Annotated in this window: 47 protein-coding genes and 1 pseudogene (2 of these 48 cut by a window edge); 33 read left to right on the plus strand and 15 right to left on the minus strand. The window is 46.1% G+C overall.

What is annotated here, in order from left to right:
• Positions 1–2,203: the 5' portion of a gliding motility-associated C-terminal domain-containing protein gene (locus DTQ70_RS00240; protein WP_122928941.1), read on the minus strand. Its footprint begins 659 nt before the window's first position; the window shows 2,203 of its 2,862 coding nt (coding positions 1–2,203); its start codon is at positions 2,201–2,203; its stop codon lies off the left edge, out of view.
• Positions 2,204–2,518: 315 nt separating this feature from the next.
• Between DTQ70_RS00240 and DTQ70_RS00245 the strand changes: the two genes are divergently transcribed.
• The 7 genes and pseudogenes from DTQ70_RS00245 to DTQ70_RS00275 all read left to right on the plus strand — a co-directional run bounded on the left by DTQ70_RS00245 (position 2,519) and on the right by DTQ70_RS00275 (position 10,147).
• A complete protein-coding gene (locus tag DTQ70_RS00245) occupies positions 2,519–3,304 on the plus strand; it encodes a succinate dehydrogenase cytochrome b subunit (RefSeq protein WP_122928942.1) in 786 nt (261 codons plus the stop codon).
• A 120-nt stretch (positions 3,305–3,424) separates the two neighbouring features.
• Positions 3,425–5,413 (plus strand): fumarate reductase/succinate dehydrogenase flavoprotein subunit, encoded by a 1,989-nt coding sequence (locus DTQ70_RS00250; RefSeq protein WP_122928943.1) that lies wholly within the window; start codon positions 3,425–3,427, stop codon positions 5,411–5,413.
• 159 nt (positions 5,414–5,572) lie between these two features.
• Positions 5,573–5,833: pseudogene (locus tag DTQ70_RS00255) on the plus strand (four helix bundle protein); the annotation flags it as partial.
• Positions 5,834–5,873: 40 nt separating this feature from the next.
• Entirely contained in the window at positions 5,874–6,626 is a 753-nt protein-coding gene (locus tag DTQ70_RS00260) for a succinate dehydrogenase/fumarate reductase iron-sulfur subunit (RefSeq protein ID WP_206019739.1), read from the plus strand.
• A gap of 38 nt (positions 6,627–6,664) precedes the next feature.
• The gene (locus tag DTQ70_RS00265) at positions 6,665–7,543 is read left to right on the plus strand and encodes a LytTR family DNA-binding domain-containing protein (protein WP_164489785.1); all 879 of its coding nucleotides are present in this window, start codon (positions 6,665–6,667) and stop codon (positions 7,541–7,543) included.
• Positions 7,544–7,683: 140 nt separating this feature from the next.
• Positions 7,684–9,018 carry a hypothetical protein gene (locus DTQ70_RS00270; protein WP_122928946.1) on the plus strand — a complete coding sequence of 445 codons (1,335 nt, stop codon included), beginning with the start codon at positions 7,684–7,686 and terminating at the stop codon, positions 9,016–9,018.
• A 112-nt stretch (positions 9,019–9,130) separates the two neighbouring features.
• On the plus strand, positions 9,131–10,147 hold the full coding sequence (locus DTQ70_RS00275; protein WP_122928947.1) for a zinc-binding alcohol dehydrogenase family protein: 1,017 nt from the start codon (positions 9,131–9,133) through the stop codon (positions 10,145–10,147).
• Here the strand turns inward: DTQ70_RS00275 and DTQ70_RS00280 are convergent.
• A complete protein-coding gene (locus DTQ70_RS00280) occupies positions 10,144–11,397 on the minus strand; it encodes a sodium:proton antiporter (RefSeq protein WP_122928948.1) in 1,254 nt (417 codons plus the stop codon). The genes DTQ70_RS00275 and DTQ70_RS00280 overlap by 4 nt on opposite strands.
• A gap of 713 nt (positions 11,398–12,110) precedes the next feature.
• Between DTQ70_RS00280 and DTQ70_RS00285 the strand changes: the two genes are divergently transcribed.
• Positions 12,111–12,617, plus strand: coding sequence for an SRPBCC domain-containing protein (locus DTQ70_RS00285; protein ID WP_122934214.1), 507 nt, complete (start codon positions 12,111–12,113; stop codon positions 12,615–12,617).
• Here the strand turns inward: DTQ70_RS00285 and DTQ70_RS00290 are convergent.
• The 3 genes from DTQ70_RS00290 to DTQ70_RS00300 form a co-directional block, all read right to left on the minus strand.
• Positions 12,553–13,368 carry a metallophosphatase domain-containing protein gene (locus DTQ70_RS00290; RefSeq protein WP_122928949.1) on the minus strand — a complete coding sequence of 272 codons (816 nt, stop codon included), beginning with the start codon at positions 13,366–13,368 and terminating at the stop codon, positions 12,553–12,555. The two genes, DTQ70_RS00285 and DTQ70_RS00290, sit on opposite strands and share 65 nt — an antisense overlap.
• A gap of 12 nt (positions 13,369–13,380) precedes the next feature.
• Positions 13,381–13,809 (minus strand): retropepsin-like aspartic protease, encoded by a 429-nt coding sequence (locus tag DTQ70_RS00295; RefSeq protein WP_122928950.1) that lies wholly within the window; start codon positions 13,807–13,809, stop codon positions 13,381–13,383.
• A gap of 78 nt (positions 13,810–13,887) precedes the next feature.
• Positions 13,888–14,568 (minus strand): DUF2461 domain-containing protein, encoded by a 681-nt coding sequence (locus DTQ70_RS00300; RefSeq protein ID WP_206019616.1) that lies wholly within the window; start codon positions 14,566–14,568, stop codon positions 13,888–13,890.
• A gap of 107 nt (positions 14,569–14,675) precedes the next feature.
• Between DTQ70_RS00300 and trpS the strand changes: the two genes are divergently transcribed.
• From trpS to DTQ70_RS00335, 7 genes are all read left to right on the plus strand, one after another.
• Positions 14,676–15,653, plus strand: coding sequence for a tryptophan--tRNA ligase (trpS, locus tag DTQ70_RS00305; RefSeq protein WP_122928951.1), 978 nt, complete (start codon positions 14,676–14,678; stop codon positions 15,651–15,653).
• Positions 15,654–16,010: 357 nt separating this feature from the next.
• A complete protein-coding gene (locus DTQ70_RS00310; protein WP_122928952.1) occupies positions 16,011–16,601 on the plus strand; it encodes a phosphatase PAP2 family protein in 591 nt (196 codons plus the stop codon).
• A 27-nt stretch (positions 16,602–16,628) separates the two neighbouring features.
• Positions 16,629–17,210 carry a Crp/Fnr family transcriptional regulator gene (locus tag DTQ70_RS00315; RefSeq protein WP_122928953.1) on the plus strand — a complete coding sequence of 194 codons (582 nt, stop codon included), beginning with the start codon at positions 16,629–16,631 and terminating at the stop codon, positions 17,208–17,210.
• A gap of 81 nt (positions 17,211–17,291) precedes the next feature.
• Positions 17,292–17,729: an SRPBCC domain-containing protein gene (locus tag DTQ70_RS00320; RefSeq protein WP_122928954.1), complete on the plus strand. Its 438-nt coding sequence runs from the start codon at positions 17,292–17,294 to the stop codon at positions 17,727–17,729.
• A 91-nt stretch (positions 17,730–17,820) separates the two neighbouring features.
• A complete protein-coding gene (locus tag DTQ70_RS00325; RefSeq protein ID WP_164489786.1) occupies positions 17,821–18,321 on the plus strand; it encodes a hypothetical protein in 501 nt (166 codons plus the stop codon).
• Between the two features lie 91 nt (positions 18,322–18,412).
• Entirely contained in the window at positions 18,413–19,357 is a 945-nt protein-coding gene (locus DTQ70_RS00330) for a ribose-phosphate pyrophosphokinase (RefSeq protein ID WP_122928956.1), read from the plus strand.
• A 90-nt stretch (positions 19,358–19,447) separates the two neighbouring features.
• A complete protein-coding gene (locus DTQ70_RS00335) occupies positions 19,448–20,011 on the plus strand; it encodes a 50S ribosomal protein L25/general stress protein Ctc (protein WP_122928957.1) in 564 nt (187 codons plus the stop codon).
• A 68-nt stretch (positions 20,012–20,079) separates the two neighbouring features.
• Here DTQ70_RS00335 and trxA read toward each other — a convergent pair whose 3' ends face one another.
• The 3 genes from trxA to DTQ70_RS00350 all read right to left on the minus strand — a co-directional run bounded on the left by trxA (position 20,080) and on the right by DTQ70_RS00350 (position 23,408).
• Positions 20,080–20,427, minus strand: a complete 348-nt coding sequence (gene trxA / locus DTQ70_RS00340; RefSeq protein WP_122928958.1) for a thioredoxin — start codon at positions 20,425–20,427, stop codon at positions 20,080–20,082.
• 289 nt (positions 20,428–20,716) lie between these two features.
• On the minus strand, positions 20,717–21,688 hold the full coding sequence (gene miaA / locus DTQ70_RS00345; protein WP_229600043.1) for a tRNA (adenosine(37)-N6)-dimethylallyltransferase MiaA: 972 nt from the start codon (positions 21,686–21,688) through the stop codon (positions 20,717–20,719).
• Between the two features lie 28 nt (positions 21,689–21,716).
• Positions 21,717–23,408: a CTP synthase gene (locus DTQ70_RS00350; protein WP_122928960.1), complete on the minus strand. Its 1,692-nt coding sequence runs from the start codon at positions 23,406–23,408 to the stop codon at positions 21,717–21,719.
• A 288-nt stretch (positions 23,409–23,696) separates the two neighbouring features.
• On the opposite strand from DTQ70_RS00350, the gene DTQ70_RS00355 reads away from it, so the two are divergent.
• The 6 genes from DTQ70_RS00355 (at position 23,697) to DTQ70_RS00380 (ending at position 31,957) form a co-directional block, all read left to right on the plus strand.
• The gene (locus tag DTQ70_RS00355; protein WP_122928961.1) at positions 23,697–24,317 is read left to right on the plus strand and encodes a DUF4230 domain-containing protein; all 621 of its coding nucleotides are present in this window, start codon (positions 23,697–23,699) and stop codon (positions 24,315–24,317) included.
• 33 nt (positions 24,318–24,350) lie between these two features.
• Complete coding sequence (locus tag DTQ70_RS00360) at positions 24,351–26,414, plus strand: glycoside hydrolase family 97 protein (RefSeq protein WP_164489787.1); 2,064 nt, start codon at positions 24,351–24,353, stop codon at positions 26,412–26,414.
• A 21-nt stretch (positions 26,415–26,435) separates the two neighbouring features.
• On the plus strand, positions 26,436–27,332 hold the full coding sequence (gene bla / locus DTQ70_RS00365) for a class A beta-lactamase, subclass A2 (protein ID WP_122928962.1): 897 nt from the start codon (positions 26,436–26,438) through the stop codon (positions 27,330–27,332).
• Between the two features lie 72 nt (positions 27,333–27,404).
• Positions 27,405–29,096, plus strand: coding sequence for a D-alanine--D-alanine ligase (locus DTQ70_RS00370; protein ID WP_122928963.1), 1,692 nt, complete (start codon positions 27,405–27,407; stop codon positions 29,094–29,096).
• Positions 29,097–29,286: 190 nt separating this feature from the next.
• A complete protein-coding gene (locus tag DTQ70_RS00375; protein WP_122928964.1) occupies positions 29,287–30,372 on the plus strand; it encodes a plastocyanin/azurin family copper-binding protein in 1,086 nt (361 codons plus the stop codon).
• 85 nt (positions 30,373–30,457) lie between these two features.
• The gene (locus DTQ70_RS00380) at positions 30,458–31,957 is read left to right on the plus strand and encodes a hypothetical protein (RefSeq protein WP_229600044.1); all 1,500 of its coding nucleotides are present in this window, start codon (positions 30,458–30,460) and stop codon (positions 31,955–31,957) included.
• Positions 31,958–32,152: 195 nt separating this feature from the next.
• On the opposite strand, the gene DTQ70_RS00385 is transcribed toward DTQ70_RS00380, so the two are convergent.
• Positions 32,153–32,728, minus strand: a complete 576-nt coding sequence (locus DTQ70_RS00385; RefSeq protein ID WP_122928965.1) for an RNA polymerase sigma factor — start codon at positions 32,726–32,728, stop codon at positions 32,153–32,155.
• 164 nt (positions 32,729–32,892) lie between these two features.
• Between DTQ70_RS00385 and DTQ70_RS00390 the strand changes: the two genes are divergently transcribed.
• The 4 genes from DTQ70_RS00390 (at position 32,893) to DTQ70_RS00405 (ending at position 41,833) form a co-directional block, all read left to right on the plus strand.
• Entirely contained in the window at positions 32,893–33,897 is a 1,005-nt protein-coding gene (locus tag DTQ70_RS00390) for a FecR family protein (RefSeq protein ID WP_122928966.1), read from the plus strand.
• Between the two features lie 36 nt (positions 33,898–33,933).
• Positions 33,934–37,602 (plus strand): SusC/RagA family TonB-linked outer membrane protein, encoded by a 3,669-nt coding sequence (locus DTQ70_RS00395; protein ID WP_122928967.1) that lies wholly within the window; start codon positions 33,934–33,936, stop codon positions 37,600–37,602.
• Positions 37,603–37,614: 12 nt separating this feature from the next.
• Positions 37,615–39,288 carry a SusD/RagB family nutrient-binding outer membrane lipoprotein gene (locus tag DTQ70_RS00400; protein WP_122928968.1) on the plus strand — a complete coding sequence of 558 codons (1,674 nt, stop codon included), beginning with the start codon at positions 37,615–37,617 and terminating at the stop codon, positions 39,286–39,288.
• Positions 39,289–39,415: 127 nt separating this feature from the next.
• A complete protein-coding gene (locus DTQ70_RS00405; protein ID WP_122928969.1) occupies positions 39,416–41,833 on the plus strand; it encodes a hypothetical protein in 2,418 nt (805 codons plus the stop codon).
• A 125-nt stretch (positions 41,834–41,958) separates the two neighbouring features.
• Here DTQ70_RS00405 and DTQ70_RS00410 read toward each other — a convergent pair whose 3' ends face one another.
• Both DTQ70_RS00410 and DTQ70_RS00415 read right to left on the minus strand, forming a co-directional pair.
• Complete coding sequence (locus DTQ70_RS00410; RefSeq protein WP_122928970.1) at positions 41,959–42,342, minus strand: nuclear transport factor 2 family protein; 384 nt, start codon at positions 42,340–42,342, stop codon at positions 41,959–41,961.
• Between the two features lie 8 nt (positions 42,343–42,350).
• A complete protein-coding gene (locus DTQ70_RS00415; protein WP_122928971.1) occupies positions 42,351–43,235 on the minus strand; it encodes a family 16 glycosylhydrolase in 885 nt (294 codons plus the stop codon).
• 93 nt (positions 43,236–43,328) lie between these two features.
• Between DTQ70_RS00415 and DTQ70_RS00420 the strand changes: the two genes are divergently transcribed.
• The 3 genes from DTQ70_RS00420 (at position 43,329) to DTQ70_RS00430 (ending at position 49,441) form a co-directional block, all read left to right on the plus strand.
• Positions 43,329–44,819, plus strand: a complete 1,491-nt coding sequence (locus tag DTQ70_RS00420) for a M48 family metalloprotease (RefSeq protein WP_122928972.1) — start codon at positions 43,329–43,331, stop codon at positions 44,817–44,819.
• A 131-nt stretch (positions 44,820–44,950) separates the two neighbouring features.
• Positions 44,951–47,980 (plus strand): amidohydrolase family protein, encoded by a 3,030-nt coding sequence (locus DTQ70_RS00425; RefSeq protein ID WP_122928973.1) that lies wholly within the window; start codon positions 44,951–44,953, stop codon positions 47,978–47,980.
• Positions 47,981–48,076: 96 nt separating this feature from the next.
• Positions 48,077–49,441, plus strand: a complete 1,365-nt coding sequence (locus DTQ70_RS00430) for an amidohydrolase family protein (RefSeq protein ID WP_122928974.1) — start codon at positions 48,077–48,079, stop codon at positions 49,439–49,441.
• A gap of 76 nt (positions 49,442–49,517) precedes the next feature.
• On the opposite strand, the gene DTQ70_RS00435 is transcribed toward DTQ70_RS00430, so the two are convergent.
• The gene (locus tag DTQ70_RS00435) at positions 49,518–50,948 is read right to left on the minus strand and encodes a circularly permuted type 2 ATP-grasp protein (protein ID WP_122928975.1); all 1,431 of its coding nucleotides are present in this window, start codon (positions 50,946–50,948) and stop codon (positions 49,518–49,520) included.
• A 240-nt stretch (positions 50,949–51,188) separates the two neighbouring features.
• Between DTQ70_RS00435 and DTQ70_RS00440 the strand changes: the two genes are divergently transcribed.
• Both DTQ70_RS00440 and DTQ70_RS00445 read left to right on the plus strand, forming a co-directional pair.
• Positions 51,189–52,730: a DUF5723 family protein gene (locus tag DTQ70_RS00440; protein ID WP_122928976.1), complete on the plus strand. Its 1,542-nt coding sequence runs from the start codon at positions 51,189–51,191 to the stop codon at positions 52,728–52,730.
• Positions 52,731–52,739: 9 nt separating this feature from the next.
• Positions 52,740–53,495, plus strand: a complete 756-nt coding sequence (locus tag DTQ70_RS00445; RefSeq protein WP_122928977.1) for an enoyl-CoA hydratase/isomerase family protein — start codon at positions 52,740–52,742, stop codon at positions 53,493–53,495.
• On the opposite strand, the gene DTQ70_RS00450 is transcribed toward DTQ70_RS00445, so the two are convergent.
• Entirely contained in the window at positions 53,492–54,754 is a 1,263-nt protein-coding gene (locus DTQ70_RS00450; RefSeq protein WP_122928978.1) for a replication-associated recombination protein A, read from the minus strand. The genes DTQ70_RS00445 and DTQ70_RS00450 overlap by 4 nt on opposite strands.
• A gap of 239 nt (positions 54,755–54,993) precedes the next feature.
• On the opposite strand from DTQ70_RS00450, the gene DTQ70_RS00455 reads away from it, so the two are divergent.
• From DTQ70_RS00455 to DTQ70_RS00465, 3 genes are all read left to right on the plus strand, one after another.
• Positions 54,994–55,272 (plus strand): type II toxin-antitoxin system RelE/ParE family toxin, encoded by a 279-nt coding sequence (locus tag DTQ70_RS00455; protein ID WP_122928979.1) that lies wholly within the window; start codon positions 54,994–54,996, stop codon positions 55,270–55,272.
• Positions 55,273–55,284: 12 nt separating this feature from the next.
• Complete coding sequence (locus DTQ70_RS00460; RefSeq protein WP_122928980.1) at positions 55,285–55,599, plus strand: HigA family addiction module antitoxin; 315 nt, start codon at positions 55,285–55,287, stop codon at positions 55,597–55,599.
• A 107-nt stretch (positions 55,600–55,706) separates the two neighbouring features.
• Entirely contained in the window at positions 55,707–56,225 is a 519-nt protein-coding gene (locus tag DTQ70_RS00465; RefSeq protein WP_122928981.1) for a GNAT family N-acetyltransferase, read from the plus strand.
• A gap of 68 nt (positions 56,226–56,293) precedes the next feature.
• On the opposite strand, the gene DTQ70_RS00470 is transcribed toward DTQ70_RS00465, so the two are convergent.
• Complete coding sequence (locus tag DTQ70_RS00470) at positions 56,294–56,875, minus strand: RNA polymerase sigma factor (RefSeq protein WP_028521893.1); 582 nt, start codon at positions 56,873–56,875, stop codon at positions 56,294–56,296.
• Between the two features lie 93 nt (positions 56,876–56,968).
• Positions 56,969–57,671: the 3' end of an adenine deaminase gene (gene ade, locus DTQ70_RS00475; protein ID WP_122928982.1), read on the minus strand. 944 nt of this gene lie beyond the right edge of the window; the window shows 703 of its 1,647 coding nt (coding positions 945–1,647); its start codon lies off the right edge, out of view — the gene reads right to left on this strand; its stop codon occupies positions 56,969–56,971.

The raw sequence follows: 57,671 nt of genomic DNA on the forward strand, positions 1-57,671 counted from the left end.
GGGAGAAATTATACAGCGGCCCTACTCTAATCCGAGGACTATCGTAAGTGCCTACCGTTTCGACGCGATAACAATAGGTAGAGTCGGTCGAGAGCTTGATGCTTTGGTCGCCATCGGCCAAGAAACGGTCGGTGCCATCGTCGGTGTAAGTGAAAGTGCTGGCACTTTGAACAGATACTTCCGCGATAAGATTGAACGTCCCTGGGCGATTTCTAACTTCTCGGTACACGCGGTGTCGTTGATTTTCGTTGCGCCAAGGCACGACTGCTTGCCAGTTGAGACTTAAGCCTTGGTTAGCAGGAGCAACGGATAAACGAACGCTGCTGGCGGCCTCCGTAACTCCGAGGCTCGTGAGCGTACCATTGAGGGTATGGAAAAACTCCAAACGGTAGCGATACCCGTTTTGAACTGTATTGAGATTACGATCTACGTAAATGGTATCAACTGTAGCGTCTAAGTTGGTATTGATGGTGGCAATAAGTGTGAAGTCGGTGCCATTCAAGCCTGTTGCTCTCGACAAGCGATATTGGTAAGGGCCAGGAACATCACTTGCTCTAAACGGCGGACGAGTCCATTTTACCGTAATAACACCTCGGTTTGTACTGGTAGTATCCACGGTTACATTGGTGAGTACAGGTGTTTGTGCAGGAAGGTCTAAGCAAGTTTCATCTGAAAGTGGGCTAAATCCGCCCTGTGGAAGGGCGTATGCTACACGAATACGGTAGCTGTACTGAACACCGCCTCTTCTCAAACCAAGACCGTTGTTGTCATCAGTAAAAGTAGTAGCATTGACAGGAACTCGGCCTACCTCGGTATAGCCCAAAGCAAGTGGGTCACCTGGGTTGGTACATCCACTGAACGTTCCACCCGAACATCCTTCTTTCCGATAAATGACCATTTGAGCTCCAGGAAGCTGGCAGCGATAGGAAGTCCAAGTAAGCGTAAAGCCTGCGGCTGTGCCCGTGGATGGGGTGGCTGTAAGGCCAGAAGGTTTGGGCGCAACAACCCGAATGGAAAACGATTCGAGCGAAGCCAATTGAATCTGATTACGTCCAGGTAAATCTTCGACCTTGATAACGACATCGTAAGGGGCCTCGCGAACGTGGTTGCAGTTGGTCAGCCAACGAAACGTTCCTACGGCAGGAGAGGCTTGCTGTTGGCTCACTGATGGGGTAAATGTGGCATAGTCGGTCGCAATTAGCGGAGGACTAATGGGCTTGCCTTCGGGATCTAAGTTAAAGACCCCTCCGTATGCCGAAAATATCAGGCGATTGTTGTCGGGGTCGGTAGCGCGGGCTGTTTGGGAGGCGATTTGCCCTGCCTCCACACACACATTCGCAATGGGGTCGAGCAGTGGCCGTCGGTTGGGTCCATCGGCTACTACAATTTGCATATCTCGGACTACCTCCCCAATCTTGACGCCGTCGCGCCATTCTTCAATAATAAAAGCAACGTTGTAAATACCTGTCCTAGCAGGCGCATCCCAGCACAAATCTCCCGTAATGGGGTCGATGGTGAACGTAGCAGGGGCATTTTGTAATTCGTTTTTTGCATCAGGATCTACGCCAAGAGCAGGATCACGATACCCATTTACGTTGCGGTTGATACAGGTTCCAGGCGTTCCTTGTTTTGGAATAGAAAGACGATAAGAAAGGCTATCGCCATCGGCATCAAAAGCCGCGGGGTTATGGCAGAATTTTTGGCCAGTACGTGCTGAATCCAAAGGAGGATTGAGCATGACGGGCGTGCGATTTAACCCTAAAGAAGCATTGATAACCAATACAGTTTCGACATAAAACGGCGTATTGACTGAGTTAGACATATTAACTACGCCATCGTTACGGTTTTCGATACCTACCGAAATGACATATACCCCAGGGGAAGAAAACGTAAACGGCTTACTGAAAGTGTTTATCGTAGTTGCTATGTTGATGGGCGCTCGTCCAGTCCGTTCAACCAGCAATGTGGTTCCTGCCCCTCCGTTGAAAGGACGAATACAAAACGTCACGTCGTTTTGGCCTTCGCTGGCCATGCGCCCCCCAATTTCATCATGGTAGGTTGTGAGCGTCAGCCTATAAGTAAGATCTCGGTCGGAGATGCGACTTGCCGTAATCTCACCCGCGCGAACGTGCGTGGCATAAGAATAGTATGCACTACAAATGCACAACCAAAGAAGTAGAATACGTAGTGTCAAATTCCTCATGGGTAACTATGGGGTATGATTGGGTACAGTGTCGATTGCAGCTAGTGGTCTGCAAATAGTATTTTTAAAACGAATATTTCAGGAAAATGGTGTAAAATTTATTGCTTTTTCCACCGCTTTCTTTTTTAGAGATGTATTTTTTGTGCTTGATACTAAAACAAAAAAATGGCACACTCAGTTACAAATTTGTGCTTTAAATGACTATTGCTAATTAGCAAAAAAAGTTTAATTTTAGATTGTTTCTAAATTAATTGAGACCTACTTTTGACCGCTGAAAATAGTAATAATCATCGTTTTAATTTAAAAAACTTAGATATGTCTTGGGTTACTCAAACACTATCAAGCTCAATTGGAAAAAAGTTGGTCATGGCCCTTTCTGGCTTGTTTTTATGCTCTTTTCTGATTGTTCACATGAGTGGAAATTTACAGTTGTTTAAACATGATGACGGCTTGGCCTTCAATGTCTATGCCGTTTTTATGACAACCAACCCCCTCATCAAAACGGTTTCGTACGGCCTGTACGCGCTTATTTTATTGCACGCCTTTGAAGGTTTGTATTTGGCAAAACAAAACCGTCAAGCGCGTGGAAATCAGCGCTATGTGGTTTCTAATGGAAAAGCAAATAGCTCGTGGTTTTCGCGTAGTATGGCGCTGCTTGGTACTATTTTGCTTGTGTTTATCGTCGTTCACATGTCAAACTTTTGGTTTGAATACAAGTTTGGGTACGTGCCTTACACGCAGTATGAGCAAAACCTCGTCACTGGTGAAGTCGTAGCTACTCCTTTCGAAGGTGAAATCAAAGGCAAAATGGAAGAATTTGTACGTGAAGAAAACCAAACGCGCGTGGTAATCGTGAAGGACTTGTACCGCAGCGTAATGGAAGGGTTCAAAAACCCAATTTTAGTACTTTTCTACGTGCTTTCTATGTTTGCGGTGTCGTTTCACTTGGTGCATGGCTTTAAGAGTGCTTTCCAAACGTTGGGAATCAATCACTCTAAGTACAACCCTTTGCTCAATTTCTTGGGCGTTGGGGTATTTGGTATCATCATTCCAATTGGCTTTGCTTTGATGCCTCTGTACTTCTTTTTCAAGAGCATGTAGATAGTTATCAGTTGGTTGTTATCTGTTATCAGAAGGGCTAAGGCATTCGATAGCAAATAACAATTGTATGGATAACGGGTTTCACAAATAACAGATAACGTTTAACGGACAACAGTAAATATGGCAACATCACCAAAATTGGACGCCAAAATCCCCGATGGGCTGCTTGAAAGTAAGTGGACAAAGTACCGCTCTACGGTAGCGCTCGTCAACCCCGCTAATAAGCGGAAACTCGAAATCATTGTTGTAGGAACTGGTTTGGCAGGAGCGTCAGCTGCTGCGACGTTGGCCGAACTAGGATATTCTGTGAAAGCTTTTTGTTTTCAAGATTCTGCCCGCCGTGCGCACTCAATCGCCGCCCAAGGGGGAATCAACGCCGCTAAAAACTACCAAAACGACGGTGACTCTACTTATCGTTTGTTTTATGATACCATCAAAGGAGGTGACTACCGCGCTCGCGAAGCAAACGTTTATCGCTTGGCACAGGTATCAGCTTCAATCATTGACCAATGCGTAGCGCAAGGTGTACCTTTTGCCCGTGAGTACGGCGGTTTGTTGTCAAACCGTTCGTTTGGTGGTACCCAAGTACAGCGTACCTTCTACGCCGCTGGTCAGACGGGCCAACAGCTTCTTTTGGGAGCTTATTCGGGGCTTCAACGCCAAGTAGGATTGGGTACGGTAAAAATGTACTCGCGTCACGAAATGCTCGACGTCGTAGTGATTGACGGCAAATGCCGTGGGATTATTGCGCGCAACCTCGTAACTGGTGAAGTAGAGCGCCACTTTGGCCATGCGGTGTTGTTGTGTTCAGGAGGATACGGAAACGTATTTTACCTTTCAACCAACGCCATGGGCTCCAACGTAACGGCGGCGTGGAAAGCACACAAAAAAGGAGCGTTCTTCGGAAACCCTTGCTTCACACAAATTCACCCAACTTGTATTCCTGTTTCGGGTGACCACCAGTCGAAACTGACGTTGATGTCGGAATCTTTGCGTAACGACGGCCGTATTTGGGTGCCTAAAAAGAAAAATGATACCCGCCCTGCGGACCAAATTCCAGAAGACGAGCGTGACTACTATTTGGAGCGCCGCTACCCTGCGTTTGGTAACCTCGTACCTCGTGACATTGCCTCGCGTGCCGCCAAAGAGCGTTGTGATGCGGGCTATGGCGTAGGAACGTCGAAAATGGCCGTTTATCTCGACTATTCAGCGGCGATTCAACGCTACGGAAAAGGAGAAGTCAACAAATTGAACCTCCACGATGCTTCTGCTGAAAAAATCACTGAACTTGGTAAAGCGGTAGTAAAAGAGAAATACGGTAACTTGTTTGACATGTACAAACAAATCACAGGCGAAGATCCCTACGAAGTGCCAATGCGTATTTATCCTGCGGTTCACTATACCATGGGTGGCCTTTGGGTGGATTATAACTTGATGACAACTGTACCAGGTTTGTACGCACTAGGAGAAGCTAACTTCTCTGATCACGGTGCCAACCGCCTCGGTGCAAGTGCCTTGATGCAAGGTTTGGCCGATGGATATTTTGTGATTCCTTACACAATCGGGGCTTATTTGGCCAATGAAATCCGTACCAACGCGATTTCGACCGACCACCCTGCGTTTGTGGAAGCTGAAAAACAAGTGACCGACCGCATTACAAAACTTCTTTCGATTAAAGGTAAAACTTCGCCAGAAGCATTCCACAAGCGTTTGGGTAAAATCATGTGGGATAAGTGCGGTATGGCACGTAACGAAGCTGGTTTGAAAGAGGCTATATCAGAAATCCAAGCACTGAAAAAGGAATTCTGGTCTGACGTTCGTGTAATGGGTGATGCCGATGAATTTAACCCTGAGCTTGACAAAGCTGGCCGCGTGGCTGACTTTATTGAGTTGGGTGAATTGATGTGCCGTGATGCTCTCAACCGCAACGAATCGTGTGGTGGTCACTTCCGTGAAGAGTACCAAACCGAAGAAGGTGAAGCACTTCGCGATGATGAAAACTACATGTACGTAGCGGCGTGGGAACACACTGGCGAAAGCCAATGGGAGCTCCACAAAGAGGATTTGGTGTATGAAAACATCAAAATTGCGCAGCGTTCTTACAAGTAAGAAAGTTATCCGTTAATTGTTATCAGTTATCTGGACATGGATGAAATTCGCTCTTTTCGAGATTTAAAATGTTGGAAAGAGGGTGTTGTACTTCGCAAGATGGCAAAACCACTATTAGAAAGATTCCCAACAGATGAAAAATATTGATTAACGGATCAACTTATTCGTGCGTTGCGCTCAGTTACTAACAATATTGCTGAAGGCTTTGGAAGGTACAATTACCAAGAGAACATTCAGTTTTGCAGAATTAGTCGCGGTTCGCTCACAGAAATTCAAGACCATTTCATCATTGCGTTAGAAGAAAATTATGTAACTTGGGAGGAGCAACAAGCCATTGATATTCAGGTTGAAAAGTGTGCAGCTCTTATTAATGGTTATATTAATTATTTGAAAAAGCGCAAAGATGCAGGTAACGGATAACGGATAACCAATAACAGATAACAAAATGTCAGCAGGAAATATGAACCTCACCTTGAAGGTGTGGAGACAAAAAAATAAAAAAACAGAAGGGAAAATCGAAACTTACCAAGTTGCTGGTATTTCGCCCGATATGTCATTCTTAGAGATGTTCGACGTATTGAACGAACAACTCATCGGTGAAGGCAAAGAACCTATCGCTTTCGACCACGATTGCCGCGAAGGTATCTGTGGAATGTGCAGCATGTACATCAACGGCCGTCCGCATGGGCCCAAAGGTGGTATCACCACTTGTCAGTTGCACATGCGTAGCTTTAGCGATGGAGATACGATTGTGGTAGAGCCTTGGCGCGCCAAAGCTTTCCCTGTTATCAAAGACTTGGTGGTTGATCGTTCTGCTTTTGACCGCATCCAAGCGGCAGGAGGGTTTGTATCGGTCAACACGGGTAATGCACAAGATGCAAACAGCATTCCAATTGCCAAAGAAGATGCCGACGAAGCATTTGCAGCAGCGGCGTGTATCGGCTGTGGCGCTTGCGTAGCGGCTTGTCAAAATGCTTCCGCGATGCTATTCGTATCGGCCAAAGTATCACAATTTGCGTTGTTGCCACAAGGCCAGCCAGAGCGTAAAATGCGCGTAGAGCGTATGGTAGCACAAATGGACGAAGAAGGCTTTGGCTCTTGTACCAACACAGGTGCGTGCTCGGCAGAGTGCCCGAAAGAAATCTCGTTGGAGCACATCGCTCGCCTCAACCGCGAATACTTAGGCGCTAAATTGACTTCACAGGGAGTTTAAATTTTTACAGCATCTTCATAAAAAAGCCATTCCTCGGAGTGGCTTTTTTTCTATCTATTATGATTCCGTTGCTTTCACAACCCTATCCGCACAATGCGTTATTTTCTCGCTACTGGCTCTTGGTTTCGGCAGGAGCTGGGAGCTTTATTGCGTTATTTTTGATTGTTTTTCAGCCTTTTGGGGCCTCTTATTGGCAGCACCCCGATAAAAATTTGATTTTGGCGGGATACGGGCTTGTGACTTTTTTGTGTTTGTCGGGCATTAGCCTGACCATGCCGCTTTTGTTCAAACGTTGGTATTCAGAGGCAAATTGGACGGTTGGAAAAGAGATTCTGGGGGTTTTGTTAATCTTAGTCATCATTTCGGTCGGAAACTGGCTTTACAGCCAATGGTTTTTTGTGAGTTCGTTTCGGATAAAAGAACTGTTTAGCTGGATAGGTATCACCGTCGCCATTGGTATCATTCCCACGACCATCATTACGTTGCTTGATTATACTCGTTTGCAGCGCAAATACGCAACCGACAAACTGTCGGTTAAAACAGATACGGAAGAACAACCCGCACCTGCGTCGCTGGAAACAATTACGCTAATCGCCGAAAATCTCAAAGACACCTTTAGCCTTTCGCCCGACGAACTGTTGTTTATCGAATCGGCCAGTAACTATTCGGAGGTGGTGTTTTTAAAGGAAAATAACCTTCAAAAAATGCTGATTCGGAGTAGCCTGAGCCGATTAGAAGAGCAGATTCAAAACAGCGACATCGTGCGGTGCCATCGTTCATTTATTGTTAATTTGAAACAAGTAACCAAAATCACGGGCAATGCCCAAGGCTACAAATTACAACTCAAAAACGTGGGTTATCCGCTGCCCGTTGCCCGTCGTTATACTGATTTGATGGCTGAATATTTTAAAAAATAGCTTGTCATTCGTCCCAAAATAGGGGATAAAAGCCCCAAAACGGGTCATTTGTCCCAAAATCTAGGCAAACGTCCCTTTTTTTTGGACAACCATCTTTGAGCTTCTACGTTTGTGTCAGTCAAAACACAAACCCGTTTTTTATGGAAGCTTTATTGAACCTAACAGCCACTCTCCAAAGAACTATTTTTACTATTGCCGCTTGTGCGGTACTTCATTCCGTTTCGGTTCAAGCGCAAACCGCTGAAAAGGACACAACGGTAGAACGCTTAAAAGTTCGGACGTCATTTGCCAAATCTTACTTTGGCATAGACGCTTTTACGACCACGGGCGGAACGACGCAATATCTCACCCCGAACGGCCTGTCATCGGTTGATTTTGGGGGAACTACCTCACCCCGTATTTTATTGGGCGGAACGCACTTTTGGGGACACGCTGATTTTTACGTCTCCATTCCTGTAGCTCAATTTGGCAAAAAAATCCCCGCCGAATTGGCCAATGTTTCCTACAACGAAGGCGTAGAAACGGGCGCACGTTTTTTTCCGTGGGCTATCAAAGAAGGTAAACTACGGCCTTTTGTAGGAATTGCCTTCAAAGGATTCAGTTTTGCTCAAATCTCCAACGAACCCAATAAACCCTATACCACAGTGCCGTCGGTGGCTAAAACCACCTTCCCCTTCCAAGCAGGTGCCGTGTATGCTACCAAAAAAGTATTGTTTCAAGCGGGGCTCAACTATCAGCGCCGTACCGATTTCCAATATCCACTGTCTCGTACCCAGTACGGTGCTTTGGAAGTATCCCCTTGGTCGTTTAATGTTGGACTCAGTTATTGGATTAATTCCAACGGAGGATTGGCTTCTAAATACGGTGAAAAGTACATGAAAATGGGCGTGAAAAAACTACAATCCCGCAACCGCTTGAACTGCTGGTACGTTGGAATTGGCCCATCAAGCTCGTTTGAAATCTCAAAATCAGAATATATTAATGATAAGTACCCGTTTTTGAAGCAAGAAAGCCCAGGAAGTTTGATTCCTGACATTGCCGCAGGACGTTACTTTCACAAAGCGGATGCCAATGTGGGCGTTTCTTACCGTAAATTAGGCTACGGCATGAGCGGCTACGGCGTACACCTCAATTACGAACGCCGTTCTTATACTTTTGAAACCTACAAATTTTTGGGCGATTACCACGGTTTTGTGCCTTACGTAGGCCCTACCTTGGCCTACGAAGACTTGCGATTTACAGATACCGACAACGGCGTCTCTAAATCATACGAAGCTAAAAAAGTAGCATTGGGGGTGATTTTTGGCTGGGATATTCGCATTAGTCGTTCGGAAACGTGGTTGTTGCGCACCAACCTGCGCTATACGCCCAACCTCCACCTCAAAGCCGAAGGTAAAAAAGTAATGTTTGACCAAATGGAATTTAATTTTATTCAGTTTGTGTGGATGGTCGGACGAAGACAGGCGTGGAAATAGCGACCAAACCTCCCGAAAGTTGGAAACTTTCGGGAGGTTTGGTTTGTAAGAAGGAACGATTATCTGCTTTTTTTACTTATACGCTTTTGGGATAAAAAATAGCAAAACACAGATGAAAGCAGTAGGATTTAAGACATCGTTACCCATTTCGGAAGAGGAGAGTTTTATTGAATTTGAAACCGCAAAGCCCCAACCCAGCGGGCACGAATTACTCGTGAAAATAAGCGCCATTTCGGTCAATCCTGTTGATTTTAAAATACGACAAAACTCCGCCAAAGGTACTGTACTAGATACGCCCAAAGTCATCGGATGGGATGCCGCAGGAGTGGTAGAGGCCGTAGGAGAAAACGTAAGTTTGTTTAGCGTCGGTGATAAAGTTTATTACGCAGGAGACATCACCAAGCCAGGCAGCAACTCGGAATACCAATTGATTGACGAGCGAATTGTGGGAAAACAACCGTCCACGTTGTCTGACGAAGCAGCGGCGGCCATGCCCTTGACGGTGCTGACGGCTTGGGAAATCTTTTTCGACCGTATGCGGCTTTCGGCTGAGCGTGATCAAAACAAAACCTTGCTCATCATTGGAGGAGCGGGAGGCGTAGGGTCGATTGCGATTCAAATCGCCAAAAAAGTCCTAGGCTTGAAAGTGATTGCTACGGCTTCGCGCCCAGAAACCATCGAATGGTGCCAACAAATGGGAGCTGATGTGGTTGTTAATCATCGAAATTTGGTAGAAGAAGTACGCGGTGCTGGGTTTCAGTTTGTCGATTTTATCGTTGATTTTGTGGATACCAATGGCTATTGGGATGCCATGGCTGAACTCATCAAGCCACAAGGACACATTGCTTCGATTACTGGCAGCGCAGTCCCTGTGGCGTTGAATAAACTCAAAAGCAAGAGTGTAAGCTTTTCGTGGGAACTAATGTACACTCGTTCGACCTACCAAACCGACGATATGATTGAACAGCATCACATTCTCAACCGCGTGGCACAACTACTCGACGAAGGGGTGTTGTTTACTACGCATACCCACACCCTTCACGGGTTATCGGCCGAAACACTCAAGCAAGCCCACGCGCAGCTGGAGTCGGGAACAACCATTGGGAAATGGGTGATTAAGTATGTTTAGTTAGACACTACTCGGTTGAGTACTTTTCCCGACATTTTTCCCAAAGTCAGCCCTTGGAAAATAATAGAGAAGACCACCACGAAGTAGGTCATTTGCAATAATAAATCTTTGTAGGGGTTAGCGCCTATGGCAAGTACCAAAGCGATTGAAACCCCGCCGCGTAGTCCTCCCCAAACAAGCATCGTGAGGGAGCCTTTATTGAGCTTGAAAGGAACAATGAGCGACGGCAACCAGATAGATAAAAATCGAGCAAAAAGCACTACTACAATGGCAATCGCCGAAACGACGGAGTAGGTGTTCAGTTTTAGGTCTGGAATGAGTAATAACTCGAACCCCATGAATAAGAACAAAATCGCATTCAGGATTTCGTCGTTTAGCTCCCAGAATTTTGTCAGATAGTCTTTGGTTTCGTCGCTCATAGCGGCTTTTTTACCGTAATTTCCAATAATAAGCCCTGCTGCGACCATCGTAAGCGGGCCAGACGTATGGGTAGCCTGTGCAATAAGGTAACCTCCCATCACGACTGATAGGGTAATAAGTACCGAAACGATGTAATCGTCGATGCCTTTGATGGCCTTAGAAGCCGTAAATCCAAGCAAAGTTCCCAATATAATTCCTCCCAACGCTTCTTTGGCCAATAACCACGAAATTGAAGTTAGCGAGATTTCGGTAGCTGGAAATTGTGCCAATTGTAAAATAACGGCAAAAAGTACAACGGCTACGCCATCATTAAAAAGTGACTCCCCTGCAATTTTGGTTTCAAGTGATTTGGGGACGTTGGCTTTTTTGAGAATGCCCAAAACAGCAATGGGGTCGGTGGGTGAAATTAGTGATCCAAACAGCAAACAATACAAAAAAGGCAATTCAAGGCCGAATAAAGGAAGACCATAGAACAAAACCCCACCAATGATAAAGGTGGAAATGATAACACTGATGGTTGAAAAAGTAAGAATAGGAAGGCGATGTTCCTTCAAATCGGCAAAGTTGACGTGAATAGCTCCTGCAAAAAGCAGAAAATTGAGCATTGCACCCATCAAAACCTCCGTAAAGTCAAATTCGGTGAGGAGTTTGAGAAGTTTCTGGGTAGTAACTGGAAAAAGCCAATGCCCCGCGAATCGTAGAATAATGGATACGAGAATGGCCATGACCATGATACCAATGGTAGGAGGGAGTTTTAGAAAACGGAGATTGATGTAAGCAAAAACAGATGCTAACACAATGAGAACCGAGAACGAATAATACAATTCCATAGCTGTGCTTTGGGGTGGATGGTTTAAAAAAATGTAAAAGAGTACCTGTCAACCTAGGTTGAAAATGAAAAACTGTGTAATGGTTGACTTAGAATAGTGATAGAAATAGCAAGCTTGTATAAGTACAACTAACCGATACAAATTCGGTAAATGCGTTTGTTTTGGCGGCTGTTAGTTGGCTGAAAAACAGCTTAAAAAAGAAACAAATGCTTTATGGCTTATACAATTGTGTTTTACTTGAAACGAACAATATACGAGTTTTTGTTGAAAAATCAAAATATTTAAAGCAAAAGTTAGGATTTTTTAGAAAAAACCGCCCTCAAAATAGCCAGTTTGTCAAAAAACAACTTCTCCAGAAAATAGCAAACTCACCATCAAGATAGGACTTGAACTAACAACAATGCTTCGTTGGCTGGGCGGATAAAAAAACTTCATTTCGTAGATTGCTCGATGGGCTGTCTTATGTGAATAGTACAATAATATTTCTCTCCCAAATGCAAGTTAGCGTATTTTAAAACCTAATTGTTTTATAAAAAAATTTGAAACCATTTGGTTTCGTGTTATATTTGCAACCGAATAGTTTCTTTTTGTTTAAAACTATGAGCAATCATGAGTAAAATAGATCAATGGCTCAAACAAATAAGGAAGATTTGGAAAGGCCGATTTTCTCAATTAGACGAAGTATTATCAACCTTAAAAAAACAAAAACAGCAATGAGCACCCGTTTTCTTTTTGATTTTTCGGTAAACAAGGCAGACAATACCATTCACATAAAACGTGAGTTTGCCGCAGATTTGGATTTGGTTTGGGAAGCGTGGACGAATCCCGAACTGCTCGACCTTTGGTGGGCGCCGAAGCCATATCGTACCCAAACTAAAAGCATGGACTTTTCAGAAGGGGGATATTGGCACTATTGTATGATTTCACCCGAAAACGAAGTGCATTGGTGCAGGGCTGATTATCAAAAAGTAGAGCCTAAAAAAAGCTTTTCGGGGCTTGATGCTTTCTGCGACGAAAACGGAACTGTCGTGCAAGATATTCCGCGTTCATTATGGAACAATGTGTTTGCAGAAAAAACTAACAAAGCCACTCTCGTTGAGATTACAATTTCGTACGATTCGCTGAGCGACCTCGAAAAAGTGGTTGAAATGGGCTTTAAAGAAGGCTTCTCGATGGCGCTCGAAAATTTGGATCAGTACTTGGAGACGCGGTGTCAATAACAATAGCACTGTGTACTACATCCCATTGAAACCGAGATAGGGAAGAAGAATGGCGTTGTTCAGGAGAAGTTTTCCTAAAGAGCGATTTTAACCATTGGAATAGCCGAAAAATACGAATACTAAGCTGGGTGAGCTGATTGAGCAGCCAAAACCGCCGAGTCCAGCCTTTTGGGCCAACAATGGAAGCATTGACGTACTGAGTGGAACCGATTGTGACGTGTCCGTGCGCTTCGTGGATGTGCCCAAACACGTGCAAACGTGGTCGAACCCGATGTTGGATAATGTCGAGTAAGTCGCGGCAGCCTTCGTGCGTGCCTTGGCTCGACGTATCGAGAATGCCAAAAGGAGGGCAGTGAGTTATCAAGACATCCGTATGAGGAGGGATAATTTTCCAATGGTGGCGGATGTCGCGTCCTCGCTTACGATTAAATGCCCAGTCGTGGTAGGCGGGTGAAACAGGCGAACCCCAAAAAAACAATCCTCCAATTTCGACACCGCTATCTTGAAGGTAATGTGCATTTGTCAATAATGCTTGTGTTTTTTTGGGTGATTTTTCAAAACAAAAGTCGTGGTTCCCAGCTACCACGACTTTGTGTTTGTGAGGTAACGTCCCTAGCCAAGTATTAAAATCGGCTACTTCACGCGCATCGCCAGCCACCGTAATATCACCTGCATGAATGAGCACATCTCCGTCGGGGATAAGCATTGCCCGATGGAGGTTGTGCGTGTCAGAAATACAGACGATTTTCATGAGAAAAACTCCTTATTTTACTCCTTTTAACTTCATCTGGGCAAAATAAGGGTGCTCTGGATTAACGATTAACTCTTGACGCAAAGGATGGACAAGCACATCCATGTCTTCAAGTGGAATGGCTCCAATGAGTACTTCACTGTCGCCAGGAAGAATCATAGCGTTGCAAATAGTACGTCTATTTTTAAAGCGTAGTTCAACTTGACTAACTACCTCACATTCGATGCGGTCGCCATTCGCCATTTGGCCAATTCGTTTTTCCATGACAGGAAACTGCATTTGGGCCTGAATGGATTCATTGATACAAAGCATATAGCTGCCAGTATCAACAAGCCCCGTAACATACATGCGCTTTATTTCATCTTCGCCAATGTAAAACTTGCGAGCCAATGCTAAATCTTCCGCATTGATAAGTTCTATCTCTGCATATACCAATCCCATACAAAAATTGTAATTTTAGATACTAAAACACTAAATGGATGGTTAAATATAGATAAATGCCCTCAAAATAGCTAGAGATTACAACTCAAAGCTTTCTTCTTCTTCCTCAAAAAACAAGTAATTTAAGAAATCGCAATAAGGTTTGATAAGGCGGCAACCGTTGACGATTTCCTGCGCAAAGTACGGCGAAGTTACTTCAGCATCGGTGTATTTGTGCATGAAAAAAAGCTGTTTGCGTTTCAATAGTGCGATGTCAGGATGATTTTCAGGGTAACCTTTGGGCATCCGCTGTAGGCTTTCGCCCCACGCTTCGGGGAAATACGTTCGGAACTCAGGGGCTTCAATGATACTTTTTAAAGCTTCTGGATTAAAATCAATCTCTTGCCGAAACTTCGCCAGTTGTTTTGGCGTAGGGTTCCACATTCCAGCGCCCAAAAACGATTCTCCAGGCTGAATATGCAGGTAAAAATCAATCCGCCCCGAGTGCCGTCCCCCTGGGCCAATCGCCGCCGAAAGCCATTGTTTATAGGGAGCTTTGTCTTTGGAAAAACGAATGTCGCGGTTGATACGAAACAGGCAATCTTTGGGTTCGGTGTTGGGGAGGTTTTCAAATTCTCCTACGCCTTTGATAAGGTCTTTCACCAATGCCTCCATTTCTTTTTTGGCGGCGTCATAGCGCTTACGGTGCTCAGTAAACCACTCACGGTTATTGTTTTCGGCTAGTTCTTGAAGAAACTCAAGGGTAGATAGTGTCAACATCAGATTTCGTATTTTGGCCTAAAAATAGCAATTTTGTTCCGCCCAAACGTAGGTCTGTCCAAAAGGCAGCGGAAAAGGGAAAACGTCACTAGTACAAACAATACACAATGGCTCGAATATTAACAGGTATCCAGAGTAGCGGTAAACCACACTTAGGTAACATTTTGGGCGCCATCTTGCCCGCGATTCAGTTGTCGGAAAAGTCTGATAACGAGTCGTTTTTGTTTATTGCAGATTTGCACTCCCTTACGACCATCAAAGATGCGAAAGTGCTCCAAGACAATACCCGTGCCGTAGCGGCGGCGTGGCTTGCGTGTGGTCTTGATACCGATAAAGTGGTGTTTTATCGTCAGTCGCGGGTGTCGGCGTACCATACCGAGCTAACGTGGTACTTGTCGTGCTTGACGCCTTATCCGATGTTGGCTAATGCGCACTCGTTCAAGGACAAGGCCGACCGCTTGGCCGATGTCAACGCGGGCTTGTTTGTGTATCCTGTGTTGATGGCCTCGGATATTTTGCTCTATGATGCCAATTATGTCCCCGTAGGTAAGGACCAAAAACAGCACCTTGAAATGACCCGCGACATGGCGGAGGCGTTTAACCGTACTTATGGTGATACATTTGTGATTCCTGAGGGGAAAATCGACGAGCGTTTGATGACCATCCCAGGTATCGACGGGCAAAAAATGAGCAAATCGTACGGTAATTACATTGATCTTTTTCAATCAGAAAAAGAGTTGCAGAAAGTAACCAAGAAAATTTTGTCGGACTCGACACCGCTCGAAGAACCCAAAAACCCAGAAACGGATCTTACGTTTAAATTGTATTCGCTGATTGCCAGCGAAAGCGATATTGCAACCATGCGCGAAAATTACCTCAAAGGTGGGTATGGCTATGGTCATGCCAAACAAGCATTTTTTGAAGCCCTAAAAACGCGTTTTGCCAAAGAGCGTGAGATGTTTACGTATTATTACGAAGAAAACCCCGCCGCACTCGAACAAAAACTCCAAGAAGGTGAAGAAAAAGCGCGTGCAATCGCCTCCAAAAAACTTGCCGAAGTGCGGGAAAAGATTGGGCTTTCTTAACCTTTTACGGTTTCCTGTTTGGGGTTTTTAAGTTTAAGTTTTTGTCATTCGAAAAAAAGGTCGGGGTATGAGTAGCCCCTTTTCAAGAAATGTGCCTTTAGGCACTGCCTATTTGTAGCTATAGGGATTTATTTTCTTATTTTAGTGTGCCGTAGGTACACAACATCGCTTACAAGTGGTGTACCTACGGCACACCAGATTGGATAACCCCTCATGGTTCTACAAATGTTAAGCCTCTATGAGGCATAAAACCAAGTACTTATCTTGAAAAGATCGCGTTAAGTTTGAGGTTTTGTCATTCGAAAAAAGGTCGGGGTATGAGTACCCCTCCACACAACCCTAAATGGTAAACCAAAAATGCTCCACGAGATTCAACAAGTTGATACACAGATTTTTTTGTCACTCAACGGCGCTCATGCACCTTGGGCTGACATGCTAATGTATTGGGTGACGGAGCGAAATACTTGGATTCCGATGTATGCCTTGTTGATTATTTGGTTGATATGGCAGTACAAACAGCAAGCAGGAGGGATGATTGGTGCCTTGATTTTAACGATTATCATTGCCGATCAAACTGCTTCTGGCTTGCTGAAACCGTGGGTGGAGCGTTTGCGGCCTTGTCACGTTGCTTACTTGCAGGACAAAATTCACTTGGTGGTTGAAGGCTGCGGAGGAACCTACGGATTTGCGTCGTCGCACGCAGCCAACAGTTTTGGGCTTGCTACGGCTTTATGGCTGCTCTGTGGTACGGTCATCCCGACCGTCAACCGACCCAATAAGTATCTCCTTTGGTTTTTTCCGTGGGCGGCGCTAGTGTCTTACAGCCGTGTTTACGTAGGAGTCCATTATCCATTAGACATCATTGCGGGGGCGATTATTGGGGTAGGCGCGGCTTTTGCGGCGGTTCAAATCGTAAGCTTTCTTTTAGCTCGTTTTGCCAAAAAATAACTACTTTTAGGTAAAACCTCCCTTGGTATGTTTGACGCGCTGCATCAATTGATTGCTCAATTTGTGACCTTCACCGACCGTGAAAAGGCAATTTTGGAGAACGCGTTTGTGTTTAAACAAGTGCCTCGAAAATTCGCCCTCGTGCGGCAAGGACAAGTGGCCAACGAACTGTATTTTATCAATAAAGGGATGCTGCGTCTTTTCTACGAAAACGAAGGAGATGAAATTACGGCCTTTATTTTTCGGGAAAATCTCTTTGCCAGTAGTTACGATAGTTTCTTGCGACAAACGCCCAGTATTCAGTCATTAGAAGCGCTAGAGGAGGCTGATTTGTTGGTGATTACCCAGTCTAAAATGAACGAACTATACGAGGAGCTTCCCAAATTCAACATTCTCACCCGTAAAATCGCGGAACAACGGTTTATCAATGCCCAGCAGATTTTGTCTTCTTTTTTGCTCGATAGCCCAGAGGAACGTTATGCAAAGTTCGTAGAACAAAATGGCGATTTGTTGCTAAGAGTCACTCACCACATCATCGCTTCGTACTTGGGAATGACTCCCGTATCGATGAGCCGCATCCGAAACCGACTTGCGCAACAAAAACGCTAACTGAACGCATTTCTTTACAATTGTTAATGGAGGGGGAGGGGCTGGTAAGCTACTTTTGCAACATCATTAAATGTTGCTGTCATGAAACACAAAATTAGAACCGAAATCGTCATCAATGCTTCCAAAGAAAAGGTTTGGAACATCCTCGCTGACCTCGATGCTTACGCCGTTTGGAACCCCTTTATTGTAAAAAGTGAGGGTATCTTACGAGTGGGTACAAAACTTAAAAATACGCTCCAAAACGGCGAGAAAACCATTGTATTTAAGCCAGAAGTAGTAGAAGTAGAGCCCAATAGAAGCTTTGGTTGGCTAGGTTCGCTTTGGATAAAAGGGCTTTTTGATGGCCATCATTACTTTGAAATTGAAGAAATTTCGGCAAACCAAGTCAACCTGATTCACGGAGAAAACTTCTCGGGCATTCTTAGTTCGTTGATTCTAAAGCAAATTGGAAACGATACCCGAAACAACTTCGTCAGAATGAATCAGGCGCTAAAAAGTCGGGCTGAACAAGGGGCGTAGAAATGATTGGTAAATGATTCGTTGGTTTAAAAAAATAGTTACTTTTGCCAAAAGTCATTTTACTACGTTATTTCAACCATTTCAGACAGACATGAAAAGAACCCTAATCGCTTTTGTAGCGCTGGCCGCTATGGCTTCCTCTTGCACCGTAAGCCGCAATTCCATGCGAGAAGCCAACTATCAGTTATGGCTTCACCACGAAGATTTAGAATTGTCGGAGCAAGTGGTGGGAGAAGCCAATCAAACCAAAGTGTTGATGGTTGATTGGAAACGCCTTTTTGGTGGAAAATGGGAGTTTGGGCAGGCAGGGAATTTGCCCAGTGACCCTTTTGGTCCGCAACTCAACGGGAGTGTTACAGGTGTGGCTGCGAGCCAAGTAGAGGCGGTAAACTTTGTCATCAATGGTATTATTGGCTTAAATAATGTTTCGCGGGTGGAGCAAATGGCGATGTTTGACCTTATGCGCAAAAACCCAGGGTACGACATGATTATTTTTCCGCAATTTGCCGCGCGGCGTAAGTGGTTTGTAATAGGGTCTAAAACCAACGTGACCGTCAAAGCAAGGCTCGCTCGTATGAAACCGACTAAGTAGTTGCCAGTCCTTCCAAGCTTGTCAAAACTTGGAAGGACTATTCGCTTTTCTAAAAGATTCTCCGTACCTTTGCGGAAATTTTCTACAGGGCATGGCCTCTTTCAATCCAATCAAAATATTTTCTGGCTTACAATCAACGTACCTAGCCGAAAAGATCGCTCGCCACTACGGGCGCGACTTAGGTGGTTACAATTTACGCCGTTTTAGCGATGGTGAATTGTCCCCAAGTTTTGAAGAATCATTGCGCGGATGCGACGTGTATTTGGTTCAGTCAATGTTTGGCTCGGCAGATAACTTCTTGGAGTTGCTGTTGATGATTGACGCCGCTAAGCGTGCGTCAGCACACGAAGTAACGGCCGTGATTCCGTACTTTGGTTATGCACGTCAAGACCGCAAAGACAAACCTCGCGTACCCATTGCGGCAAAGTTGGTTGCTAACCTTCTAACGGCAGCAGGTGCAGAGCAAATCATGACGCTCGACCTTCACGCAGGAGCAATTCAAGGTTTTTTTGATATACCAATGGTGCATTTGGAAGGCAGCAGCGTGTTTGTTCCTTACATCAAGAGCCTAGAGTTGGAAAACCTCGTCATCGCGTCGCCCGATGTAGGGGGAGCGGCACGTGCTCGTAACTTTGCGAAGTTCTTTAACGCCGACATCATCCTTTGTGACAAGTACCGTAAACGTGCCAATGAAGTGGCATCGATGCAGGTAATTGGTGATGTGAAAGACGCCAACGTTGTCTTTATTGATGACTTGATTGATACGGGCGGAACGATGTGTAAAGCAGCGGAGCTTGTTATGAGTAAAGGTGCTAAGTCGGTGCGGGCCATCTGTACCCACCCCGTGATGTCTGGAGATGCGCATACACGTATTCGCACGTCGGTATTGGAAGAACTCATCGTGACGGATACCATCCCGTTGCGCGAAGAAAATGACAAGATTAAGGTATTGTCGGTGTCAGAGCTTTTTGCCAAAGCCATCGGCCGTATCCGTGACCATGAGTCTATTAGTTCATTGTTTATAAATCCAGCGTAGGCATACGTTTACGCTTTTCAACACGTACCTTTTAATCCCAAGGTACGATTCACCAAAACACTCCCCTTTGGGATTAGGGGCCAATTAATTATGAAAAGTACAGAGATTGTAGGGTTTAAAAGAGCGAATCTCGGCAAACAAGAAGCTCGCACGTTGCGTTTAGAAGCAAAAGTTCCATGTGTATTGTACGGAGGTTCAGAGCAAGTTCACTTCTCAGCGCCAATGTATTTGTTCCGCGAATTACTTTTTACACCCGATGTGTATAACGTAACGTTGAACATCGAAGGAACTATTTACAACGCGATTTTGCAGGATGTACAATATCACCCAGTAAGTGACATTATCCTTCACGCTGACTTCTTGTTGATTCAAGAAGGAAAAGAAGTCAAAGTGGATGTACCTGTTCGTTTTATCGGAACGGCAGTAGGTGTGACTAAAGGGGGGAAATTGGTACAAAAACTTCACAAAATCAAAGTTCAAGGTATGGCAGATAGCATCCCTGATTACGTGGATGTTCCGGTAGCTGAACTTGATTTGGGTAAATCAGTGAAAGTTGGACACTTGAAGGTAGAAGGTTTCAAAATTTTGAATAACCCTTCGTTGCCAATCGCAGGGGTAGAAATCCCACGTGCATTGCGCGGTACGTTGAAGTAATCTTCTTAACGTAAGAAAGCCCCGCATTTGCGGGGCTTTCTTCGTTTATAATGTGGCTACTCAGTTGCTTATGCCAATTGTTCTGCCTCAGGAAGGAAAGAATTTAATTTTGCTTTCAACGTAGCTTCTGGAACTGCACCTACTACGCGGTCAACCATCTTACCATCTTGGAAAAACAACAACGTAGGGATACTACGAATTCCAAATTTAACAGCTGTTTCAGGGTTTGAGTCAACGTCAACCTTACCAATCGTCGCTTTGCCATCGAAGTCACCTGCCAGTTTTTCTACTACAGGGCCTACCAAACGGCAAGGTCCACACCATTCTGCCCAAAAGTCAACCAATGTAATGGTCTTATCAGAATTTTCTACTATTTCGCTAAAGTTAGCATCCGTGATTTCGAGTGCCTTTCCCATTTTCGTAAGAATGACCGGGTCGCCGGTACGATAAATATGTGTTTAAATATTTAATCAGTAAACCATTTGACCCCTTGTAAAAGTTCCAAAGTAAACATAGCAATCTTTTGTGCTGTGCTGATTCATCGTTTTTGGAGAGCAGACCTTCGGTTTTGAGAAACCGAAAGGACGAAGTTCAGGTTTTGAGAAACCTTAACCACAGGGAGGATACCGTGAAGGTTTTGAGAAACCTTCACCACGAGGAGAAGCCTGCGCCACGAGGGAGAAACCTGCGCCACTGGAAAACCCTTCAAGACAGTTTAGGGAAGAGGCTAGTTTTTATTGTCGCTACCAATTGGTCAATGGGGGCAAGGGCATCTAACCAGTGAATCGTTAGTCCGTCGCGCTCCATTTTACGGAAAAAGGTCATTTGGCGTTTGGCAAACTGATGAATGGCAACGTTGAGCCGCTCGACCATCGTTGTGTAGTCAAGTACGCCTGTTAGGTATTCTGTAATAAACTTGTATTCTAACCCATAATAAATCAGTTGTTCGGGAGTCAGTCCTTGGTTGAGCAGGGTTTGTACTTCGTCAATCATTCCGCTTTGAAGGCGCTGATGCAAGCGGTGGGTAATGCGCGTTCGCCGTTCTTCGACGGGTATATCAAGTCCGAAAATTTGGTAATGAAGCGGGGAGGGTGGTGCTGTTTCAAACGAATGCGTTTGTAGATACTCTGCAATCTCTATGGCACGTACAAGTCGTTTTCGGGTGGAGGTATCAGCCAAGGCAGAATAAGCCGAGGGCATGGCACGAAAACGCGTTAAAAGGGCTTCGTCGGACAGCGTTTCAAGTTGCTGTCGTAGTGCTTCATCAACGGGGATGCCCGTAAACTGGTATTGCTTTAAGACCGATTCGATGTATAACCCCGTTCCGCCGCATAAAATAGGCGTATGATGGCGGCTTTGAATGGCGTTAAAGGCAGCCTGAAAATCGACTTGGAAACGATGTACGTGATACGCTTCGCCCGCGTCGCAGATGTCGATGAGGTGATAAGGAATGTTTTTCCCATCAACGATGTATTCGTCCAAATCTTTCCCTGTACCGATGTTCATGCCTCGGTACACCTGCCGCGAGTCAGCGCTGATGATTTCTCCTTCGACTTGGGCCGCAAGCTGCGTAGCCAAGCGGGTTTTTCCGCAGGCGGTAGGTCCAAGAATGACAATGAGCGGAGCGTCTGTCATGTCAACTAACAAAAAGGTGCTGAAAGACGCGTCTTTCAGCACCAATAAAAAATGGTTTCATCAACAATTATTACACCGTTTCTGCCGCTGGTTCGGTAGGCATTTCTACGACTACGGCTTTTTTGGTCGAACGTTTTTGTTTGGCATTATTCAACGATGCTTTCACAAAATGAACAAACAACGGGTGCGGCGCCATGACCGTACTTTTGAGCTCAGGGTGATACTGTACCCCAATAAAATACGGGTGGTTGGCAAGCTCGATGACCTCCACAAGGTCGTTTTCAGGGTTGATACCCGACATGGTCATGCCAGCTTTTTCGAAATCGGCACGGTACAAGTTGTTAAATTCGTAGCGGTGGCGGTGGCGTTCGCTGATTTTAGTTTTGCCATAAATCTTATGCGCCAACGTACCCGACTGCAACTTACAAGCATAAGCCCCCAAGCGCATGGTGCCACCTTTGTTCGTGATATTTTTTTGGTCTTCCATCATGCCAATCACCGCGTGGTCGGTTTCGCTGTCCATCTCAGTGGAGTGCGCATCGGCCCAACCCAATACGTTGCGAGCGTATTCAATGACGGCCATTTGCATACCCAAACAAATCCCAAAAAACGGAATGTTGTGTTCGCGAACGTACTGTACGGCGGCGATTTTACCTTCGATACCGCGTTCGCCAAAACCTGGAGCTACCAAAACACCGTCGAGCGACGCCATTTTTTCGGCGGCATTTTCAGGGGTGAGGTGCTCTGAGTGAATCCATTCGATTTCGACTTTGCACTCATTGACCGCACCTGCATGAATAAACGACTCTGTGATGGATTTGTAAGCGTCGTGTAGCTCTACGTATTTACCCACCAAACCAATACGAATGTGGTGCTTGGGGTTTTTGAGGCGATCCACAAATACTTGCCATGCTTCCAAATCCACGTCTTTGTCGTCGTAGATGTCTAGCATGTACAACACCCGCTGGTCGAGGCGTTCTTTTTTCATCAAAAGCGGTACGTCGTAAATCGTCGATGCGTCCATGGCTTCAATGACCGACGCAGGTTGAACGTTACAGAACAACGCGATTTTACGGCGCATTTCGTGCGGAAGCGGATGCTCCGTACGGCATACCAAAATATCGGGTTGGATACCTGATTCTTGGAGCATACGAACTGAGTGCTGGGTAGGTTTGGTTTTCAACTCACCTGCCGAACTCAAGTACGGAATCAGCGTCAGGTGAATGACCAACGCATCGTTTTCGCCCAATTCAAATTTCAACTGACGAACAGCTTCTAAAAAGGGGAGAGATTCGATATCGCCTACACAGCCTCCGATTTCGGTAATCACGATGTCATATTCGCCCGATTCGCCGAGAAGAAGCATCCGTTTTTTGATTTCATCGGTAATGTGAGGAACTACCTGTACGGTTTTTCCCAAGAAGTCACCGCGGCGTTCGCGCATGATGACATCGTAATAAATACGGCCCGTAGTGACGTTATTAGCTTGCGAGGTACGCTCATTCAAAAAGCGCTCGTAGTGCCCCAAATCGAGGTCAGTTTCGGCGCCGTCGTCTGTTACATAGCATTCACCGTGTTCGTAGGGGTTGAGTGTTCCTGGGTCAACGTTGATGTAAGGGTCAAATTTTTGGATAGTGACCGACAATCCGCGTGATTGGAGGAGTTTTGCGAGTGAAGAGGCAATAATCCCCTTTCCCAATGAAGATGTTACACCGCCAGTAACGAAGATATATTTTGCGGTTTTTTGCCCGTGAGCAGCCATGACTTTGGAGTTTGTTTGGACTGGTTACGGGATACAAAGGTACATAATTTTACGTCTGTGTCGCTATCTAAATTGAACTTGATTTTTAATAAAAAGGCTAAGTCGTTGATAGACAGTAGTGAAAATTGTATTAAAAAAAGTTGATAATTATCTCTCTCGCTGGCTTACCAAGAGATTAACCTAACTTTTGTACATTTACTCAGAGAAGTAATTCTGGGGATTATTCCCTGTAGAGGGAGTGTTTTTATTTTCAAATTTTCTCATTTTCAAATTAAGTAAATTCTTGTTATGTCCACGATTTTTCGTTTGTTGTTACGGGTTGTTTTTGCGGTAGTGCTAGTGAGCGGGGTAATTGCCCTGTGGGAAGCGTTCAAAACGGGGAATTGGTTTTCGTTGGGGGCTGAAAACGAGACCCAAACTACCCACGCTGTGGTGCTTGAAGAAGTACAAGCGCTGGGAAAATTAGAGTTAGTTCGGTACAATTTTAAGGACATTGTCGAACACGAACAGGTGGTGCAATGGCTCCCCAACCCCAAAGCAGTACTCATTGTGCAAGGCGAAGCGATTGGTTGCATTGATTTGACGAAAATCACCACTTCGGACGTTACGGAGGCATCGGACACGGTGATTGTGCACTTGCCCGAACCCGAACTTTGCAGCTACAAAATCGACCATTCCAAATCGAAAGTTTATAATACTGAATACGCTTTCATGGAAGAAGCCAAACTCGTGCAAGCGGCTTACCAACACGCCGAGCAGCAAATCCAAAAAGCAGCCTTAGAAATGGGGATTTTGGAGCAGACCAAACAAAACGCCAATCAAATCTTGAGGCCTGTACTGGAAAAAGTATCAGGGAAAAAAGTAGTGCTGCGCTATCGGATGAAAGCGACGCTGGCGAAGCCTCGGTGACACAAAATGAATTTTTAACCTATGATGATACAAATGAAAAAAACACTTTTACTAGGCTTATTGGCGGTGGGGCTAGGGGGCGCTCATGCACAAACCGCCAGCATGGCATCGCCCGATAAAAACATTGTGCTCAAAACCCAACTTGCGGCCAATGGCACGGTGTCGTACAGCGTTTCGTACAAAAGAAATACGTTCGTGGAGCCATCCAAGTTAGGGTTTTCGCTGAGTCGCCCTAAGACGATGTTGGCCCAATTTTCGCTGGTAAGCATAGACTCGTCCACCGTGGACGAAACGTGGAAACCCGTTTGGGGGGAGGTAAACCAAATTCGAAACCACTACAAAGCCCTGACGCTGACGCTGAAAGACAAAGCGGGGATTGTGGTGAAAGTGGCCTTTCGGGTGTTCAACGAAGGGGTAGGGTTTCGGTACGAATTTCCAAAACAAGAGCTCCTCAATCACTTTGTAGTCGCTGACGAACTGACGCAAATCAATTTGGCGGGCGATTATAAAGCCTTCTGGATTCCAGGCGATTATGATACCAATGAATATTTGTACAACACCACCCCATTGAGCCAAGTGGACGCAGTGGCGGCGGCGGCCAAAGAAACCGACATCGCGCTCAAATCGGTCATTGGGCCAAACGTGATTCAAGTCCCCCTGATGCTGAAAACTCCGACGGGAATGTATGTCAACCTCCACGAAGCAGCGTTGGTCAATTACCCCGTGATGCACTTGGCTTTGGACAAAAAAACGTTTACCCTGACCTCTCACCTTGTGCCCGATGCGGTGGGCAACAAAGCCTATTTGCAAACGCCGTTTACAACCCCGTGGCGTACCATCAACGTAAGCGATAAAGCGACGGATATTTTGGCGTCGAAAATGATATTGAACCTAAATGAACCTTCAAAAATCACGGATGTATCGTGGATTAAGCCCCAAAAGTTTATCGGTATGTGGTGGGAAATGCACGTGGGGAAAGCGACTTGGGAAAAAGCCTCTGGCAAGCACGGGGCCAATACGGCCAACGTAAAAACCTACATCGACTTTGCCGCTCAACACGGCTTTGATGGAGTGCTAGTGGAAGGCTGGAACGAGGGCTGGGAAGATTGGTTTGGTAATTGGAAAGAAAATGTGTTCGATTTTATCACCCCTTATCCTGACTACAACACCAAAGAATTGACCGACTACGCTCGTCAAAAAGGCGTTCGGATTATTATGCACCACGAAACGTCGGGGGCGGTGACCAACTATGAGCGTTGGATGGATAAAGCTTTTCGCTATATGCAAGATAATCAGATGAATACCGTTAAAACGGGCTACGTGGGACGGATTATTCCGCGCGGTGAGCACCACGACGGGCAATGGATGGTGAATCACTACGAACGCGTAGCCCAAAAAGCCGCCGAGTATAAAATCATGGTCGAGGCCCACGAGCCTGCGCACCCTACGGGCTTGCATCGGACGTATCCCAACTGGCTGGCCAACGAAGCTGCCCGTGGAAACGAGTTTAATAATGCACCTAAACTCGGACTTGTGCCCGAGCACGAAACCATTTTGCCGTTTACGCGCTTGATGGGCGGCCCGATGGACTATACGCCTGGCTTTTTTCATTTCCAACTCAACCAGTACGATGCTTCGCGTACCACGCGTGTTCGGACGACCTTGGCCAAACAACTGGCCTTGTACGTAACGATGTACAGCCCTTTGCAAATGGCGGGCGATTTTCCCGAAAATTTTAACAAGCACTTGGATGCGTTCCAGTTTATCAAGGACGTTCCCGTGGACTGGGACGATACCAAAGTATTGGCGGCCGAGCCAGGCGATTTTATTACCATTGCCCGCAAAGCAAAAGGAAAACCCAACTGGTTTTTGGGAGCGATTTCGGACGAAAACGCACGAACGTCGGTGTTAAACTTTGATTTTTTGGAAGAAGGAGCCACGTACCAAGCCACCATCTACCGCGACGGTGAAGGTGCCGACTGGAAAACAAACCCCGAGGCGTATGAAATTGAAAAAATGACCGTTACCAACAAAACCACCCTAAGCATTCGACTGGCCAAAGGGGGAGGTTGTGCCATCAGCATCATCAAACAATAATTTATATCCATCAAAAACACAATGAAACAGTCAAAATTAGCCATTTTAGTAAGTACTTTTTTTCTTTTCTCGTGCTCAGCTTGGAGTCAAACCAATGTATTGCGGCAGCGTTTGCAGCGAGTAGCTTCCACTACCCAAGGAATGTTGGGCATTGGTGTGGTTGACTTGAGTAATGGTGATACGGTGAGTGTCAATGGGCAGGGGCGTTTTGCGATGCAGAGCGTGTATAAATTTCATTTGGCCTTGGCGGTATTGAGCGAAGTCGATAGGGGAAAATGGACGTTAGAACAAAAAATAAAAGTGACTAAAAAAGACCTGTTGCCAAATACGTGGAGTCCTTTGCGGGAAAAGTATCCCAACGGTGAGGTCGAACTTCCGTTGCGTGAAATCCTTGAATACACCGTAGCGCAAAGCGATAATAACGGCTGCGATATTTTGTTTCGTTTGATGGGAGGTACCAAAGTGGTTGATAAATACATCAAAAGCATTGGTATCAATGAGGTAAACATCGTAGGTACGGAAGAAGAAATGCACGCCGATGAACGCGTGCAATTTGATAACTGGAGCACGCCGCGTTCGGCCGCGAAGTTGCTGGAGGTGTTTCACCAAAAGAAGATACTTTCAAAAAACAGTTGGGATTTTTTGTGGAATACGCTCGTCGGTACCACCACGGGGCCGCGTAAGCTGAAAGGGCAGCTGCCTCAGGGCACGATAGTTGCGCACAAAACGGGCTATTCGGGAGTAAACAAACAAGGGGTTATTACGGCTACCAACGATATTGGTATTGTACAGTTACCCAACGGCAAGCGATTTGCCATCGCAGTTTTCCTAAACAATACCTCACTCCCAGAAGCGGAGTGTGACCGTGCCATTGCAGAAGCGGCCAAAGTGGCGTGGGATTATTTTTTAGGGAAATAGCTTCCAAAACGTTGTTTAGACCGTATTTTTGCCTTTATATCTTCTTGCCACATTTTCAAATTCTCAATTTAAATGCGTATCGGAATCTTTTTTGGCGGCCCAGCGCGTGAGCGCGAAATCTCTTATGCGGGTGGTAAAACTGCCTATGAAAACATCGACAAGACGTTGTTCACTCCTGTATTGGTGTTTGTGGACAGCCTCGGTAATTTTATCCTGACCGATGAGGAAAAATTGTACCATTCGGGGATTCGGGAATTTTATCCTGGGCCTGCGTTTCGTGATGGTGGGTTTGAAGTGTATATCGAGTCGTTGCAGCAGCAGTTGGCTCCGCAAGAAATTGAGGCATTAATGCACGCTATCGGAACGCCGATTCAGCCGAAAAACTTTAAAACGTATTTCGATTTTGCGTTTATCATCCTTCATGGCCCCGACTGCGAAGACGGAGCCGTCCAAGGTTTGTTGGAGTGGCATAAAATCCCGTACATGGGGCCAGGCTTATTGGGGTCGGCGGTGAGTATTGATAAAATTTTGCAAAACGAGCAAATTGCCCGCGCCAATGGACAGCAGAAAAAAATGCAGGTGGTTCGCTGGGAACAATGGCGCGGAACGGAAGCCGCCGAGGTATTTGAAGCGGCCAAGGCGGAGTTGGGTCTTCCTATTGTCGTAAAAGCCCCGCACCAAGGCTCGTCGATTGGGGTTTCAATTGTCAAAGAAGATAGCCTCGACGACTTTGTGAAGGCCATGAACCAGTGCTTTTTTGCTTTGGAAGTAACTGCCGACGAATGGAAAGGCTACTCGAAGGAGGAAAAACACACATTTGCGCAGCGCATTGCCAATCTCGACGAAAGCATTGGCTACCCCGTCGTGATAGAACAAACGGGCGAATTTATCTATCACCCCACCGAATTGATTGAGAAATTGGGAAATTGGTCAACGGGAAACAGTCAACCCGAAATTCTTAAACTGACTCTCTTATCCGCCAATGCCGAAGACCAAGTTTTATTAGAAGAGTTTGTGAAAGGGCAGGAGTTCTCGTGCGGGGTGATTCAGGATAACGACGGTACAGTGATTGCGTTGCCGCCTACCGAAATTGCTAAATTGGAAGAAAATCAAACCTTTGACTTTAAGACAAAATACAAATTAAACGTTACTCGGAAATTTATTCCTGTACGTACGTCGCTCGAAAACAACCAAAAGATTCAGTACAACATTGCGTTGGTATTTGAAAAAATGGGCATGAATTCGGTCGCACGGATTGACGGATTTTTAACACCCGACGGCCGCGTTTTGCTCCACGACCCCAACACCCTGCCTGGGATGTCACCGACGTCATTGATTTTTAAACAAATGGCTGAAATTGGCTTGGACGTTACGCACGCCATCACGTACCTGATTCGTCAGTCGTTGCGCGAACGCATTCGTACGGGAAAAGACACGGTACATCTGCGTCAATTATTGGCGGCATTGGACGAAAAAATTGCCGCTCAATTGGCCGAAATTACGACTGAAGAAGTGGTATTTGAAGCGACTCAAGAAGGCTATTTGGAAGGTCGCCGTCGTTTTAGTCAGTTATCGGCGTCGGGAAAAGTAAAACCTATTGCTGTGTTGCAAACCAGCGAATCAGAAAAAGTCGTGATGCCTGTCAATTTGTTATTCAAAGATACCATCGACGACGTTTTAGAGGCGTTGGCGCAGCCCATTCATCCGCTGATTGAAGAAACCCGCGCCAAAGCCATCAACGTTACGAAGCGTTTTGTGGGGTAAATCCAATCCAGATTGATTCATCTCTAAAAAACGGTGTTGAATTCCTGAAAACGCTGAAGTAAACAAGGCTCTTTTTGAGAACAATTTGTTTACTCCAGCGTTTTTCTTTTTGAAATACGGATGATGGGGGAGTAAATTTTCCCATTTTTCAGTATTTATACCGATAGACCTTTCCGATTACGTCAGTATCATGTATAAAGTAGCTTTTCGACTGTTCGTTGTTTTGTTCGCTTTCCGTTCGTGGGCGCAGTCCGACACCACCATTACGCTGCAAGCCATCACGGGACTTCAATTTGATTTGGCGCGTTTTGCCGTCAAACCCAATCAAAAAGTCAAGATTTTGTTTAAAAACGAAGACGACATGGCGCACAATCTGGTGATTACGCAACCCGATAAACGCCTACCTGTGGTCGAAACCGTCATCAAAATGGGGGACAAGGCCCAAGCAGTCAATTATGTCCCGCCCATGACCGAAGTACTCGTGGCGAGTAAAATATTAGTGCCCAATACCACCGAAACCATCACTTTCACCGCACCAGCCACCGAAGGGGTGTACCCGTACGTGTGTACCTACCCAGGGCACGGCTATGTGATGTACGGCGCGATGTACGTCACCACCAAGCCGTTGCCGTTGCTTGCAACCGACCCTAACATTCCACCTTCGCGCCAAACGCTGGAACGGATTCCGAGTTCGCCGCACCCTTTTCCGTTAGAATATCCGCTGCTTTACCGCACTTTTATGCCCGACTGTAGCCCTGCGGCCATTGCCGTGGCGTTGTCGGTGTCTCATGCCTACTGTTTTGATGCGGGCAAGTGTTATTTGCGTTATGCGTGGCGAGGCGGATTTGTGGACAACACCGACCATTGGAAAGGCAACGGCAATGCGCTAGGCAAAATCCAAGGAACAATTTATTTTAAAGATAACGTCACCTACCCACTGCGCGTAGGGAAAGCTGATAAGTTACCCGAAGTTGATTTTAAAGGTTATACCCTGACCAATCGCCTGCCGACGTTCCGATACGCCATTGATGGGGTAGAAGTACGCGAAACGCTCAAGGCTTTGCCCAACGACGAAGGAGTATCGCGGACGTTTGTTTTTAGCAAACCTACGACCCAAACCGTGTATTTGGTGACCCAGCCTACAGATGGTATTACCTATAAATCGTCGGTAGGAAAGTGGCAAAACGGTACGTTGACGTTGCCTAAAGGTACGACCAAATGCGTCGTGACGATGCAGGCCCCACCCGCTGCCCACGGAGCGCATCACGGGCATTAACAGCCGTGTTTTCGGTTGCTCACAACCGAAAAGTTACCAAAAAAGAAACTACGTAAAACGAATACAATTAAGAATAAAATTAACAATGAATTCACCCAAAAGTAGAGGACCACACAAACGCTTTTTGATTGTCTATTTTTTGGTTCAATTGATGATAAGTCCGTTGTTTGCGCAGCGCGACACGATTACCAATTATTACGAAACCGAGCAAATCAAACTTCCTAAAGGACTTCGGGCTGAGACGGGTGGAATGGATTTTATGCCCGACGGGCGTTTGGTGGCGTGTTTTCACTTGGGAGAAGTGATGACTTACAACCCCAAAACCAAAGTTTGGAAGAAATTTGCGGAAGGTTTGCACGACCCGTTAGGCGTGGCAGCCATCAGTAATACGGTGATTTTGGTGATGCAGCGTCCCGAACTGACGCGCATCAAAGACACCAACAACGATGGAGTGGCGGATGTCTATGAAACCGTGACCGACGATTTTGGTATGTCGGGCAATTACCACGAGTTTGCTTTTGGGCCGCTCAAAGACAAAGATGGCAACTATTTCATTGCCCTCAACGTCGCCTCCAACGGTGCAGGGATTCGTCCCGAAATTCGCGGAACGTACGACTCACTGAGCCGCGATGGGCGGATGTACTCGTGTGTGCCGTACCGTGGTTGGGTGATGAAATACAACGTAAAAACGAAAAAATTGGAGCCGTATGCCTCGGGTTTTCGTTCGCCCAATGGGCTAGGATTTGATGCAAAAGATCGTTTGTACGTGTCAGACAATCAGGGAGATTGGCGTGGAACAAGTCCGTTGTACCACGTTGAAAAAGATAAGTTTTATGGACACGTAGCGAGTTTGATTTGGAAAAAAGATTTTCCTCGCGTTAAGCCACTTTCATTGCCCGTCGAACAGCTTGACAGTATGCGTACCCGCGAAGCAATTGCGTTTCCGCACACCGAAATCGCCCATTCGGTGACGCAGCCTTTGCTCGACAACACGGGCGGGAAATTTGGACCCTTTACGGGGCAACTATTCATTGGAGAAATGGATTATCCGCGATTAGTGCGCTTGTTGATGGAAGAAGTGGGTGGACAAATGCAAGGGGCTTGCGTGGCTTTTGGCGACGGAACGGGGCTATTGAAAGGAAATAACCGCTTGGTATTTGATAAAAATGGCGATTTGTGGATTGGTCACAACGACCACGGCTGGGTAGGTGACGAAGGGCTTTCGCGCATTCATTGGAAAGGTAAAGTTCCGCTGGAAATCATGGCGATGAACCTCACCAAAGAAGGGTTTGAACTTACGTTTTCGCTGCCCGTAGATGCTAAGATAGCGGCCAATCCGAGTTTGTATAAATTTCAGCGTTATTACTACAAATACCACCGCCCCTACGGCTCGCCCAAAACCGACGTGGCCGATGTCGCCGTGAAGGAAGTGACGGTATCGCCCGACGGGAAAAAAGTGTCTTTCAAATTGGCCGAATTGAAAGCGGGTTATGTTTATGACCTCAAAATGGGAGAGCTAAAAACCACCGATGGAAAGCTGCTAATGAACCGCGCGATTTATTATACGTTGAATAAACTGAAGTAGGGGGTTGCCCGTTTCTAGTGGAGCCTAAAACATTTCCAACGAAGGGGGGACGAAATTTTGTAGGTAACTAGGGAAATGTAAACACATAGTTGACATAGAATTTTGACATAGCACACAAAAGACTGTCTATGTTTACATATGTGTTTATTCTAGTGTTTTCTATGTGTTTCAAAAAGATGTTACCATATCCTGCATTTATTCGTACACCCCCAACGAAGCCTGTATCAAGAGAATTAAGAAGGGGACAAGGTGTTCTCGCAGAAACTTTACGGACTTGTAAATCAAATTGACGACCGCTTGGTAGGTCAGCTTCATCACTTCGGCGATTTCGTCGTAATTTAATTGGCTAAAAAAACGAAGATAAAGGGCTTCTTGCTGCCGTTTGGTAAGTTGGCTTATCAAATGCGTGAGCCTTTCTTTTTGTTCATGGTCGGTTTGTTGTTCTATTAACCAACTTTCGTGGCTGATTTCGAACCACTCGTTGGGTTCTTCCTCAATGACATCAAAGCGATTTTCTTTTCGCAACTCCCGCGTTAGCTTGAATTTCAGTGCTTTGAAGAGATAGCCCTTGACCGACGTAACTTCTCCTAAACGTTCTTTGGACGTCCAAAGCTCAAAAAAAAGGTCTTGGATGCAGTCGTCCAAAAGCTGCGTATTACGGACAATTTTATATCCATACAGATATAACGGCCTGTAATACTTCTTAAAAAGTCCCTCAAAAGCTTTTTGGTCGGCGTTTAGAAAACCCTTCCACAATTGAGTTTCATCCATCTAACCAAGTGTTTATATACCACTATTACAAAAGTGAAGCAAAAGTAGGCTATTTAATGATGTAGCAATTTGAATTTTTTGAGAATAAAAAAAAAATAAGAAAAAAAATGATTATCCCGTGATGGTTTGCAGTACTGGTACATGAAAGGGTTAATAATCTTGATATGAAACCAGAACAATTGCTGACCGACGAGACCTTTCTTGCTTGGTATTTCCAAACCGACGATGAGTCGGTCGAAAAATGGAATAGGTCAATGGCCGAAAACCCTTCCCTCAAGGCAAGTGTGGACGAGGCTGTGTCTTTGTTGCAATTTATGCAAAGTGAAGAAGAGAGGCTAGTCAATGAACAGCAGATTGAGCAAGCGACTGCGCGATTGATGTCGAGGGTACAAGATTGGGAAGAAACCAAACCCGCAACTCGTTCGCTGTCGCGTGTATTTGTTCGATGGGCGTGGCCTGTCGCAGCGAGTGTTTTGATGGCATTTGGGCTGGTTTGGTACCTGAATAAAGAAGAGGCCGACAACGTATATGTGGCTTCGGAGCACATGATGGAACTGAAACTTGCCGACGGCTCTTTGGTAAAACTGAACAAAGGTGCTGAGTTGAAAGTAGAAAATTTGGACCAAAACGCTACTGGAAACCGAGAAGTATGGCTCAAAGGAGAAGCATTTTTTGACGTAAGTCACTTGCCCAATCACCGAGGCTTTGTGGTGCATTCGGGCGACGTAAATGTGGCTGTATTAGGAACACGCTTCAATGTTCGCAATGGTGCTAATGCTACATCCGTGGCGCTCGAATCGGGAAAAGTAGAATTGTCATTGGTAAATAACCACGCCCAAAAATTAGTGATGAAACCAGGCGATTTGGTAGAATATTCAACGGCTTCGGGTGGCTTGGTAAAATCAGAAATCAACGTTCAAACGTATGCTGCTTGGCAGTCGGGCAAAGTGGTTTTTGAAAATGCAACGTTGTCCGAAATTCAAAAAACGTTAGAAGGTCGCTTTGGCCTGAAAGTGCAAGTAGAGCCAGGCAGCGAGCTTGGAGAGTTCAACGGCGCTTTTCCGTCTGACGACCCCGCCGTGCTCATCAATGCCTTGGAAAAAGCATACCCAGGTCAGGTGGTTCGTGTGGAGGGCGGAATTCAAGTGCGTAAGTCTATTAATAATTGATCGTCAGGTTTTTTAGAATATCAAACCATTGTCTATATGAAAAGTTTCTACCGTCGGAAATCACGGCAACAGGCGCTCGGGCTACTGTTTTGCTGCTTTGCCTTTCAGGCATCGGGACAATTACTGGCCTCGCGCGAAGTGGCTGGAAATCAGGGTCAGTACCAAAAGTCAACCACGACCAAATCGCTCAAAAGCGCTTTGAAAGATCTTCAGTCCAGATACAAAGTTTCCTTTTCTTATGACCGACGAACCGTTGAAAACAAAACCATTGAGTATGGCGTACAACAGTTTGGGTCGTTGGAAAAAGAACTAGATTTTATATCATCCACACTAAATCTACGTTACGAAAAACTCGACAAAAATCTGTACCTACTGACGCCCATGACCAAATGGGCGGGGTTTGTACAAGAACCTTTGCGAGTAGCGCCCCCCGCAACCACCTCCACGCCCCAAGTTTCGGAAGTACAGGCATTAGCTCCTGCCCGAAAATTGGTGAAGGTGATTGCGGGCAAGGTGGTGGCCAAGTCGGATGGAGCACCTTTGCCTGGCGTTAATGTCGTGATAAAAGGAACCCAAACGGGCACGATTTCGGGAAGTGATGGCTCGTTTAGCATCGACGCCCCCGCTTCCACGTCGGTGTTGGTATTTTCGTTTATCGGGTACCAAACCAAAGAAGTGGCGTTGGGAGATAAAACCAATCTTCAAGTAGAGTTAGAAGAAAGTGCTATCGTGCTGAACGAGGCGGTCGTAACGGCCTTGGGTATCAAGCGTGAAAAGCGGTCGCTGGGCTATTCAGTGGGTAATGTAGAAAGTACCGCCCTTACCCAAACGCCGCAAAACAACGTGCTCAACACCTTGGCAGGAAAAGTGGCGGGGGTACAAATTTCACAAATGGGGGGGGCCGTTGGCTCGTCGGTGAGCATGGTGATTCGCGGCGCTAACTCGCTCAACAGCGACAATCAGCCCTTGTTTGTGATTGATGGTGTGCCTGTTGCCAACCGCATGACCAACTCCTTTGCGGGAGCCGACATGGGAAATCCAATTTCGGACATTAACCCCAACGATATTGCCAATATTTCGATCCTAAAAGGGCCTAGTGCGGCGGCTTTGTACGGTTCTCGGGCAGGAAGTGGCGTGGTTTTGATTACGACCAAATCGGGGACAGGAGGCAAAAAAGGCATTGGGGTGTCGTTGAACACCTCCGTCGTGATGGACAAGCCGTTGGAATATGTGCACGTTCAAAACAAATTTGGTTCAGGAAAAACGGGTGCGCACGTGTTGGAAGAAGCCGAAAACGAAAGCTGGGGCGCTGCCTTAGATGCGGGTGAAAATTGGGCTTTGTGGAACAGCAACGGCCAAAAAGTACCCTTGATTTCGTACCCGAACCGCTTCAACGATTTTTTTCAAACGGGCGTAACCAACACCAACAACGTATCGGTGAATGGCAATTATGAAAAAGGTAATTTTCGCCTATCGGTAGGAAATATGAGCAACTCGGGTATTATTCCAAATACCGACTTGTCGCGTTTGACGATTGCCCTCAATTCTGCTTACAACATTACGGATAAGTTTCGTACTTCGGTAAGTCTGAACGTAACTCAGTCGGGCTCAGACAACCGACCGTTGATTGACGCCAGTCGAAACGACCCCGTTAGAAGTGTTTACGAAATGGGTTCGCAGGTGAATATCAACGATTTGCGTAGCTATTGGTTGCCAGGCCAAGAGGGAATAGCCCAACTTAAATACAAAGACAAACAAAACAACCCTTTCTTTTTGGTATATGAAAACCTGACGGGTTTTAGCCGCGATCGTACGGTGGCTAAAATCCAAATGGATTATGATTTTACCAATGAATTGACCCTAACGGGCAAATACGCGCGGGATTCGTACAGCGAGATTTTTGAGGCCAAAAAAGCGTACAGCAATTTTGAAGCCTTGAAAGGTGGTTATACCATTTCCAACGATTACCGCAAAGAACAGAACTTGGATTTGATGCTCAATTATAAAAAGAGCTTTGAAAACAGCTGGAGCCTCAACGCGATGGTGGGTGCCAACCGTTTGGAACAATACTACCAGTCGTTGTACAATGCCACAACCGAACTCGTAATTCCAGGGTTATATACCATTGCCAACGGTGCGCCTGGAACGTTCAATCCGCTGAGTTCTTTCTCCCGAAAACTGCTTTATGGCGTGTATGCGTCGGCATCGCTTGGGTTCAAGGACTTTGTTTATTTGGATTTGACCGCCCGCAATGACTGGACAAGTACGCTCAAAAAAGGAAATAATTCGTACTTCTATCCGTCGGCGTCGTTGAGTGTCTTGTTGTCAGAAGTAGTCAAAATGCCATCTTGGGTTGATTTTGCCAAAGTACGCGCGGGCTTTGCCCAAGTCGGTAACGACGTTGACCCATACAGCCGTTCACAAACTTACAGTACTGCGCTCGACTGGGGGGCGGCCAAGCGCATGTACATGGGAGGAGTGCTTAGAAACCCTGATTTGAAGCCCGAAATTTCGACTTCACACGAGATTGGGGTGGATTTTAAATTCTTCAAAAACCGACTTGGATTAGAAGCCACTTACTACAAACGCGGCAATAGAAACCAAGTACTTTCTATCGTAACACCCATTGAATCAGGAGCGAGCAACAAGCAAATCAATGCGGGATTGGTGGAAAGTCAGGGCTTTGAGATTGGGATAATCACGACCCCCATCAAAACCAAAGACTTTACGTGGGACATGAATTTTACCTTGACCCGCAACCGCACCTATATTCGTAAGCTGGCCGAAGGAATCAAGTACTTCTCGTTTACATCGTACAGCGGCGCTGAGGTTCGTACCTACGAAGGTGGGCAAGTGGGAGATATTTATATGGCGCCTATGTTGAGGGTAAAAGATAAAGCGTCTCCCTATTATAATTATCCAATTGTGACCAGCGGAGGGCTTTACCAAACCGACAATGATCCCAACAATTTGGTGAAAATCGGCAACTTTAACCATAACTTCTTGATGGGAATTCAGCCGACCATTCGGTACAAAAACTTGAGCATTTTTGCCAACATCGACTGGCGCCAAGGCGGACAATTCTATTCAAATACCATGATGTTTCTTGGAAATAACGGAATGTTGGACGAAACGCTGTCGGGCGTGTCGTATGACCCATCGCGTAGCCTTGCCGAACAAATCAAAGCCAATCCAGACATGTACCTCGGCAATTGGGTTGGAGGAAGAAACGCTGCTTATGGAGGTTTTGCGTGGCCTGAAGGAAGCGCCGAAGCCGCAAAACGCTTGCAAGATGCCAGCCTGAATCCTGGGGTTCTTGCCACCAAAGATGCCGCAGGAAATACCGTTTATGTGGAAAATTTGGGAGGAGCAGGCAGCAAATGGATTGACCCATTCAGTGCGTACCGCTACGCCAATCGTCCTTTCCCTGACCGCAATTTGTACAGCGCCACGTACGTCAAGCTGAGAGAAATATCGGTGACTTACTTTTTGCCAAAAAGCTTTGTGAGCCGTTTCAAAGTTCAAAATGCCTCTTTGTCGATTGTCGGGAACAACCTGTACATGTGGACCCGTCACGGAATCAAGGGCTTGGATCCTGAGCGCGCTTTCCGTCCCACGGGTACCAGCTGGTCGCAGGGGGTTGAATATTACAATGTGATGCCAATCACTGGCTCAGTAGGTTTCAAATTGAATGTTGACTTTTAAAATTGGGTAGCGATGAAATTCACAAACATAAAAAAAGGGGTTGCCGCTTTAACCGTAGGTGGCTTGCTGTTTTCGTGCCAAGATTTGACCGAAATCGACAAAAATCCCAACAGTCCAGAGGATGTTTCTTCCAACTACATTATGACCTTTGTGCTGTCCAACACGGGTAAGACTTTCTTTAGCTTGGGCAGAGACGGGTCTAAAATTGGGGCAGCGATGCAATACATGCAGGCGGGTACCAACGAAGGAGCGGCGGTAATCAACCAATACGCTTGGACGCAAGAGTCGTGGAACGGTTATTATGAGATTTTGCGCAATAATCAGTTGATTTACGACAAAGGCATCAAAGAAAATAACCGCTTTTTTCAGGCCATTGCCCTCACGATGCGGTCGGCTGTGTTTGGCCTATTAACCGATTTATACGGTGATATACCTTACACTGAGTCGCTCAAGGCATCTTCTGGTTTATTTTTTCCAAAATACGATGAGCAGGCCGTCGTGTATAAAGGCATTATGACCGATTTGAAACAAGCCGTGACCTTGCTCAATAGCCTCGAAAGCAAAGATGCCGTCAACCCAACGTCAGATATTTTGTACAAAGGAGACGGGAAAAAATGGCGAAAATTGGCCAATTCGCTCCGTTTGCGTTACGCCTTGCGCTTGTCCGACAAACGTTCAGAAATGAGTGCCTTGGGCGTAAATATCCAAGCAGAATTTACGGAAGCGTCCGCCGATGCTTTTACGAGCAATAGCGATGATGCTTCGATGGCGTTTGTGGGAGCGAGTGCCGATAATTCAGCCCCAGGTGGGCCACTCAATTCGCCCAACCCCAACTTTTTGTTGAAACCTGGGCAGCCATTTGTTAATAAGTTAATCGCCCTAAATGACCCGCGTCTTCAACGTTGGATACAACCTGTGCAGCGAAAATGGGATACCAAAGTCACCAAAGAAACAACGGTAACGGTCAAAAATAGCTACGGTGAAAGTTATTCGGTTGTGTATGTCCCGACGACATCGACCAACGTAGATACCTCGCTTTACGTGGGTCTTCCTGTGGGTTTGCCCATTACGCAGGCAGTAGCTTACAATAAAGGCAATGACGCGACGGCTTACAATAACGAACGCAATCCCTACATTTCTTTCTTGCACGAACGCTACCGTAAAAACACGGATACGTATGTTCCAATGAACATCATAACGTACAGCGAGGTGGAGTTTATTCTGGCTGAAGCAGCTTTGGCGGGAAGTTTTGGTGCAACCGATGCCGAAGGCCACTACAAAAAAGCCATTCGGGCTTCAATGGACAAAGCAGGGGTGTTTACGGCAACCTACGATTTTGACAAATATTACGCCCAAAATACGGTAAACTACACCACGGCTGCCAACAAACTAGAGCGAATTATGGAGCAAAAGTGGCTTTCCTCGTGGTTTGGCATTGAGTCGTGGTTTGACTGGAGACGAACGGGTTTTCCTGCGTTGAAGGCGGGTGAAGTGGCACAGTACGGTAAAGCACTGCCGATTCGATACATGTATCCGTCTCCCAACCAAGACCCTTCTTATTTGACGAATTACAACTCAGCCGTTGAGCGCTTAGGAAGCACCAACTATATCCCATCAGGACAAAGCAAAGACCACCCATACGCCAAAATGTGGCTCATTCAAGGCACAAGCAAACCGTGGAATTAGGTAGTTTTTGGCACTATTTAGCTTTAAAAAATTAGAGTTTCTGTTCTTTAAGCCTTCCCGAAAGTTCAACAACTTTCGGGAAGATTCTTTTTGTACTTGGAAAATCTGATTATGAAATAACGCACCAATGAAATCTATTTTAACCGCACTCCTCTTTTTTGTTATTTTTCACGTTGGCCATGCCCAATCGTGGATAGACCTGACCCAAGCCAGTATTCATCATCGTTCTGCTGATGCGGCTGATTTCAAAGAAATTGTCAATGTTTTGCAAGAAGAAATTGCAAAGCGTTCAGGAATAACACCTAGCGTTTCCCCCAATTTGTCAGAAACTACCAATGCCTGTATTTATTTGGTGCTGGATAAAAACCTAACGGAATTACCCTCGACGCTACGAACTGACCTGCTTCGATTGGCGGCGCCTACCCAAGAAGGCTTTCGGATAGTAGCGTTTGCTGATAAAAAAACGGTCGTGATTGCGGGAAAAGACGTACGAGGCGTCTTGTACGGCGTGGGGCGTTTGCTCCGCAAGGCCGAAATCACCCAAGGGCAAATTCGTTTTCCTGCCGATTTGCGCCTTTCTACCAGTCCCAAATACCTCGTCCGAGGACATCAATTGGGCTATCGTCCCAAAACCAACTCGTACGATGCCTTCACCGTGGCGCAGTACGACCAATACATTCGCGAATTGGCACTTTTTGGGGCTAATAGTATCGAAATCCTCCCGCCTGGCACCGACGACGAGCCAACCAGTCGCCACATGAAATTGGCGACGCTGGACATGGTCAAAGAACAAGCGCGGATTTCCCAACGCTACGGACTGGACGTTTGGATGTGGTATCCCAACATTGGGAAAGACTTTACCACGCCCGAAAAAGTAAAAAATGAGTTGGCCGCCCGTGAAATTGTCTTTAAGGCGGTTTCAAAGATAGATGCCGTTTTTGTACCAGGCGGCGACCCAGGTGAACTCGAACCCGACGAGCTTTTTGAGTGGATGGATAAAATGGCTTTGCTGCTAAACAAATATCATCCTAAAGCCAAAATTTGGATTTCGCCGCAGTCGTTCAAGCCCACCAAAGTGTGGTTTGAGGCGTTTTTTCGGCATGTCAACAAAGGCTATCCTTGGTTGGGGGGCATTGTGTATGGGCCTTGGGTGAAAGTGCCGATTGACCAAATTCGTAAAATTGTGAAGCCGTCGATTCCCATTCGGAATTATCCAGACATTACGCACTCCATTGCCGCGCAATACCCCGAACCCGACTGGGATCCTGCTTGGGCGGTTACGCTCGGACGCGAAGCGGTGAATCCTCGCCCCAAAGACCAAAAGTTTTTCCACAACATCGTCGCGCCGTATTGTATTGGAAGCATAAGCTACTCGGAAGGAACCAACGACGACGTCAATAAATTTATCTGGAGCGACCAAGATTGGGATCCCAAAACGGACGTCAGAGAGACGTTGAAAGACTATAGCCGTTTGTTTTTTGGGGCAGACTTAGCGATGGACGGAGCTTTGGGCATATCAGAATTAGAAACCAACATCAAAGGGCCTGTGTTGGCCGCCAATCAAATCGAACGAACGCTACTGAGGTGGCAAAAGATGGAGCAGTCGGCCACAAAAACGCTTCTGTCCAATCCCCGTTTTCAGATGGGATTGATTCGGGCGTATTTTGATGCTTACGTTCGGGAAAGAAGCATTTACGAAACCCAGCTGGAGCACCAAGCCTACGAAATTCTGAAGTCGGTAGAAGGCAATGCCCAAGCCAAAGCCCAAAAAGCCATGAACGTGTTGAGCAAAGCGTGGAATGAACCCGTTGGTGTTTCGTTACGAGAACGGTGCTTGGCTTTGGCCGATTCGTTGCATCGTAGTATCGGGGCACAGCTAACGGTGGTCAAACACGGCGCCATGCCAGGGCGGGGCAATTTTATTGATAACCTCGATTATCCGCTCAACGACGCGCCGTGGCTACTGCGCGAGCTGAAAAAAGTGGAAAAAATGGACGACACGCAGGGGCAACAGGCATTGGCGCGTTTGCTCAGTCGCACCTACCCAGGCAAAGGCGGTATTTACGATCATTTTATGAACCCAACGAGCCGTGCGCGGGTAGTACCTACCAAATACAACTGGAACAACGACCCCGAAAGCCTCCAGTCGTCGCGGATAGGATACGGGATGAACTTGCCCAAGGAGTACTCTGATAGCTTCCCAAGAATGAGCACCCCCGTACCAGCCGTGCCGAGGGCGTGGACGAGCCAAATCGAAGTGTTGTACGATAATGTTCTGAAAATCAAGTACGACCAATTAGAAAAGGGGGCGAAGTACAAAGTGAAAGTGGTGTACAGCGGTAGGTTTAAGTCGAACATGCGCATGATGACTTCCGACGGCATTCTTATCCACGATTATATCAAGCTGGGTGAGCAACCCGAATACGAGTTTGAAGTGCCTGCCCAAGCCATTAAAAACGGCGAAGTGGTGTTTCAGTGGAACTGCAAAGAGGCCGAACGGGGCTTGCAAGTAGCCGAAGTATCGCTGATTCGTACGGAGCTATAAGGTGGGCGGCCTTTCTGAAGAAAAGCCTAAAAAAAATCCCCCTCTCCTTTCAGTAGAGGGGGATTTAGGGGTGAGGTTGAACAAGAAAATTTGCTGCTACCAGACTTTTGAGGCATCCTCATTTCTTACCGCAAAAACCAAACTTTGCGTATCAAGCCTTTCTCCACCAAATAGATGGCCGTGGCCGAAAACTCTTGCCCCCGTCCCGTAATGTATTCTTTGTCAATGACGTAGTTGCCTTGGATGATTCGTCCGTGCAAGGCAGCGAAGTTTTGGGGAAACTTTTTGAAAAGACTTCCGTAATCATTTTCTAGGTCTTTTTTGGTCAAAACGCGCGGTTTTGCGTTTGGAAAACTGTAAATCTCAACGGTATCGCTGTAGGTTTCCACAAACGCTTTGAGATCTTGGCGGTTGTAAGCATCCAATTGCTGCTGGACGATTTTTTCAGGATTTTGAGAAAATACTTTCCACGAAATAAGGAAAAACACGGGTAAGAAAAGTGATTTCATAGCAACGTTTATTTTTGATACACGCGTACGTAGTCGATGATGTATTTGGACGGAAATTTACTAGAAGAAGGGTCACCGCCGTTATCGCCGCCGATGGCGAGGTTGAGCAGCAAATAGTGGGGCTGCATAAAGGGGTTTTTCTGCGTCCCGTCTTGGTTAATGGTATATTGAAGTTCCACAAAATTCAGCAATTCGCCGTCCACGTAAAGCCGAATGGCTTTTTCGTCCCAGTCCATGCGCCACACGTGAAATTTCTTACGCCAGCGCGGGTCTTGAAACGTCTCAATTGGTTTTTTAAGGTCGCGCCAAATCGCTTTGAAGCGGGTTTCACTTCCCCACGCGACGTTGGCCAATAACATCCCTCGATAAAACTCCATGATGTCGATTTCGCCGTTACGAGGCCATTCACCTGCTACGCCTAGCGTCCAAAACGCAGGCCAAATTCCCGCTTGCGTATCTATTTTAGCCCGCATTTCGAAGCGGCCATATTGCCAACTGTGCAAACCTTGGGTTTTTAAACTAGCGGCGGTGTAGTCGATGTTGGCACGCTGTTTGCGCCAATCTTGGCTTTGAGCGTCGTATGTTGGGTTTGGTTTTTGTTCACGTCGGCCTTCGATGATAAGCTTTCCTTTTTTGACGTACGCATTGTCGGGCTGATACCATTGTAGCTCGTGGTTGCGCACAAATCCTTTTTCAAAAGCCCAGTTTTGTGGATTGGGTGCACCATCTTTGGAAAACTCGTCAGACCATACCAATGCGTAGCCTGTATATTGGGGAATTTTTTGCCCAAAAATAGAATACGGAATCCCCACAACTCCCAATAATAACCCTAAAAAGGATAAAAATGTCGATTGGTATTTTTTTGGTAAGTCTTTGGTAGGTTTGAATTCCATTAGGATGTGGATTTTATAGTGACTTAATGGTTACTTTTTTGGAAATTTGTGTCAATTATATAGTTCGTATATTTTAACTTATTCCTGTTATCTATGAGAAAGACCTCGCATTTGTGGTTATACTTTGCAACTGCGGTGGCTTTGGGCTTGCAAAGCTGTTCCCGAAACCCCGTTACAGGTAAAAAAGAAATCATCTTTATGTCCCAAGACCAAGAAATTGCGCTCGGGGCACAGTCGCACCCTTCGATAGTGGCTACAATGGGTCTGTATGAAGATGCGAAGCTACAAAACTTCATCAATGAAAAAGGAAAGTCGATGGCAGCTATTTCGCACCGCCCTGACCTCCCTTACCAGTTTCACATCGTAGATTCTCCCGTGGTTAATGCCTTTGCTGTTCCAGGCGGTTATGTCTATTTTACCAGAGGTATCATGGCGCATTTCAACAATGAAGCCGAATTTATGGGCGTTTTGGGCCACGAGATTGGCCACATTACGGCCCGTCACTCGGCCCGTCAGCAGACCTCCCAAGTACTTGGTACTGTAGGACTAATGGCTGGAATGGTGTTATCAGATAAAGTACGTCAGATGGGCGACCAAGCCATGCAAGGATTGCAAATGGTGTTGTTGAGCTACAGCCGTGCGCACGAGTCAGAGTCCGACAAAATTGGGGTTGGCTATTCAAGCAAAGTAGGCTACGATGCCCGCGAAATGGCGCAGTTTTTCGGAACGATTAAACGCATCTCTGACAAAAGTGGTCAGGCGATTCCTACTTTTATGTCAACACACCCCGATCCAGGTGACCGCTTTACCAACGTGCGCCAAATGGCTGAAGAATACCAAAAAGCAAACCCAGGGCAGTATTTGGTGGAAAGAGAGCGCTACTTGCGCATGATTGACGGAATTATTTTTGGAGATGATCCAAAGCAGGGCTTTGTAGAAAACTGGAACTTTTACCATCCAGAATTAAAATTCCAATTCCCCGTTCCGCGTGACTGGCAGTACGAAAATTCACCCATACAGTTCCAAATGGCGGCCAAAGATGGCAAATCGATGATGATGCTGACCGTTGCTGAAGGAAAAACGCTGGATGAAGCTGCCCAAAACGTCGTCAAAAACTATAATTTCAAGGTGTTGGAAAACAAAAAAACGACCATTAATGGAATCCCTGCGGTGGTGATGGTTTCACAAATCCAGCAGCAACAACAGCAGCAGCAAGGAGGCCAAACTGCGCCGCAACAAGCCCAAGACCCGAATACGGTAGTGCAGGTAGCGACTTATTTGTATCAGTATAATGGCATGGTTTTGGCGATGCACGGTATGAGCTACGCGCCAACATTCAACACGAATTTTGCCACCTTCCGCAATGTGGGGGAGAACTTCCGTAACCTCAACGACCCTGATAAACTTAACCGTAAACCCGATCGTATTCGTATCAAAACGGTAGCACGTACGGCTGCTTTCAAAGACGTAATGAAAAGTTTCGGAATGCCTGATAGCAAGTTGGAGGAATTGGGGATTTTGAACCAACTACAAGCCAACGACCAAGTGCAGCAGGGTACATTGGTCAAGATAATTTCAAAATAAAACTCGTAAAAACCCCTCTTGGTCGCAAAATCGCCTGAGGACGAGTAAATAAGCCCAAGCGAGGTTTGGGCTTTCGCAACGAACGGAGTAGATTTGGGTTAGAATACTCACATTTACTCCGTTTTTTTTGCATGAAAAAAATCATTACACTTCTCATCACACTAGCGGTAACTTCGGCCGTAAGGGCACAAACGCCCACTTTCCCCCGCAACGGGGTCTATGACGAGCGGCCAGAAATGTACGCTTTTACCAACGCGACCATTTATGTCGATGCCCGTACGGTTGTTGAAAATGCAACCTTGTTAATCAAAAATGGAATCGTTGTGGCAGCCGCCAAAGACGTTCAAATTCCTTCTGGTACAGTAGTTACTGACCTAAAAGGCCGTCGGATTTATCCTGCGCTTATCGACATGGAGTCAGATTACGGAATGCCCGAAATCGTTCGTGGGCAGCGTGGAGGCCGTGGTTTTACCCAGCAAATCGAGTCCAACAAAAAAGGAGCGTATGGCTGGAACCAAGCCGTCAACGCCGAAACGGAAGCAGGCAAGCTTTTTACTCTGAATGCTACCAAAGCCGACGAGATGCGTAAGCTAGGTTTTGGCGCAGTACTGACCCACCACCACGACGGGATTGTGCGCGGGAGCGGAGCGTTGGTAAGTTTGTCTTCCGAAAGCGAAAACACGACCTTGTTGCGTCACCCTGTTTCGTTTCACTTGTCGTTTAGTAAAGGTACTTCTACTCAGCAGTATCCCAACTCACCCATGGGCTCGATGGCCCTTTTGCGTCAGACGTATTACGACGCCGAGTGGTACAAAAACAGTGGCAAGAATGTAGAGTTTAACCTCTCATTAGAAGCATTCAACAAGTTCAATTCATTGCCAACTATTTTTGAAGCAACCGACAAGTGGAGCTTGATGCGGGCTGATAAATTGGGCGATGAATTTAAAACGCAATTTATCTTTAGAGGCTCTGGCGATGAATACCAGCGCATCGACGAAATTAAAGCAACGGGTGGCGCTATCATTCTGCCCATCAATTATCCTTCGGCTTTCGACGTAGAGGATGCGTGGGATGCTGATAACGTAAGCCTTGCCGAAATGAAGCACTGGGAAATGGCGCCTGCTAACGCCGCCGCTCTCGAAAAAGCAGGTGTGAATTTTGCCCTGACTTCGGCTTTGCTCAAAACAAAAACGGAATTTTGGCCTAACCTTCGCAAAGCCATTGAACACGGCTTGAGCGAAACCAAAGCCCTCGAAGCCCTCACGACCATTCCTGCCCAATTGCTCCAATGCAGCGACAAAATCGGAAGCCTCAAAACAGGTACGTGGGCGAACTTTATCATTACGTCGGGAAGTATTTTTAGCGCGGATAATATTCTGTACGAAAACTGGATTCGTGGTAAAAAATACGTCATTAATTCATTGAGCCAAACGGATATTCGTGGTACATATCAACTGAACCTGAACGACGAAAAAGGCAAGCTCGTCATTACTGGCAAGCCCGATAAGCCCGAATACCAAGTAGTGTTGCGCGATACGGTAAAAATTACGCCCAAAGTAACATTCCTCAACGACGTTATTTCGATTAATTTCCAGCCCGACCGCCGTACGCCTAATGCGACGACGCGTTTGACAGGCTATTTGGAAGGAACGACCCTGAAAGGAAGTGGTGAAAACGCCAAAGGCGAGGCTATCAAATGGGCCGCTACGTTCCAAGAAGCCTACAAAGCTCCTGAAGCCCGCCGCGATTCTACCCAACGCCCAGTGCCTAATGTTGGCAAACCGCTTTACCCGTTTGTTGGGTTTGGCAACACCGAAAAACCAAAGTCTGAAACGATTTTGGTAAAAAATACAACAGTTTGGACCAGCGAAGACGCAGGCGTATTGACAAACACGGATGTGTTGGTCGAAAATGGAAAGATTACCAAAGTGGGTAAAAACCTTTCGGCACCCAACGCCCGACAAATTGACGGAACGGGTAAGCACCTTACGCCTGGTATTATTGATGAACACTCGCACATTGCGCTTGCATCCATCAACGAAGGAGGACAATCAAGCTCGGCGGAAGTACGCATGAGCGATGTCGTTAATCCTGATGACATTAACATTTATCGTCAGTTGGCGGGAGGCGTAACCATGTCGCAGTTATTGCACGGGTCGGCTAACTCAATCGGTGGGCAGTCGGCCGTTGTCAAACTCAAATGGGGAAGCAACGTCAACGAAATGCTCGTTCCTGAGGCGCAGTACATCAAATTTGCCTTGGGTGAAAACGTAAAACAAGCAAATAGTCCCAATGCGACCATTCGTTATCCTCAAACGCGGATGGGGGTAGAACAAGTGTTTTACGACCATTTCATTCGCGCCCGTGAATACGACCGCTCGTGGGATGCGTATAATTCAATGAAAAACAAAATTGGCGTTCCAGCGCCACGTCGTGATATTGAATTGGAAACATTGGCCGAAATCTTAAACGGTAAGCGCTTCATCACTTGCCACTCGTACGTACAGTCAGAAATCAACATGTTGATTAAAGTGGCTGATTCGTTAGGGTTCAAAATCAACACATTTACGCACATTTTGGAAGGATACAAAGTAGCCGACAAAATGAAAAAACACGGGGTTGCAGGTTCGTCGTTTGCCGACTGGTGGGCGTACAAAATGGAGGTAAAAGACGCGATTCCGTACAACGCGGCGATTTTGGCGAAAGTAGGCGTATTGACCAGTATCAACTCTGACGATGCCGAAATGGCGCGCCGCCTTAACCAAGAAGCGGCCAAAGCCGTTGAATACGGTGGCATTGCCGAAACGGAAGCCCTCAAAATGGTGACGATCAACCCTGCGAAAATCTTGCGCCTCGACAAACGCACAGGAAGTATTAAAGTGGGAAAAGACGCTGATTTGGTGTTGTGGAACAACCACCCGCTGTCTATTTACGCACGCCCTGACTACACAATTGTAGAAGGCGCGATTTGTTATTCGACCGATGGCGACGACAAGCGCCGTGGTGAAGTAGAACAAGAGCGCGCGCGTTTGATTCAGAAGATGATTTCTGCCAAAACAGGCGGTGCTACGGCCGTTCGCCCACCGTTCCGTCGTCAGCGCATGTGGCATTGCGAAGACGTTGAAGGCGTTACGGCGGAAGGAGAAGAAGAAGGGAAATAGCCGATGGCGCTTGCCTCTGGGCAAGTGACCACTATTAAAAGGCTTCCAGCCGCTACTTTGTGTTGGTTTTTACGAATGAATTAAAAAGAAATTTCCATGATTGTTTCCATAAATAAAACAAAAACAACGGCCTTCAGGCGCTTGGCTGAGATAGTTTTTGGAGCCTCTGCTCCTGTACTTTTTAGCCTTATTTCTCTTTCATCAAATGCTCAAAATCCCGCCCCTGCCAAGCCCCAAGCCAAACCGATGGCGCTAGTGGGTGGCACGGTTCACGTCGGCAATGGGACGGTGATTGAAAAAGGCGTCGTGGTGTTTGACAAAGGTGTATTGACCGCCGTAGGCGATGCAAGTACGACGTTTGACAAAGCGAAAACCGAAGTAGTGGACGTGACGGGTAAACACCTCTACCCAGGTCTTATTGCGATGGGTGCCACCACAGGTTTGGTTGAAATTACGTCGGTACGTGCTACGGCCGATAACCAAGAAATTGGTACTTTGAACCCCAACGTTCGGGCGTTGATTGCCTACAATACCGATTCAGAAGTGATTCCTACGCTTCGTAACAACGGCCTATTGCTTACCCAAGCCACTCCCCAAGGAGGAACTATTTCGGGTTCGTCGTCGGTGATGGAGTTGGATGGTTGGAACTGGGAAGATGCTGTACTCAAAAAAGATGATGGGCTTTGGCTAACGTGGCCTGCGTTTTTTGCCCGTGAGTTTAACTTCGATGATTTTTCGGTAAATCTGCAACGCAATACGCGTCGCCAAGAAGTGATTAACTCGTTGGCACAGCTATTTTCCGATGCACGTGCCTACAGTGAAATCAAAAACCCAGCCACTACCAACCTCAAATTGGAGGCATTACGTGGTCTTTTTGATGGGCGTCAAAACCTCTACATCCGCGCCGACAACAGCAAAGACATTGTAGAGTCGGTGAAGTTTGCCAAACAGCAAGGCGTAAAGAAAATCATCATCGTCGGGGCTGAAGATGCCTTACGCGTAGCGGAGTTTTTGAAAGAAAATAACGTGGCCGTTGTTTTAGGCGAAACGCACCGTTTGCCTGCGCGCCAAGACGAACCCGTGTACCAGCCGTACCGTTTGCCAGCGCTGCTTCAAAAGGCAGGCGTAACAGTAGCTCTGAGCTACGGCGAAGCTTATTGGCGGACGCGTAACCTTCCTTTTACGGCAGGTACGGCGGCAGGTTTTGGCGGAATTTCGTCGGAAGAAGCCTTAAAAATGATTACGTCAACGCCTGCCAAATTGTTGGGAATTGACAACGTTGTTGGTACCATCGAAAAAGGAAAATTAGCAACGTTGGTGGTGTGTAAGGGAGATATTTTAGATATGCGTTCCAACGGCATTGACCATGCCTTCATTCGTGGCCGCAAAATCGACCTCGACGACCGCCACAAGCGTCAATACCGCAAGTACACCGATAAGTACGAGATTGGAACAAAATAAAAAGTGTCGAATGGAGAATGCAGAGTGTCGAGTTGTTAGTATTCGACATTCTGCACTCGACATTCACTTCAACATTCTAATAAGTGACCCACGTGTCTTTGCCACCTCCTCCTTGCGAAGAGTTAACGACGAGGGAGCCTTTGCGTAGCGCAACGCGTGTTAGTCCACCTGGGATAACGTTGATACCATCGCCGTACAAAATGTAAGGACGTAAGTCAACGTGGCGACCTTCGGCGTGGTCGTCCAAGAAACAAGGCACGCGAGAAAGTGAAATCACGGGTTGAGCAATGTAGTTACGCGGATTTTCTTTGATTTTTTGGCGGAAAATCTCGTGTTCTTCTTTGGTTGCTTTCGGACCAATCAACATCCCGTAGCCACCCGCTTCGTTGGCTTCTTTAATAACAAGATTTTCTACGTTTTCGAGCACATATTTCAGGTCATCGTCTTCGCGACAGATGTACGTCCGCACGTTAGGAATAATCGCTTCTTGGTCTAAATAATACTTAATGATGCGCGGCACGTAGGCATAAATTACCTTGTCGTCGGCTACGCCCGTTCCTGGGGCATTGGCTAAAGCAACTCTCCCTTTTTTATAGACATCAAAAATGCCAGGAATGCCTAGCAACGAGTGCGGGTTAAACACCTGCGGGTCGAGGAAGGTATCGTCGAGGCGACGGTAAATCACATCCACGATTTCAAAACCGCGCGTTGTGCGCATTTTAACGTACCCACCCGAAACCACCAAATCGCGGGCGTCAACGAGTTCAACCCCCATTTGTTGGGCCAAATACGAATGCTCAAAATAGGCAGAGTTATAAATCCCAGGAGTCAATACCACAATGTTCGGGTCGGGACGGTCGGCAATAAATTTCAGCATCTCAAACAAACGCGCAGGGTAGTCAGATACAGGGCGTACACCAGTGCGTGCTAGTACTTCGGGGAAAATCTGTTTAGAAAGCTCTCGGTTTTCGAGCATGTACGAAACCCCCGACGGGCAGCGAAGGTTATCTTCAAGTACCATAAACTGACCATCATCGCCACGGATAAGGTCGGTTCCTGTGATGTGGCACCAAATGCCTTTGGGTGGTTTTAAGCCTTTGCAGGCTTCCAAATAACACTTAGACGTCTCGATTAAATCGCGGGGAATAACGCCATCTTTTAAAATCTTTTGATCGTTGTAAATGTCGTCAATGAAAAGATTGAGCGCCGTAATGCGTTGGATAAGTCCCTTCTCCATGCGGTTCCATTCGTCGCCCGTTACTACCCTTGGAATAATGTCCAAAGGCATAATTCGCTCAGTTCCTTCACCTTCCGAATACACGTTAAAAGTAATTCCCATCGACATCAGCGCGCGCTCCGCAGTGTGCTGACGGTTAGCGAGTTCTGTATTGTTGAGCTGCTCTACACGTTGCTTAAATGCTTCGTACCCAGGGCGTACTTTGCCATCAGGGGTAAACATCTCATCATAGAACTTTTCGGTATCATAGTTTTTGAATGAAAATTGCATAATGGTGAAAAATCGTTGGTGAGTTATTTGTTTTGCCGAACAAGATATGGATAAAGTAGAGATTTTACCAAATTTTCTGTGGTAATTTGTTCTTTTGGTTAGTATAAATGGACAAGTTTCGGAAATTATTGGATTATGCCGTACTTTGTATAGTATTTTGCCGTTAAATTTTTACTTTGAATGAGTACATTGTTACCTTAGAGGTCTTACTTTTACAACACCTACTTTACTGCTGTTAAAATGTCGAATCGCTTTTGGATGATTGTTGCTGGATTGCTTGCTTGTGTTCAGGGGCGAGCACAACATTGGCTTGGAGTTTCATCGAGTAATTATGCAGGAACCAATGCCCTTTTTCTCAATCCAGCGCACGCCGCCGATTCGCGACATAAGTTGTACATCAACTTGGTGGGGAACGATATTTTCTTAACGAATAATTACATTCGTTGGGTGGCACCTTACTCGCTTTTTGGCATTATGACCAATACAGTTCCCAAAAAATACCGAAGTGAACGTGGGGCAATTATTTGGAGAGAAGAATATTACCAAGAACGCCTCAACGGCGAGCGTAAACATTTGCACGCAGGAGGTGATTTGCGCGGGCCTTCTCTGCTTTATTCTTTTAATAATAATCGTTTTGCGATTGGCCTCACTAGCCGTGGGAGATATGCCATGAGCCTAACAGATGTCACGGAAGAAACCGCGCGAGTTATCCGATTTGGAACAGATAATAAAGACCTTCAAAGTAAAGATTTTCGCAACCAACAGGCCAAATTAAATACCAACGGGTTTCTCGAAATGGGCATGACGCTGGGGGCGGTAGTGGCTGATTATGATGAACACTTTTTGAAAGTGGGTGCAACCGTAAAACGGTTGGTGGGGGTTTATAACGTTCATGCCGATGTACGAAATACAGACCATCGAATTGCGGTGGAGAGCTTAAATCGTGAAAGGGAGTTTATTATCGTTCAAAACCTCGATGCAACCTATGGCTACACCACGGGGGCGGCTTTTGATAACATTGGTCTTAGTCCTAAATTTCTGTTTGGGAATGCTTCGGCGGGCGGTAGTTGGGGGGCTGATTTGGGGGTGGTGTACGAATATCGCCCTGAGTTTAATGAATATATGCGAAAAGTCCCCAAGCGAGGCAAAGAACCTGATCCAAACAAAAACAAATACAAGTTTAGGGTTTCGGCAGCGATTACGGATATTGGGCGGCTTAATTACAAAAACCTGAATTATACAAGAGAAATAGACGTCCAAAAAGTAAGGGATGAATTTTCGTACACGGAATTTAACATGGCCAATACAACACCTTTGGCGGTGGCGGCAGTCAATCGTTCTTTGTCGGTCAATCCTGACGATGCGCCTCGTGCTTTTAAAGTGGGGCTTCCGCTGGCAGCCAATGTCAGTTTTGACTATCACCACTCTGGCCCTTGGTACGTGAACGCCATTTGGGTACAAGGGTTGAGGGGAAAAAATTACATGAACATCAAGCCCCAATCGGTTTTAGCCGTAACCCCAAGGTACGAAACGCGTTGGATTGAAGTCTCTGCCCCCGTAAGTTTGTATGATAACTACCGCGCCCTTGCGGTTGGCTTAGCCGCGCGGGTAGGGCCTATTGTCGTTGGTACAGACCATTTTACGGGGATTTTTGGCATTGGAAAGCCACAGGGAGCCGATTTGTATTTTGGACTCTATGCGCCTATCTTTCATCGAAAGCCCAAAGAAGCCATCAAATGTTGGTTTCCGCCCTACGAGAAACTTTTAAAGCGCAAACGTTAATCTAATAACATGGAAGCCTACGTTACTGTTGAATATTCCGCTGAAGGAATTGCCACCATTACGTTTTTTCATCCTGCTCAAAACTCAATGCCAAGTGTGCTTCTACAACGTTTGGCTGCGACCATTTCGGAGGTGAGTGAAGACGAGCGAACGAAAGTAATTGTACTAAAGAGCGGAGGAGAACGTACCTTTTGTGCGGGAGCAAGTTTTGAAGAATTGGCCTCCATCGAAACCGAAGAACAAGGATTGGCTTTCTTTTCGGGTTTTGCCAATGTCATTAATGCTTGTCGGCAAAGCTCAGCCATTGTACTTGGGCGCGTGCAAGGCAAAGCCGTGGGCGGAGGCGTAGGACTTGCCGCTGCCACCGACTATTGTTTGGCAACCCAATACGCCGCTGTACGTTTGAGCGAATTGTTGATTGGCATTGGCCCGTTTGTCGTAGGGCCAGCCATCGAACGAAAAATCGGAGTAGCCGCTTTTTCACAAATGACCCTCAACGCCCCTACCTTTTACTCCGCAACTTGGGCCAAAGAAAAGGGATTGTATGCTGAGGTGTATGAGTCTATCGAAGCGTTGGACGCCGCCGTGGCTACTTTAGCCCGTCAGCTGGCAAGTTATAATCCCGAAGCGCTTCGACAGCTTAAAAAAGTGTTTTGGGAAGGAACTGAGCACTGGAGCACGTTGCTTTACGAACGCGCAGCCATGAGTGGGCGACTTGTGTTGTCGGAACAAACGCGCGCAGCCATTGCCAAGTTTAAGGCTTAATAACCGTACCAATCCCCCCACCATTTTTGCAGGCTTTTTCGGATTTCGTTTTCGCGGGCATTTTGGCCAGGTTCGTAGAGCTTTGTTCCCTTCAATTCATCAGGTAAAAAGTCCAGAGGCGTAAAATTGCCTTCGTAATTGTGCGCGTACTTGTAGTTTTTGCCGTAGCCAATTTCTTTCATCAACTTAGTGGGTGCATTGCGCAGGTGCAACGGGACGGGCAAATGCGCCGTTTTTTCGGCCAATTCTAAGGCTTCGTTAATGGCCACATAACTAGCGTTACTTTTGGGAGAAGTCGCCAAATACACCACCACTTGAGACAAAATAATGCGTGATTCGGGGAAACCAATCGCTTTTACGGCATCTACGCAGGCGTTGGCCATAATCATAGCGGTGGGATTGGCGTTTCCAATGTCTTCCGAAGCCAAAATCAACATCCGTCGGGCAATAAACACAGGGTCTTCGCCCGCGTGAATCATGCGAGCCATCCAGTACAGCGCTGCGTTGGGGTCGCTGCCGCGCATTGATTTTATAAAAGCTGAAATGATGTCGTAGTGCTGTTCTCCTGATTTGTCGTATCGTGCCAAATTTTGCTGCGCCACTTCCGTTACGGTATCGTCGTTAATCACGATGGGGTTTTCGTGAAAATGGGCATTGACCACCAACTCCAACAAATTAAGCAGCTTACGGCCGTCTCCGCCCGACAAACGAAGTAGGGCGTCGTAGGAATCAAATTGAATGGTTTTTGTTTTTAAAATTTCGTCTTTTTCGGCAGCTTGGTGCAGCATTTTGATGAGTTCATCTTGCCCCAGCCCTTCTAAAATATAGACCTGACAACGCGATAACAACGCAGAGTTGATTTCAAACGACGGGTTTTCGGTGGTAGCACCAATGAGCGTAATTTGGCCTTTTTCTACCGCCCCTAGTAAAGCGTCTTGCTGACTCTTGTTGTAGCGGTGAATTTCGTCAATAAACACAATAGGAGGAAACAATCCCGACGGCCTTGCCAACACTTCGCGCAGCTCTTTTACGCCCGAACTAATCGCACTAAGCGAATGAAAAACCCGCTTGGTGGTTTCGGCAATAAGGAGCGCCAAAGTTGTTTTACCGACCCCTGGAGGCCCCCACAAAATCATGGACGGAATCAGGTTGTTTTCAAGGGCTCGTTTTAAGGCACCGTTTCGACCTAATAGTCGAGGTTGACCAATGAAATCCTCAAGGGTGCGCGGGCGCATACGTTCGGGTAGGGGTGCTGGCATGACTGTTGTTATTAGTGGGACAAAAATACAAACCTTTGTGCCTTTTCGCGCACTTTTCCTGCATGACTGTTCTCAAATCGGCTTGCGAGACTTATCTTTGGAACTATAACATTCTACATTTTCTTAAAGGAAGCCCAAGAGATTTTAGATAGGCAGCAGGAGCACTGTTTTTTAGTCGCTTGATAATTTTTTTGGAAATATACCTTGTAATGTGTAATGTTACGTAATACAATGTTGTTATGATACAGTCCATTCGGCACAAAGGCTTGTTACAATACTATACCGAAGGCAATGGTTCAAAGCTACCCGCCCAATATTTGCGAAAGATTAACCGTATATTAGACCAGTTAGACGCGGTTTCATCGGTTGATGATATTCAGGCAATGGGTTTAGGTATTCACAAACTTACAGGCGATTTGGCAGATTTTTGGTCTATCAAAGTTACCCCCAACTATCGGATTATCTTTCGATTTGAAGGGGGCGATATTCACGACATAGATTTTTTAGATTATCACTAAAAGGAGGCTATCATGTTAAAGCGCAACTTACCGCCAGTTCACCCAGGGGAAATATTACGGGAAGATTACATTAACGAACATAATTTGACCATTACGGAAGTAGCGGAAGGTTTGGGCATTGCCCGTGCTAATTTATCGGCCATCGTCAACGGACGAGCAGGGATAAGCCCCGAAATGGCCGTAAAGTTGGCCGAGGCGTTTGGCAATACCCCACAATTTTGGGGAAATTTGCAGAAAAACTACGAACTTTGGCACGCCGAACGCACGGTAAACCGCTCAAAAATTCGTCATTTTTGGGAAGAATGGAAGAGCGTACAGCCGACCTAAATAATCCTTTTCCATCTTAGAGCGAGCATTGAAAACTACCAAGAAATGGAACTTGAAGCACTATTTAGGTAATAAATTACAGGCATTTTAATACCCATGATCATTTTATGGCGCTCTATCGCATTGCTACTTCCAACGATATTGAAACCATTGCTCACCTTCACGCGGCGAGCTGGAAGACAACGTACCGAGGTATGTTGTCGGACGACTACCTCGACAATCATGTAACAGCCGACCGAATTAAGGTCTGGACCGAACGAATTGAACAACCCGCCGAAAACCAACGCATTATTTTATGTGTGGATGACCAAGAGAGAGCTATGGGGTTTGTTTGTGCTTATGGTAGCTCAACCGACCCTTTCGGTACATTTATTGATAACCTACACGCGGCGCCTGAGTTGAAAGGAAGAGGGGTTGGAAGGAAGTTGATGCGGAAAGTCTATGAGTGGAGCCTCGAGGTTTATCATCAGCCGAAGTTGTATCTTAAAGTGTTGGAAGACAATCTTCCTGCACGAGGTTTTTACGAGAAAGTAGGAGGAACTAATCAGGCGACCCTCACTGAGATAATGCCAGGGGGAAGCACCGTAAAGGCTTGTCGATTTGTGTGGGATACTTTTGAATTTTAACAAATAAAAAAAAGCCCGCAACTCAGTTGCGGGCGTAAGATTAAGGTGTCGGAATAATAATATATTCGTTAAACAATTACGTGCTCAGCCGATAATTGCTTCTTCATGCTTGTCAAAGCGCCAAAAACCAAGTTATACACCGACTGGATATTAATTTTCATGAAGTTTGAAATTTCTTCGTTGGTCATATTGACATAGAACTTCAAGAAAATGGCCTCGCGCTGACGGCGTGGGAGGCGCTCCATGGCTTCGTTGAGGTTACGGTTGGTTTGTAAATACTCTTCTTGAGCGATTACGTACGACTCCGCCGAAGCAGTGTAAAGGTGGTGGTACTCCAAAGGAATTTCTTCGCTGCTCGTATTTTTTTGTTGAGCATTGAGATGGCGAACCAATTTACGTTTAATCGAAGCCATCAAATAATAACGAACCGATGTGGTGTCACCAAGCGTGTGACGGTGTTGCCAAAGTTCTACAAACAAATCGTGAATACAATCTTTAATCAAAGCTTTATCGACACTAAATTGCGTACAATAGTTGTACAAAAGCTGAACGTAACATTGATAAAGTTTTGCAAACGCTGCCTCGTCGTCTTGACGAAACTGATTCCAAAGAGTTACCTCTTCCTGAGTAGTTAGATGAAACCGGGGCATTTGGGTGGAGGGGTTTGGGGTTTTGAAACAATCACAGCCCAAATGTAATTTTCTTTATATTAAGTTGCAAAATAAAAAGTGTTTTTTTTACATTTAATTTTCAGAATATAATTTGGTGAATTGAAATGTACTCCCATCAAATAGTCCTAAATCACTCATTTTCAGAAAAGGAATTACAAGTAGCCCCATAAACGATAATGTCATAAAAGGGGATGCAAGCGTAGAATTTAATGTTTGCTTAACAAAAGAATCGAGGGCTGTATATTGATTTGCGACCTCGTAGCCGTCCATATCCGACATTAATCCTGCAATAGGTAAAGGTAAAGTATGACCACTTCCGTCGCTATTTACGGCACTGACGCCGCCTTGGGCTTCAATGACCAAATTAATGGCTTTGGCAAGGCTTTCGTCATCGCAACCCACCGCAATAATGTTGTGCGAATCGTGCGCCACCGACGAAGCCAATGCCCCTTGCGTAAGTCCAAAATTGGTAATAAAACCGATGGCAACAGGGGCGGGTTGATAACGATTTATGACCGCAATTTTGAGAATATCCCGCTCGGTATCAGAAACAATATATCCCGTTTCGACGCGGGCGGGTACCTCAAGTAGGTTGGTGATTAATTGGCCATCTAGGGCTTCAATGACTTTTAAAGTAAGAAAAGTACTAGGAGCAGGAATAGCTAAATCGGATGCTTGGCAAGGCTGGCAATCAAACTGATTGACGATTGGACTGCGCAAATCAGGCAAAAGAGACGTGCCACGGTCGGCTATTTTTTCGCCATTGATATAAGTT

Source organism: Runella sp. SP2, from assembly GCF_003711225.1.
GTDB lineage: Bacteria > Bacteroidota > Bacteroidia > Cytophagales > Spirosomataceae > Runella.

Coding starts and splice junctions, on each gene's coding strand:
- DTQ70_RS00370 (WP_122928963.1), top strand. CDS start 27,405: ATGCGTATCGGAATCTTTTTTGGCGGCCCAGCGCGTGAGCGCGAAATC.
- DTQ70_RS00355 (WP_122928961.1), top strand. CDS start 23,697: ATGTCCACGATTTTTCGTTTGTTGTTACGGGTTGTTTTTGCGGTAGTG.
- DTQ70_RS00465 (WP_122928981.1), top strand. CDS start 55,707: ATGGCGCTCTATCGCATTGCTACTTCCAACGATATTGAAACCATTGCT.
- DTQ70_RS00395 (WP_122928967.1), top strand. CDS start 33,934: ATGAAAAGTTTCTACCGTCGGAAATCACGGCAACAGGCGCTCGGGCTA.
- DTQ70_RS00445 (WP_122928977.1), top strand. CDS start 52,740: ATGGAAGCCTACGTTACTGTTGAATATTCCGCTGAAGGAATTGCCACC.
- DTQ70_RS00325 (WP_164489786.1), top strand. CDS start 17,821: ATGAAAAGAACCCTAATCGCTTTTGTAGCGCTGGCCGCTATGGCTTCC.
- DTQ70_RS00270 (WP_122928946.1), top strand. CDS start 7,684: ATGGAAGCTTTATTGAACCTAACAGCCACTCTCCAAAGAACTATTTTT.
- DTQ70_RS00375 (WP_122928964.1), top strand. CDS start 29,287: ATGTATAAAGTAGCTTTTCGACTGTTCGTTGTTTTGTTCGCTTTCCGT.
- bla (WP_122928962.1), top strand. CDS start 26,436: ATGAAACAGTCAAAATTAGCCATTTTAGTAAGTACTTTTTTTCTTTTC.
- DTQ70_RS00320 (WP_122928954.1), top strand. CDS start 17,292: ATGAAACACAAAATTAGAACCGAAATCGTCATCAATGCTTCCAAAGAA.
- DTQ70_RS00435 (WP_122928975.1), bottom strand. CDS start 50,948: ATGCAATTTTCATTCAAAAACTATGATACCGAAAAGTTCTATGATGAG.
- DTQ70_RS00290 (WP_122928949.1), bottom strand. CDS start 13,368: ATGAAAATCGTCTGTATTTCTGACACGCACAACCTCCATCGGGCAATG.
- DTQ70_RS00285 (WP_122934214.1), top strand. CDS start 12,111: ATGAGCACCCGTTTTCTTTTTGATTTTTCGGTAAACAAGGCAGACAAT.
- DTQ70_RS00455 (WP_122928979.1), top strand. CDS start 54,994: ATGATACAGTCCATTCGGCACAAAGGCTTGTTACAATACTATACCGAA.
- DTQ70_RS00415 (WP_122928971.1), bottom strand. CDS start 43,235: ATGGAATTCAAACCTACCAAAGACTTACCAAAAAAATACCAATCGACA.
- DTQ70_RS00420 (WP_122928972.1), top strand. CDS start 43,329: ATGAGAAAGACCTCGCATTTGTGGTTATACTTTGCAACTGCGGTGGCT.
- DTQ70_RS00410 (WP_122928970.1), bottom strand. CDS start 42,342: ATGAAATCACTTTTCTTACCCGTGTTTTTCCTTATTTCGTGGAAAGTA.
- DTQ70_RS00430 (WP_122928974.1), top strand. CDS start 48,077: ATGATTGTTTCCATAAATAAAACAAAAACAACGGCCTTCAGGCGCTTG.
- DTQ70_RS00390 (WP_122928966.1), top strand. CDS start 32,893: ATGAAACCAGAACAATTGCTGACCGACGAGACCTTTCTTGCTTGGTAT.
- DTQ70_RS00405 (WP_122928969.1), top strand. CDS start 39,416: ATGAAATCTATTTTAACCGCACTCCTCTTTTTTGTTATTTTTCACGTT.
- DTQ70_RS00245 (WP_122928942.1), top strand. CDS start 2,519: ATGTCTTGGGTTACTCAAACACTATCAAGCTCAATTGGAAAAAAGTTG.
- DTQ70_RS00425 (WP_122928973.1), top strand. CDS start 44,951: ATGAAAAAAATCATTACACTTCTCATCACACTAGCGGTAACTTCGGCC.
- DTQ70_RS00280 (WP_122928948.1), bottom strand. CDS start 11,397: ATGGAATTGTATTATTCGTTCTCGGTTCTCATTGTGTTAGCATCTGTT.
- DTQ70_RS00315 (WP_122928953.1), top strand. CDS start 16,629: ATGTTTGACGCGCTGCATCAATTGATTGCTCAATTTGTGACCTTCACC.
- DTQ70_RS00350 (WP_122928960.1), bottom strand. CDS start 23,408: ATGGCTGCTCACGGGCAAAAAACCGCAAAATATATCTTCGTTACTGGC.
- DTQ70_RS00330 (WP_122928956.1), top strand. CDS start 18,413: ATGGCCTCTTTCAATCCAATCAAAATATTTTCTGGCTTACAATCAACG.
- DTQ70_RS00440 (WP_122928976.1), top strand. CDS start 51,189: ATGTCGAATCGCTTTTGGATGATTGTTGCTGGATTGCTTGCTTGTGTT.
- DTQ70_RS00310 (WP_122928952.1), top strand. CDS start 16,011: ATGCTCCACGAGATTCAACAAGTTGATACACAGATTTTTTTGTCACTC.
- DTQ70_RS00360 (WP_164489787.1), top strand. CDS start 24,351: ATGAAAAAAACACTTTTACTAGGCTTATTGGCGGTGGGGCTAGGGGGC.
- DTQ70_RS00335 (WP_122928957.1), top strand. CDS start 19,448: ATGAAAAGTACAGAGATTGTAGGGTTTAAAAGAGCGAATCTCGGCAAA.
- DTQ70_RS00250 (WP_122928943.1), top strand. CDS start 3,425: ATGGCAACATCACCAAAATTGGACGCCAAAATCCCCGATGGGCTGCTT.
- DTQ70_RS00450 (WP_122928978.1), bottom strand. CDS start 54,754: ATGCCAGCACCCCTACCCGAACGTATGCGCCCGCGCACCCTTGAGGAT.
- trpS (WP_122928951.1), top strand. CDS start 14,676: ATGGCTCGAATATTAACAGGTATCCAGAGTAGCGGTAAACCACACTTA.
- DTQ70_RS00400 (WP_122928968.1), top strand. CDS start 37,615: ATGAAATTCACAAACATAAAAAAAGGGGTTGCCGCTTTAACCGTAGGT.
- DTQ70_RS00260 (WP_206019739.1), top strand. CDS start 5,874: ATGAACCTCACCTTGAAGGTGTGGAGACAAAAAAATAAAAAAACAGAA.
- DTQ70_RS00275 (WP_122928947.1), top strand. CDS start 9,131: ATGAAAGCAGTAGGATTTAAGACATCGTTACCCATTTCGGAAGAGGAG.
- trxA (WP_122928958.1), bottom strand. CDS start 20,427: ATGGGAAAGGCACTCGAAATCACGGATGCTAACTTTAGCGAAATAGTA.
- DTQ70_RS00295 (WP_122928950.1), bottom strand. CDS start 13,809: ATGGGATTGGTATATGCAGAGATAGAACTTATCAATGCGGAAGATTTA.
- DTQ70_RS00470 (WP_028521893.1), bottom strand. CDS start 56,875: ATGCCCCGGTTTCATCTAACTACTCAGGAAGAGGTAACTCTTTGGAAT.
- DTQ70_RS00460 (WP_122928980.1), top strand. CDS start 55,285: ATGTTAAAGCGCAACTTACCGCCAGTTCACCCAGGGGAAATATTACGG.
- DTQ70_RS00385 (WP_122928965.1), bottom strand. CDS start 32,728: ATGGATGAAACTCAATTGTGGAAGGGTTTTCTAAACGCCGACCAAAAA.
- DTQ70_RS00300 (WP_206019616.1), bottom strand. CDS start 14,568: ATGTTGACACTATCTACCCTTGAGTTTCTTCAAGAACTAGCCGAAAAC.
- DTQ70_RS00380 (WP_229600044.1), top strand. CDS start 30,458: ATGAATTCACCCAAAAGTAGAGGACCACACAAACGCTTTTTGATTGTC.